The sequence below is a fragment of the Roseiarcus fermentans genome (assembly GCF_003315135.1).
Taxonomy (GTDB): domain Bacteria; phylum Pseudomonadota; class Alphaproteobacteria; order Rhizobiales; family Beijerinckiaceae; genus Roseiarcus; species Roseiarcus fermentans.
Genome location: NZ_QNRK01000021.1, coordinates 1 through 57,671 on the forward strand (window position 1 = coordinate 1; position 57,671 = coordinate 57,671).

At 69.1% G+C, this 57,671-nt stretch carries 42 protein-coding genes and 1 riboswitch (1 of these 43 running past the window's edge); of the genes, 16 read left to right on the top strand and 26 right to left on the bottom strand.

The genetic code is table 11. The features are described 5' to 3' along the window. Positions 1-231 precede the first annotated feature (231 nt). From DFR50_RS18110 to DFR50_RS18125, 4 genes are all read right to left on the bottom strand, one after another. Positions 232-477, bottom strand: a complete 246-nt coding sequence (locus DFR50_RS18110) for a hypothetical protein (protein ID WP_113890674.1) — start codon at positions 475-477, stop codon at positions 232-234. A gap of 245 nt (positions 478-722) precedes the next feature. Beyond that, a complete protein-coding gene (locus tag DFR50_RS18115) occupies positions 723-1,760 on the bottom strand; it encodes an NAD(P)/FAD-dependent oxidoreductase (protein WP_113890675.1) in 1,038 nt (345 codons plus the stop codon). A 12-nt stretch (positions 1,761-1,772) separates the two neighbouring features. Then, positions 1,773-2,093, bottom strand: a complete 321-nt coding sequence (locus DFR50_RS18120; RefSeq protein ID WP_113890676.1) for a 2Fe-2S iron-sulfur cluster-binding protein — start codon at positions 2,091-2,093, stop codon at positions 1,773-1,775. A gap of 194 nt (positions 2,094-2,287) precedes the next feature. Continuing rightward, positions 2,288-2,665: an Hpt domain-containing protein gene (locus DFR50_RS18125; RefSeq protein ID WP_113890677.1), complete on the bottom strand. Its 378-nt coding sequence runs from the start codon at positions 2,663-2,665 to the stop codon at positions 2,288-2,290. A gap of 311 nt (positions 2,666-2,976) precedes the next feature. Here DFR50_RS18125 and DFR50_RS18130 point away from each other — a divergent pair, with 311 nt between their 5' ends. After that, positions 2,977-11,835, top strand: a complete 8,859-nt coding sequence (locus DFR50_RS18130; RefSeq protein ID WP_170153271.1) for an apolipoprotein A-IV repeat region-like domain-containing protein — start codon at positions 2,977-2,979, stop codon at positions 11,833-11,835. A gap of 76 nt (positions 11,836-11,911) precedes the next feature. On the opposite strand, the gene DFR50_RS33475 is transcribed toward DFR50_RS18130, so the two are convergent. Further along, on the bottom strand, positions 11,912-12,064 hold the full coding sequence (locus DFR50_RS33475) for a hypothetical protein (protein WP_245427933.1): 153 nt from the start codon (positions 12,062-12,064) through the stop codon (positions 11,912-11,914). A gap of 377 nt (positions 12,065-12,441) precedes the next feature. On the opposite strand from DFR50_RS33475, the gene DFR50_RS18140 reads away from it, so the two are divergent. Beyond that, positions 12,442-12,657, top strand: a complete 216-nt coding sequence (locus DFR50_RS18140) for a GCG_CRPN prefix-to-repeats domain-containing protein (protein WP_113890680.1) — start codon at positions 12,442-12,444, stop codon at positions 12,655-12,657. A 93-nt stretch (positions 12,658-12,750) separates the two neighbouring features. Further along, the gene (locus DFR50_RS18145) at positions 12,751-13,863 is read left to right on the top strand and encodes a hypothetical protein (protein ID WP_113890681.1); all 1,113 of its coding nucleotides are present in this window, start codon (positions 12,751-12,753) and stop codon (positions 13,861-13,863) included. A 38-nt stretch (positions 13,864-13,901) separates the two neighbouring features. Here DFR50_RS18145 and guaB read toward each other — a convergent pair whose 3' ends face one another. Continuing rightward, the gene (gene guaB / locus DFR50_RS18150) at positions 13,902-15,392 is read right to left on the bottom strand and encodes an IMP dehydrogenase (protein WP_113890775.1); all 1,491 of its coding nucleotides are present in this window, start codon (positions 15,390-15,392) and stop codon (positions 13,902-13,904) included. Positions 15,393-15,732: 340 nt separating this feature from the next. On the opposite strand from guaB, the gene DFR50_RS18155 reads away from it, so the two are divergent. From DFR50_RS18155 to DFR50_RS18165, 3 genes are all read left to right on the top strand, one after another. Next, positions 15,733-16,776: a linear amide C-N hydrolase gene (locus DFR50_RS18155; RefSeq protein ID WP_113890682.1), complete on the top strand. Its 1,044-nt coding sequence runs from the start codon at positions 15,733-15,735 to the stop codon at positions 16,774-16,776. Between the two features lie 719 nt (positions 16,777-17,495). Beyond that, positions 17,496-18,938 carry a class II fumarate hydratase gene (gene fumC / locus DFR50_RS18160; RefSeq protein ID WP_113890683.1) on the top strand — a complete coding sequence of 481 codons (1,443 nt, stop codon included), beginning with the start codon at positions 17,496-17,498 and terminating at the stop codon, positions 18,936-18,938. After that, on the top strand, positions 18,931-20,598 hold the full coding sequence (locus tag DFR50_RS18165) for an NAD-dependent malic enzyme (RefSeq protein WP_113890684.1): 1,668 nt from the start codon (positions 18,931-18,933) through the stop codon (positions 20,596-20,598). Before fumC ends, DFR50_RS18165 begins: the two co-directional genes overlap by 8 nt. A 206-nt stretch (positions 20,599-20,804) precedes the next feature. Here the strand turns inward: DFR50_RS18165 and DFR50_RS18170 are convergent, their stop codons facing one another. Then, positions 20,805-21,890 carry an aromatic ring-hydroxylating oxygenase subunit alpha gene (locus tag DFR50_RS18170; protein ID WP_113890685.1) on the bottom strand — a complete coding sequence of 362 codons (1,086 nt, stop codon included), beginning with the start codon at positions 21,888-21,890 and terminating at the stop codon, positions 20,805-20,807. 120 nt (positions 21,891-22,010) lie between these two features. Further along, positions 22,011-22,994: a PDR/VanB family oxidoreductase gene (locus DFR50_RS18175; RefSeq protein WP_210208961.1), complete on the bottom strand. Its 984-nt coding sequence runs from the start codon at positions 22,992-22,994 to the stop codon at positions 22,011-22,013. Positions 22,995-23,243: 249 nt separating this feature from the next. Between DFR50_RS18175 and DFR50_RS33365 the strand changes: the two genes are divergently transcribed. Further along, entirely contained in the window at positions 23,244-25,037 is a 1,794-nt protein-coding gene (locus tag DFR50_RS33365) for a sigma-54-dependent Fis family transcriptional regulator (protein WP_210208962.1), read from the top strand. Between the two features lie 189 nt (positions 25,038-25,226). On the opposite strand, the gene DFR50_RS18185 is transcribed toward DFR50_RS33365, so the two are convergent. The 5 genes from DFR50_RS18185 to DFR50_RS18205 all read right to left on the bottom strand — a co-directional run bounded on the left by DFR50_RS18185 (position 25,227) and on the right by DFR50_RS18205 (position 31,181). Next, positions 25,227-26,375, bottom strand: coding sequence for an amidohydrolase (locus DFR50_RS18185; RefSeq protein ID WP_113890686.1), 1,149 nt, complete (start codon positions 26,373-26,375; stop codon positions 25,227-25,229). Positions 26,376-26,842: 467 nt separating this feature from the next. After that, complete coding sequence (locus tag DFR50_RS18190; protein WP_113890687.1) at positions 26,843-27,283, bottom strand: hypothetical protein; 441 nt, start codon at positions 27,281-27,283, stop codon at positions 26,843-26,845. Between the two features lie 206 nt (positions 27,284-27,489). After that, positions 27,490-29,325: an ATP-binding protein gene (locus DFR50_RS18195; protein ID WP_113890688.1), complete on the bottom strand. Its 1,836-nt coding sequence runs from the start codon at positions 29,323-29,325 to the stop codon at positions 27,490-27,492. A gap of 235 nt (positions 29,326-29,560) precedes the next feature. Further along, positions 29,561-30,040: a peptide-methionine (R)-S-oxide reductase MsrB gene (gene msrB / locus DFR50_RS18200; protein WP_113890689.1), complete on the bottom strand. Its 480-nt coding sequence runs from the start codon at positions 30,038-30,040 to the stop codon at positions 29,561-29,563. A gap of 85 nt (positions 30,041-30,125) precedes the next feature. Then, on the bottom strand, positions 30,126-31,181 hold the full coding sequence (locus tag DFR50_RS18205; RefSeq protein ID WP_113890690.1) for an ornithine cyclodeaminase: 1,056 nt from the start codon (positions 31,179-31,181) through the stop codon (positions 30,126-30,128). A gap of 110 nt (positions 31,182-31,291) precedes the next feature. Here DFR50_RS18205 and DFR50_RS18210 point away from each other — a divergent pair, with 110 nt between their 5' ends. Both DFR50_RS18210 and DFR50_RS18215 read left to right on the top strand, forming a co-directional pair. Then, positions 31,292-32,479 carry a M20 aminoacylase family protein gene (locus DFR50_RS18210; RefSeq protein ID WP_113890691.1) on the top strand — a complete coding sequence of 396 codons (1,188 nt, stop codon included), beginning with the start codon at positions 31,292-31,294 and terminating at the stop codon, positions 32,477-32,479. A gap of 45 nt (positions 32,480-32,524) precedes the next feature. After that, the gene (locus DFR50_RS18215; protein WP_245427937.1) at positions 32,525-33,076 is read left to right on the top strand and encodes a Uma2 family endonuclease; all 552 of its coding nucleotides are present in this window, start codon (positions 32,525-32,527) and stop codon (positions 33,074-33,076) included. A gap of 69 nt (positions 33,077-33,145) precedes the next feature. On the opposite strand, the gene DFR50_RS18220 is transcribed toward DFR50_RS18215, so the two are convergent. Continuing rightward, positions 33,146-36,826: a chemotaxis protein CheB gene (locus tag DFR50_RS18220; protein WP_113890692.1), complete on the bottom strand. Its 3,681-nt coding sequence runs from the start codon at positions 36,824-36,826 to the stop codon at positions 33,146-33,148. A 421-nt stretch (positions 36,827-37,247) separates the two neighbouring features. Between DFR50_RS18220 and otsB the strand changes: the two genes are divergently transcribed. The 4 genes from otsB to DFR50_RS18240 all read left to right on the top strand — a co-directional run bounded on the left by otsB (position 37,248) and on the right by DFR50_RS18240 (position 41,790). After that, positions 37,248-38,039 (top strand): trehalose-phosphatase, encoded by a 792-nt coding sequence (gene otsB / locus DFR50_RS18225; protein WP_170153274.1) that lies wholly within the window; start codon positions 37,248-37,250, stop codon positions 38,037-38,039. After that, a complete protein-coding gene (locus tag DFR50_RS18230) occupies positions 38,036-39,838 on the top strand; it encodes a glycoside hydrolase family 15 protein (protein WP_113890694.1) in 1,803 nt (600 codons plus the stop codon). The genes otsB and DFR50_RS18230 overlap by 4 nt, the downstream gene beginning before the upstream one ends. Beyond that, complete coding sequence (gene otsA, locus DFR50_RS18235) at positions 39,823-41,274, top strand: alpha,alpha-trehalose-phosphate synthase (UDP-forming) (RefSeq protein ID WP_113890695.1); 1,452 nt, start codon at positions 39,823-39,825, stop codon at positions 41,272-41,274. Before DFR50_RS18230 ends, otsA begins: the two co-directional genes overlap by 16 nt. A gap of 123 nt (positions 41,275-41,397) precedes the next feature. Next, positions 41,398-41,790, top strand: coding sequence for a nucleotidyltransferase family protein (locus DFR50_RS18240; protein WP_245427939.1), 393 nt, complete (start codon positions 41,398-41,400; stop codon positions 41,788-41,790). Positions 41,791-41,857: 67 nt separating this feature from the next. Here the strand turns inward: DFR50_RS18240 and DFR50_RS18245 are convergent, their stop codons facing one another. Next, the gene (locus DFR50_RS18245; RefSeq protein ID WP_113890697.1) at positions 41,858-43,780 is read right to left on the bottom strand and encodes a potassium transporter Kup; all 1,923 of its coding nucleotides are present in this window, start codon (positions 43,778-43,780) and stop codon (positions 41,858-41,860) included. Positions 43,781-44,362: 582 nt separating this feature from the next. Between DFR50_RS18245 and DFR50_RS18250 the strand changes: the two genes are divergently transcribed. Next, complete coding sequence (locus DFR50_RS18250) at positions 44,363-45,025, top strand: hypothetical protein (RefSeq protein ID WP_170153275.1); 663 nt, start codon at positions 44,363-44,365, stop codon at positions 45,023-45,025. Between the two features lie 105 nt (positions 45,026-45,130). Here DFR50_RS18250 and DFR50_RS18255 read toward each other — a convergent pair whose 3' ends face one another. The 11 genes from DFR50_RS18255 to DFR50_RS18305 form a co-directional block, all read right to left on the bottom strand. Then, a complete protein-coding gene (locus tag DFR50_RS18255) occupies positions 45,131-45,985 on the bottom strand; it encodes a F0F1 ATP synthase subunit gamma (protein WP_113890699.1) in 855 nt (284 codons plus the stop codon). Further along, positions 45,982-47,496 (bottom strand): F0F1 ATP synthase subunit alpha, encoded by a 1,515-nt coding sequence (locus DFR50_RS18260; RefSeq protein ID WP_113890700.1) that lies wholly within the window; start codon positions 47,494-47,496, stop codon positions 45,982-45,984. The genes DFR50_RS18255 and DFR50_RS18260 overlap by 4 nt, the downstream gene beginning before the upstream one ends. Continuing rightward, positions 47,477-48,223 carry a F0F1 ATP synthase subunit delta gene (locus tag DFR50_RS18265; protein ID WP_113890701.1) on the bottom strand — a complete coding sequence of 249 codons (747 nt, stop codon included), beginning with the start codon at positions 48,221-48,223 and terminating at the stop codon, positions 47,477-47,479. Before DFR50_RS18265 ends, DFR50_RS18260 begins: the two co-directional genes overlap by 20 nt. A 10-nt stretch (positions 48,224-48,233) precedes the next feature. Further along, the gene (locus DFR50_RS18270; RefSeq protein ID WP_113890702.1) at positions 48,234-48,482 is read right to left on the bottom strand and encodes a F0F1 ATP synthase subunit C; all 249 of its coding nucleotides are present in this window, start codon (positions 48,480-48,482) and stop codon (positions 48,234-48,236) included. Beyond that, complete coding sequence (locus tag DFR50_RS18275) at positions 48,479-49,171, bottom strand: F0F1 ATP synthase subunit A (RefSeq protein WP_113890703.1); 693 nt, start codon at positions 49,169-49,171, stop codon at positions 48,479-48,481. The genes DFR50_RS18270 and DFR50_RS18275 overlap by 4 nt, the downstream gene beginning before the upstream one ends. Next, a complete protein-coding gene (locus DFR50_RS18280; RefSeq protein ID WP_170153276.1) occupies positions 49,168-49,431 on the bottom strand; it encodes an N-ATPase subunit AtpR in 264 nt (87 codons plus the stop codon). The genes DFR50_RS18275 and DFR50_RS18280 overlap by 4 nt, the downstream gene beginning before the upstream one ends. Then, positions 49,428-49,715, bottom strand: coding sequence for an AtpZ/AtpI family protein (locus DFR50_RS18285; RefSeq protein ID WP_113890705.1), 288 nt, complete (start codon positions 49,713-49,715; stop codon positions 49,428-49,430). The genes DFR50_RS18280 and DFR50_RS18285 overlap by 4 nt, the downstream gene beginning before the upstream one ends. Before the next feature lie 286 nt (positions 49,716-50,001). Continuing rightward, positions 50,002-50,460 (bottom strand): F0F1 ATP synthase subunit epsilon, encoded by a 459-nt coding sequence (locus DFR50_RS18290; RefSeq protein WP_113890706.1) that lies wholly within the window; start codon positions 50,458-50,460, stop codon positions 50,002-50,004. Further along, a complete protein-coding gene (gene atpD / locus DFR50_RS18295; RefSeq protein WP_113890707.1) occupies positions 50,457-51,893 on the bottom strand; it encodes a F0F1 ATP synthase subunit beta in 1,437 nt (478 codons plus the stop codon). The genes DFR50_RS18290 and atpD overlap by 4 nt, the downstream gene beginning before the upstream one ends. A gap of 229 nt (positions 51,894-52,122) precedes the next feature. Beyond that, positions 52,123-53,463 (bottom strand): purine-cytosine permease family protein, encoded by a 1,341-nt coding sequence (locus DFR50_RS18300; RefSeq protein ID WP_170153277.1) that lies wholly within the window; start codon positions 53,461-53,463, stop codon positions 52,123-52,125. Between the two features lie 140 nt (positions 53,464-53,603). Next, positions 53,604-53,797: riboswitch (cobalamin riboswitch) on the bottom strand. 128 nt (positions 53,798-53,925) lie between these two features. After that, on the bottom strand, positions 53,926-55,668 hold the full coding sequence (locus tag DFR50_RS18305) for an autotransporter outer membrane beta-barrel domain-containing protein (protein WP_170153278.1): 1,743 nt from the start codon (positions 55,666-55,668) through the stop codon (positions 53,926-53,928). 304 nt (positions 55,669-55,972) lie between these two features. Between DFR50_RS18305 and DFR50_RS32165 the strand changes: the two genes are divergently transcribed. Both DFR50_RS32165 and DFR50_RS18315 read left to right on the top strand, forming a co-directional pair. Then, complete coding sequence (locus DFR50_RS32165) at positions 55,973-56,149, top strand: hypothetical protein (RefSeq protein ID WP_170153279.1); 177 nt, start codon at positions 55,973-55,975, stop codon at positions 56,147-56,149. 249 nt (positions 56,150-56,398) lie between these two features. Then, positions 56,399-57,671: the 5' portion of a DEAD/DEAH box helicase gene (locus DFR50_RS18315; RefSeq protein WP_113890711.1), read on the top strand. The gene runs 416 nt beyond the window's last position; 1,273 of the gene's 1,689 nt are visible here — the first part of the coding sequence; it begins with the start codon at positions 56,399-56,401; its stop codon lies beyond the right edge, outside the window.

Here is a 57,671-nt window from a genome sequence, read left to right on the forward strand (position 1 = left end):
CTTCGCCTCGCCCACATGCCCACAGGAGAACAAAACCAGAAGAAGCGGACATTTGATGTGCTACCAATACCGGACAACTTAATTCGCTATCGACACGAAGCAGGCCGCGCCCTGCCCCGCCCCGGCTTCGGTCGAGTCCGCTGTCGGCGTATCAGCGTGCGCGCCGCGTCGGCGGCGACGAGGAAAGAGCGGAAGCTTCGAACGCCGGTGCGCGGCGCCCCCGCCGCCTGGTCACGCCGGGCCCGCGAGCGCGGCGCGCCGCTCAATCATAGCGCCAGACCTTGGTTCCGTCCCGGTCGCTGCGGGTTCGGCCCCCTGCTCGAGCGGCGGCGAGGCGTGGATTTTCCAGGGCGAAGTCGGGTCGGCGCGCTCGCCGAAAACCGTCTCGCCGGTGTCCCAATTCACGCAGACGGTCCTGTCTTGCGCCCTGGCGAACAGGCACACCGCCCGCTTCGACCCCTTGAAGACGCGGGTCAAGGAGATGAACGACCCATCCGGCGCCCGCGGTCGAGCACGGTCTCGACCCCGCCATGCGCTTCAGCCCGGGCGATCAGCGCCTGCCAACGCTTGTCCTTGTCCGGCGTCCCCGCGAACGCCGACCCGACGCCGCCGCGACCGCGAGCAGGATCAGCAATCCCTCGCGCACGGCGGCCTCCTCTCCGGGTCTTGAAGAACCCACCGGGCCCCCGAGACCAGCGCTCGGCAACTCGCCCTGCGCCCCGTCAGCTCACCCCGAGCTTCCTCTGCAAATTGGTCGACGAGGTCGTGTACTGGAACACCAGCTTCTTGTCGGGATAGACGTAGTGGTGCGCCTTCTGCGCCGCCAGCGCCGCCTCGTGGAAGCCGCACAGGATCAGCTTGAGCTTTCCGGGATAGGTGTTGATGTCGCCGACGGCGAAGATCCCGGGGGTGCTGGTCTCGAACCGCGCGGTGTCGGTCGGGATCAGGTTCTCATGCAGGTTCAGCCCCCATTCGCCGATCGGGCCGAGCTTCATCGTCAGGCCGAAGAACGGCAGCATGTCGTCGCACGGCAGATCGACGGTCTCGCCGCTCTCCTTGCGCACGACGAGCGCCGCAAGCTGCCCGCCCTCGCCCTTCACCGAGGTCACCTGCCCGAGCACGAAGTCGAGCTGGCCGCTCTCGACCAGCGCGTGCATGGCGTTCACCGAGTGGGGCGCGGCGCGGAAGGCGGCGCGACGGTGGATGAGGGTGATCCGGCTCGCGATCGGATGCAGGTTGAGCGCCCAGTCGAGCGCCGAATCGCCGCCGCCGACGATCACCACGCGGCGGCCGCGGAAATGATCCATCTTGCGGACGGAATAGAACACGCTCGTGTTTTCGAAGGCGTCGAGCCCCGGAATCGGCGGTTTCTTCGGCATGAACGATCCGCCCCCGGCGGCGACGATCACCACCTTGGCCTCGATCGCCTTGCCGGCGTCGGTATGGACCCGGAACAGCGGCCGTTCGGCGGTCCCGAGCGTCTCGAGCCGCTCCACCATCTCGCCGAGATGGAAGGTCGGGCCGAACGGATGCGCCTGCTTCATCAGGTTGTCGACCAGTTCCTGGCCGTTGATGACCGGATAGCCCGGGACGTCGTAGATCGGCTTCTCGGGATAGAGTTCGGCGCACTGGCCGCCGGGCTTCGACAGAATGTCGATCAGGTGGCACTTCATGTCGAGCAGCCCCAGCTCGAACACCGAGAACAGCCCGACCGGGCCGGCGCCCACGATCGCGACGTCGGTCGCAAAAACCTCGCTCATCAGCTCAAACCCTCAACCCTGTTTCGCCGGCGTCGTCACGACGAGGCCGTCCAGCTCCGGGCTCACCTTGATCTGGCACGAGAGCCGCGAACTCGGCCGGACCTCGAAGGCGAAGTCCAGCATGTCCTCTTCCATCTGCGACGGCGAGCCGACCTTCTCGGTCCATTCGTCGGAGACGTAGACGTGGCAGGTCGCGCAGGCGCAAGCGCCGCCGCACTCCGCCTCGATGCCCGGAATCGAATTGCGCAACGCCGTCTCCATCACCGTGGAGCCGTCCTGGCCGTCGACGGTCCGCGGCTCGCCGGTGGCGTCAATGAAGGTGATTTTTGTCATCGGGCCGATGGAATCCTCGAATCGCGAAGCGCGCCGGGGGACGGCGCGGCCCCTCGACGGGGCGGGAGCCTTCATAATGCAAGCGCCCCGACGCCGAAAGCCCGCGCTTGGCCGCCGTCGGCGCGTAGGCGTTGCGACCGCGCGCCGCGCCGCGCGGCCGCCAAAGGCAGGCAATATCTCGCCTTTTCATAAGCTTACGGCGTCAGGCGATCGATCGCCGCGACCGCCTGCGCGACCGCCCGCGCGAGATTTTCGATCGCCTGCGACATTTCGACGATCGGCGCGCCGTCCCTCCCGCCCGGTCCCGCGAGGATTTCCGCCGCCCGCGCGACCGCGAACGCGCCGACCGCGAGCGCCGCGCCGCGCAGCCGGTGCGCGATTTCGGCGCCCGCCGACGGGGACTCCTCCGTCAGTCGCGCCGCGAGCGCCGGCGCCTCGATCCGGAACAACGCCAACAGCTCGCGCATCAGGGCCTCGTCGTCCAGGCACTGCCGCCGAAGGTGGTCGAGATCGAGCGGGACGGCCGACGTCGCGGGCGCGTCGCCCGGGCCGGGGGTTGTCGTCGCGGGCATTCCCCTGTCCCTCCGGTTTTCGGGCGCGCCCGTCGGGGTTGTCCACACGCCGAGGGCCGCGCGCGTCCGGCCCGACCCGGGCCGGCTTTCGTAAACCACGCTCGAATAGTTTGAAAAGATATGGCAAATGAACCGTTAACGACGTTTGAAGGATGACGCTGCAGCGCAGTTTTCATATATGGCGCCCGGCGTTAGACTGTGACGTGGTTAATGCGTGCGTTTCCGCTGGCGTTCGAAGCCTGGCCAGAGGGAAAGCGTTGGCGCGTCAGTCGTCCGGTTGCGGTCGACGCCGATTGAGCGAGGCGGTCACTATGGCAAGGCAGAACCCGGCGACGGACCCTGTTTCGGCGGCGATGTCCGCGATCGAGAGCGCTCTCAATCTGACGGACGACGAGGCGCCGGAGTCCGCCGCGCCGGCCCAGCCGGCCGCCGCCAAGCCCGACGCGGCGAAAGCCAAGCCGCCGGCGCCCATTCTCAAGCCGGGCGCGCAGCCCGCCGAATCGGCGCCGCTGCTGCGGCCGTCGGCCGCTCCCGCGCAGGCGCATGCCGCGGAGGCGGAGGCCAGACCGACGATCGACGCCACGCCCCCCGCCAACGACGACCGCGAGACGGTCGGGGCGATTCTCCAGGCGCTGAACGCGCCGCGCGAGAGCCGGACGCCGACCGTGATCGCGATCCTCGCCGCGCTCGTCTGGGCGGGCGTGTGCGGACTCTACGCTTATCAGCACGTCTGGCCGCGGGCCGCCTCCGCTCCGCTCGCCGAGACCCTCGTCCGCCCCGAGACGCCCCTGCTGCTTCTCGCGGCGCTGGGACCGATCTTCTTCATCTTCGCCTTCGCGGCGCTGGCGCGCCGCATGCGCGAACTGCGCCGGTCGGCGCGGGCGATTTCCCAGGTCGCGGTGCGCCTCGCCGAGCCGGAGACGTCGGCGGGCGAACACGTCGCGACCCTGTCGCAGGCGATCCGCCGCGAGCTCACCTCGATGGGCGACGGCGTCGAGCGCGCGCTCGCCCGGGCGTCGGAGCTCGAGACGCGGGTGAAGGCCGAGGTGTCGACGCTCGAGCGCTCCTATTCCGACAACGAGCGCAAGATCCGTTCGCTGATCGCCGAGATGGCCGATCAGCGCGAGGCGATCGTGGCGAGCGGCTCCCGCGTGCGCGACGCCATCGCCAACGCGCACGGCGGCATCTCGGGAGAGCTGAACACCGCGGCGGATCGCCTGACGGAGCGGCTCAACGAATCCGGCCAGCGGCTCGCCGCGGCGCTCGGCTCGACCTCGCAGGAGATCGCGGTCTCGATGGACCGCACCGGCTCGGCCGCCGTGGAACGGATCGTGGCGGAAGGGGCGCAGCTCGCCGTGTCGATCGCCGGGGTCGGCGACACCATCGCGGCGCGTCTGGGCGAGACCGGCCGGCGCACCGCGGAAGACATCGTCGCCCGCGTCGGAGACATCGACGGCCGGGTGAAGGCCGCGGGGGAAACCCTGGTCGCCGGGATGGACGCGCGCAGGGACGACCTGCTCGCGCGCATCAACGCCTCCCAGACTGCGCTCGTCGACGCGATCGGCGCGCACGGTGACCGGACGGTCGCGCGAATCGCCGAGACTTCGGAACGGGCGCGCGACGCGGTCGGCGGCTACGCCGACGAGTTCGTGGACCGCATCGCGGAGAGCAGCGGGCGCGCCACCGAGGCCATCCGAAGCCATGGCGAAACGACCGCGGACCGACTCGCCGACGCGGCGGCTTCGGTCGCGGCGGCGCTCGGCGAGCACTCCGACGAGCTCGTCGACCGTCTGCGCGCGAGCGGCAGCGACGTCGTCGAAGCCCTGCGCGCGAGCGGCGGCGGCGTGACGGAGCAACTGGCGCAGACGGCGGACGAGGCCCGCGCCGCGATCGGGGCCCACGCCGACGAAGTGGTCGGCCGCATCGCCGCGACCAGCGCCCAGGCGATCGATGCGCTCGCCGGCAATGGCGACCGCGTGACCGCGCGCTTCATCGAGGCGACCGACGGCCTCTCGAGCGCCGCCTCGACCCACGCCGACGCGATCGTCGGCCGCATCGCCGCGACCAGCGCCCAGGCGATCGACGCGCTCGCCGGCAATGGCGACCGCGTGACCGCGCGCTTCGTCGAGGCGACCGAGGGCCTCTCGAACGCCGCCTCGACTCACGCCGACGCGATCGTCGGCCGCATCGCCGCGACCAGCGCCCAGGCGATCGACGCGCTCGCCGGCAATGGCGACAAGGTGGCCGCGCGCTTCGTCGAGGCGACCGACAGCCTGTCCGGCGCGGCGGCGGCTCACGCCGACGAGATCGTCGGCCGCATCGCCGCGACCAGCGCCCAGGCGATCGACGCGCTCGTCGGCAGCGGCGACCAGGTGGCCGCCCGCTTCGCCGAGGCGACCGACAGCCTATCCAGCGCCGCGGCGACTCACGCCGACGAAATCGTCGGCCGCATCGCCGCGACCGGGGACGACGCCCTTCAGGCGATCCGCGACCATGTCGAAACCGTCTCGGCGCGGCTCGCCGACACCACCGCGTCGATGTCGGTGGCTCTCAGCGTCGGCGCGGACGAGGTGGTCGACCGGATCACGTCCACCACCGCGCAGGCGGTCGACGCGGTCCGGAGTCGGCAGGGGGATCTCGCCGCCCAGATGATCGAATCCTCCCTCGCCCTGTCGGGCGCGTTCGGGGCGCACGCGGAGGACGTCGTCGGGCGCCTCTCCGACAGCAGCGAGCAGGTCGTCGAGGCCATCCGCTCCCACGGCGACGCGGTGGCGGCGCAACTCGCCGACGCCGCCGACCGGACGAAGGACGCGGTCGGCGTCCACGCCGATACGGTCGTCGCCCGGATCTTCGCCAGCAACGACCACCTGCTCGATTCCATTCGCGCCCACGGCGAGACCGTGGCGGGCCGGCTCGCCGACGCCGCCGACCTGGCGACATCCGCCGTCAGCGCCCACATCGACGCCGTCGCCGGCCGGATCGATTCGAGCGGCGCCGTCGCCGTGGAAGCGCTGCGCGCCCACGGCGACGCGGTCGCCTCGCGCCTCGGCGAGGCCGCCGACGCGGTGCGCGCGCAGGGAGACTCCGTCTCGGGCAGTCTCGCCGAAGCCTCCGCGCTCATGCGCCGGGCGATTGACGGCCACGCCAGCGAGATCGTCGGGCGCATCAGCGCGACGGGGGCCGAGACGGTGGCGGCGCTACGCGCCCAGAGCGAGGCGTCGGCCGACCTTCTCGGCAGCGCGACTGCAGCCCTGTCGCGCGACTTCGGCGAACGCGCGCAAGCGCTGATCGACCGGGTCGACGACACCCATATCCGCCTCAGCGACACCGTGTCGGTGCACGGAGAGGCTCTGGTCGACAAGCTCTCCTTCGTCTCGGAGCGCCTCCACCAGACGGTGGTCGAGCGGGGCGAGGCGCTCGGCGACCGGATCGACGGCTCGAGCCGGCGGTTCGCCGCCCTGCTCGAGGAACGCGCCGAGACCACGGCGTCGGCGCTCGACCAGGCGGCCGGGCGCTGGACGGAGCGGTTCGACGCCCGCGAAGCCGAACTGCGCGGGGCGATCGATCGTCAGACCGCGGTCGTGGAGACGCTGGTCGACGAATCGACCCGGCGGATGGCGGAGGCGATTTCCGCTCAGGGCGTCACGACGCAGTCGCAGATCGAGACGGTCGCCGAGACCTCGCTCGCCCGTTTCGACTCGGAGGCGTCCCGCGTCAACGAGCGTTTCCGCGCGCTCTCCAGCGAGGCGGCGGCCACCGTCGCGCTCGGAGCGGGCGGCATCCACGACTCCCTGAAGGAGCAAGTGGCGTCGTTCGACGCCATCGTCAGCCAGAACGGCGGACGGCTGGTCGAGGCGCTGTCGGATCAGACCGGGCGCATGCGCGAATATCTCGACGCGCTCGACAATCTGGTGGGCGAGAGCGGACACAGCGTGGTGGACCGGATCGCCGCCCACTCGGGCGAACTGAACGGCCAGATCGCCGGTCACATCCAGTCGATCGACTCCACCCTCCGGGCCCGGCGGGAAGACTTCGACCAGCGCTTCAGCGCCCACCTCGAGGATCTTTCGGCGCGGTCGGCCCAGCGTCTCGGGCAGTTCGAGACCGTCTCGACGGCGCACTACAATTCGGTCGACGACGCCCTCGCCTCGCACGCCCGCCGTATCGAATCCTCGCTCGGCGACGGCCTGAATCGGTTCGAGAGCGCGATCGACGGGCGCGGCCGCGAGCTTCTCACCCGGGTCGGCGACCGTTCCGAGGCGCTGGCGAACGACCTCGCCGCGAAGCTCGCGTCCATCGAGACGACGCTGGTCGAGCGCGGCGGCGCATTCGACGAGCAGCTCGGCCGTCGCAACGAAGAGACGGCGGCCTTGTTCGACAGCCGCCTCCAGGTTCTCGACGAGCGCGCCGCCGCCAGGCTGCGCGAGGTCGCCGGTTCGATCGAAACCCTGATCGGCCGCATCGACGACGGCCTCGCCCAGCGCGGCCGCGCCGTGGCGGAGACGCTCGCCCGCAACACGCTGGAAACGGCGAAGGCGCTCGGCGAGGGCGGACGGGAGCTCGTTCAGAGCCTGCACGCCAAATCGGCCGAAATCGACGAGACCCTGCAGAGGCGCGTCGGCGAGTTGACCGAGAACCTGTCCGGCCTCGCCGCGACGGTCAACGCCACCCTGACCGGTCGCGTCGACGAAGTGTCGCGCTCGCTCGGAACCAGCGTCGCGCGCTTCCGGGACGAGGTCGTCGAGCCGTTGCAGGACGTCGGCCAGCGGTTCGACGCCAATCGCGCCGACCTCGAGGCCCGGGTCGGCGAACACGCGCAGAAGGTCGCGGAATTGTTCGATACCCACCGCGCGGACCTCGGCGCGGCGCTGGACGGCCATCGCGCCTCGGTCGACGTCGTGTTCGACCGTCACCGAGGCCTCATCGGAGAGGCGGCGCGGCGAAACGAGGAATCGCTCAACGCCCGCCTCGCGGCGCTGGCGCAGGCGGCCGACGAGGGCGCGCGCGTCATCGACGCGAAGCTCGGCGACCTCGCAGAGGCGGCCGACCGCAGCGCCGGCGCGATCGACGGCCGGCTCGCGGCGCGGATCGAAGCGATGACCAGCGCGCTGGCGCGGACCGCCGCCGACGCCGACGCGGGCTTCGCCGCGCGCAGCGGCGAGCTCGCGACCGCGATCGGAACCCGCGTCGAAGAGCTTCAGCGCGTCATCGACGGACGCGGGACCGAGCTGGTGACGGCGCTCGCCGAGAAGGCGGACGACGTTTCCGGCCAGATCGCCGGCGCCGGCGCCCGCGCCGTGCAGACGCTCGAGCGTGTCGCGATCGCGCTCGGCGACCGTGGACGCGACGTGTCGAAGGAGATCGAGGAGTCCGGCCGCCGGGCGGCGGAGACCCTCGAGCAAGCGTCGGGCGCCGCCGCCGGCCAGGGCCTCGTCGTGTCCGGCCAGATCGCCAGCGCGGCGGAGCTGGCCCTGCGCGCGCTGGACCAGCTGTCGGCCGAGTTCGGCGAGCGCGGGCAGTCGGTGTCCGGCCAGATCGCCGAGGTCGGCGATCGCGCCGCCCGTTCGCTCGAGCAGGTCGTCGCGGCGCTCGGCGAGCGCGGCGACGATGTGTCGAACCGCATTTCCACGGCGGGCGAGCGCGCGGCGCAGTCGCTCGACCTCGTCGCCGCGACGCTGGGCGACCGCACACAAGGCCTTTCCAGCGAGATCGTGTCGGCGGGCGAGCGCGCGGCCCGCTCGCTCGAGCAGGTGGTGGCGGCGCTCGGCGAACGCGGCGAGGACGTGTCCAGCCGCATCTCCGCCGTCGGAGCGCTGACGTCGCAGTCGCTCGACCAGGTCGTCGCGGCGCTGGGCGAGCGCGGCGAGGACGTGTCGAGCCGCATTTCCGCCGCCGGAGCGCTGGCGTCGCGGTCGCTCGACCAGGTCGTCGCGGCGCTCGGCGAGCGCGGCGAGGACGTGTCCAGCCGCATTTCCGCCGCTGGAGCACTGGCGTCGCAGTCGCTCGACCGCGTCGCCGCGACGCTCGGCGACCGCGCCCAGGGCCTTTCCAGCGAGATCGTGTCGGCGGGCGAGCGCGCCGCCCGCTCGCTCGACGAGGTCGTCGCGGCGCTCGGCGAGCGCGGCGAGGACGTGTCCAGCCGCATTTCCACCGCCGGAGAGCTGGCGTCGCAGTCGCTCGACCTCGTCGCCGCGACGCTCGGCGACCGCGCCCAGGGCCTCTCCAGCGAGATCGTGTCGGCGGGCGAGCGCGCCGCCCACTCGCTCGAGCGGGTCGTCGCGGCGCTCGGCGAGCGCGGCGAGGACGTGTCGAGCCGCATTTCCGCCGCCGGAGCGCTGGCGGCGCAGTCGCTCGATCAGGTCGCCTCGACGCTGGGCAGCCGCACCCAGGACCTTTCCAGCGAGATCGTCGTGGCGGGCGAGCGCGCGGCGCAATCGCTCGACCGGGTTCTCGGCGCGCTCGGCGAACGCGGACAGGACGTGTCGACCCAGATCGCGGTCGCCGGCGAGCGCGCGGCCCAGTCGCTCGACGAGGCCGCCGCGGCCTTCGCCTCGCGCAGCCAGGGCCTTTCCAGCGCGATCGCCATCACCGGGGAGCAGGCGGCGCAGGCCCTGGAACAGGTCGTCGCCACGCTCGGCGACCGCAGCCGGGGCCTTTCGGGCGAGATCGTGTCGGCGGGCGAGCGGGCGGCGCAATCGCTCGACCGGGTCGCAGCCCAGCTCGGCGAGCGCGGCCAGGACGTGTCGAACCAGATCGCCGTCGCGGGAGACCGCGCGGCCTATTCGCTCGAACAGGCCGCCACCGCGTTCGCCTTGCGCGGCCAGAGCCTGTCGGGCGAGATCGCGGTGGTGGGCGAGCACGCGGCGCAGGCGCTGCAGCAGGTCGTCGCGACGCTCGGGGATCGCGGCCAGGGCGTCTCGGGCGAAATCGTGGCGGCGGGCGAGCGCGCGGCGCAGGCGCTCGACCAGGTCATGGCCGCCCTCGCCGGCCGCGGCGAGGACGTGTCCAGCCTGATCTCGGTCGCCGGCGAGCGGGCGGCGCAATCGCTCGACCAGGCGGCCGCGGCGTTCTTCTCGCGCAGCCAGGGCGTGTCGGGCGAGATCGTGGTCGCCGGCGAACAGGCGGCGCAAGCGCTCGATCAGGTCGTCGGAGCGCTCGGCGGCCGCGGCCAGCAGGTGTCCAGCCAGATCGCGCTGGCGGGCGAGCGGGCGGCGGAGGCGCTCGACCGCGTGGTGGCCGCGCTCGGCGACCGCGGCGAGGGCGTCTCCAGCCAGATCGCCGAAGTCGGCGAGCGGACGGTCCACGCCCTCGACCAGCAGATGGCCGGGCTCGCGACGTTGCTCACCCGTCGCGCCGACGATCTCATCGCCGCGGTCAACGGCGCGGCGGCCGATCCGGTGCGCGCGCTCGGCGCGCTCGCGGGCCAGGTGCGGGCGGAAGTGCTCGCCTCGAGCGAGGCTCTGCGCAGCGTGGCGGAGGAGACCGCGCAGCGTTCGAGCGAAACGATCGAGGGCCTCCTGAAGCGGATGACCGAGCAGGTCGAAGCCTCGGGCGCCGCGCTGCGCAACGCCGTCTCGGTCAGCGCCGATCTGTCGGTCGATTCCCTCTCGGGCACCGGCGACCGGCTGCGCGACGAGCTGACCGACGTCCTCGCCAATCTCGGCCGGACCAGCGCGGCGATCGACGAGAGCGTCGCCGAAGCCGGGCAGCGGCTGACGGCCGTCCAGGGCGGCCTCGCCGCCCGGGTCGAAGAGTTCCAGCGCGCGCTCGGCGGGATCGCCTCCCAGGTGGCGACGCTCGGGCGTCTCAGCTCGACCACCCAGGCCGACGCCGGGACGCTCGCAAGGCAGCTCGCCGACCAGGTCGAGCAGCTCACCGCCACGGCGGAGGAACTCACGGCGCAGCAGCAGACAGTCGACGCCGCCTTCCAGGCGCGGCAGAGCGGCATCCAGAAGCTGCTCGGTGAACTTTCGGAGCGGAGTTCGGCGTTCGACGCGGTGCTGGAACGGTTCGCGACCACCGTCGAGGACAGCTTCGGCCGCGCCCAGGCGCGGGCCCAGGAGATCAGCCAGACGCTCGCCTCCGCGTCGCGCGGGGCGTCGGTCGCGGTCGCGGGACAGTTCGAGTCGATCCGCGACGCCGCCGCCAAGGAGCGCGAGAAGACCACGCAGAGCCTGCAGGCGGCGATCGAGCAGACCAACGCTCACCTGTCGGAGGCGCTCGACCAGTCGGCCGAGCGGTTCCGCAAGTCGGTGGCGGAGGTCAAGGAGATGGCGAGCCAGGTTCAGCGCGAGCTCGACGCGACCCGGCAGGAGCTGCGCCGCGGCGTGCTCGAACTGCCGCAGGAGACGACCGAGACGGCCGAGGCGATGCGTCGCGTGGTGTCCGACCAGATCCGCGCGCTCAAGGAGCTGGCCTCGCTGGTCAGCGAGTCCGGCGTCGACTTCGACGTCGCCGAGCCCGCGGCGCAGGTCGCGACGCAGGCGGTGGCGGTGTCGGGCGGCTCGTCGCGCTACGCGACGCAGAGCGTGTCGCGCGCGGTCGAGGCCCACCAGCCGCGGCGCGTCGAACCCGCCCCGCCCCGCGAGGCCGTCGTCGCCCGCGCCGGCGAACCGATCGCGGCCCCGCAGGTCGAGCCGATCATCATCCCGCCCGCGCCCGCCGCGGCGCCGGAGCCGTCGGCCAGTCGCGGCCTCGGCCTCGGCGGCGGCTGGCCGGCGCCGCACGCGCCGCAGCCCGCGCCGTCGAGCGACCGGTCGCAATCGGGCTGGCTGTCGAGCCTGCTGGCGGCGGCTTCGCGCGACGAGCCGCCCGCCCCGCCGGCGCACGCGCCGGAGACGCTGGAGGACCTGACGCAGAGCATCGCCGGTCTCGTCGACGGCCCCGCCGCCGCCGACGCCTGGGACCGCTGGCGCCGCGGCGACGCCTCCGCGGTGTCGCGCCGCCTCTACACCGAGGCGGGCCAGCAGGCCTTCGACGAGATCCGCCGCCGCTATCACAGCGACCAGCAGTTCCGCGAGACCGTCAACCGCTACGTCCTGGAGTTCGAACGGCTGCTGACCAAGGTCGGGCAGAACGACCGCGACGGGTCGCAGTGGCGGACCTACCTCCTGTCGAACACGGGCAAGGTCTACACCATCCTGGCCCACGCTTCGGGCCGGCTGGGCTGACGCGGAGGCGGCCGGCCGTCTCGGCCGTTCCGGCGGAGACGGGTCGGACGGCGCCCGGAGCCCGGCGGCGGTCGGCTCACGCGAGCAGCGCTGCGACGTCGATCGCGAGGTCGGGCGCGCGCGCCGGGGCAAGCCGCCCGGCTGCGGGTCTGTCGCGGTCCCGGTAGGCGTCGCCGTCCGGAGTCCGGTAGACCTCGACGGCGAGGCCCGGAAGGTCGACGATCCACACTTCTGGGGCGCTGAAGCGGGCATAGAGGGCGAGTTGGTCGTTGAAGCGGTCGAGACGCAGAGGCGTCTTCCGCGAGCGCCCAATCCGCGAAGCGGCCGGCGAGTCCCAGCCGATCGCGGCGACGGGGCTCCTGTCGGACCCGGCCCTTCCAAGACGCGAACGCCCTTTCGCACCGCCTTCGGCCGCGGATTCCCGGCGCCGGCCGCGAGCGAGCCCGCGGGGCCGGCAGGCCAGCGCCAAACCAGGGAAATTATCAACGGCGACAGCGACTGGCGCGGCGCGGAATTGTGAGGTAGCAAGTTTGACTGGCTGGCGCCTTTGTTTCGCCCTCCGGTGGCAGGCCGCGTCGCGGCCGGCGTGGTCCAAGGGAGGTGTTCATGAAGAGGGTGCAGTCCGGAATCCTGGGCGCGGTGATCGCCGCGGCCATCGTGTCCGCGTTGACGCCGGCGTTCGCGCTGGGCGGATGCGGCAGGAACTTCCACCGCAATGCGGCGGGCGTGTGCGTGCGCGGCGGCCAGAACGAGGACTATTGCTTGCGGACCCGCGGCCATACGGCGACCCGGATGCCCGACGGAAGGATGCGCTGCCTGTAAGACTCGTCCACCGCGCGATCCGGTCGCGCGGCGTTTCCCGATCCTGCGCCGGACCGTCCGCGCCCGGCGCTCCCTCGCGACAACGGCGGCCCCATGATCCGCCCCTTCCCGGCTCTTCTGGCCCTCTGTGCGGCAAGCCTTCCGGCGGCCGCCGCCGAGGCCCCTCCGGCGGGGCTCACGCTCGGAACCGACAGCGTCGCCATCCCCTTCGCCAACGCCGCCCCGGACGGCGGCCCGCTGACGGGGTCGCCGAGGATTCTCGTGCGGTTCGACGGCGGCAGGGCGACCGCCTTCATCATGGACACCGGCTCGCAGGGCGTCGTGGTGTCGAGGGACGTCTGGAGCCCGCCGCCGGGCGCCCCGGCGCTCCGGCCCGGACACATCGTCTACACGAGCAGCGGCGTCGTCCTCAGCGGCTCCTTCTACGATGCGGCGCTCGCCATCGGGTCCGGCGCCGCGACCGCCGTCCTGCGGGTCCCGGCGCTCGTGGTCGACCGCCAGGGCTGCAGGCCGCGCGCCCGCGCCTGCGTCCCGCACGGGAACGCGGCCCACGTCGCCATGTTCGGAGTGGGCTTCGGACAGGAGGGCGCCGGGCAGCCGGAGGGCGCGCCGCCGACCAATCCGTTCCTCAACGTCGTCAGCATCAACGGCCGACCCGTGACGCTCGCGGCCAGGGGCTACGTGATCACGCCGCACGGCGTGACGCTCGGTCTCACCCGCGACAACACGGCGGGCTTCCGCTTCGCGGCGCTCGAGCGGGACGAAGCCGGCGGCGACTGGAGACCGATCCGCGCGACGATCACGGTGAACGGCGTCTCCGGCCCGGCGACGGTCCTGAACGACACCGGCATCCGGTACATGTATCTGAGGCCGCCGCCCGGCGCGGACGTCCGCACCGTGCCGGAGGCGGAGGCGCCCCTCGCCTGCGTGCGATTCAAGCCTTGCGCCGCGGCGGGGACGAGGATCCGCGTCGCCTTCGGCGACCCTTCCGCGCCTGCGCTCGTTTACGACGTGGCCATCGGCCGGGACGGGCTCCCGGACCCCGACGCCGCGGCCCCGGAATGGGTCACCGTCCTCAACGAAAGACCCGAGGGCTTCGTCAACACAGGCTATCACTTCTTCAACGCGTACAGCTACCTGTACGACGACGCCGACGGCTACGTCGGCTTCAGGGCCAACCCGGAGCGCGAGCCGGGGCGCCGGTGACCGGCGCCGCCGCCCCGGCGGCTTGTTTGGAGGCCGTCCTAAACCCCCGTCGGATGATAGTTCGGGCTCTCGCGGGTGATCGCGACGTCGTGGACGTGGCTTTCGCGCAAGCCCGCGTTGGTGATGCGCATGAACCGCGCCTTCTTCTGGAACACCGGGATGGTCTCGGCGCCGACGTAGCCCATGGCGGCGCGCAAGCCGCCCGCGAGCTGGTGCAGGATCGCCCCGACCGGGCCGCGGTAGGGAACCTGGCCCTCGACGCCCTCGGGCACCAGCTTCATCTGGTCCTTCACGTCCTGCTGGAAATAGCGGTCGGCCGAGCCCCGCCCCATCGCGGCGATCGAGCCCATGCCGCGGTAGCTCTTGTACGAGCGGCCCTGGTAGAGGAACACCTCGCCCGGGCTCTCGTCGGTGCCGGCGAGCAGCGAGCCGATCATCACGCAATCCGCCCCGCCGGCGATCGCCTTGGCGAGGTCGCCGGAATACTTGATGCCGCCGTCGGCGATCACCGGCACGCCCGCGGCCCTACCCGCCTCGGCCGCCTCGAGGATGGCGGTCAGTTGCGGCACGCCGACGCCGGCCACGATCCGGGTGGTGCAGATCGACCCCGGCCCGATGCCGACCTTGATCGCGTCCGCGCCCGCGTCGATCAGCGCCTGGGCGCCCTCGCGGGTGGCGACGTTGCCGGCGATCACCGCGACCTTGTTGGTGGCGCGCTGGATGCGGCGGACCTGTTCGAGCACGTGCTCGGAATGCCCGTGCGCAGTGTCGACGACGAGGCAGTCGACGCCGGCCGCCATCAGGAGCTCCGCCCGGGCGAAGCCCTTGTCGCCCACCGTGGTCGCGGCCGCCACCCTGAGCCGGCCATCCAGGTCCTTGGCGGCGTTGGGATGGGCGGTCGCCTTTTCGATGTCCTTGACGGTGACGAGGCCGACGCAGCGGCCCGCCCCGTCGACCACCACCAGCTTCTCGATCCGGTGGTGGTGCAGCAGGCGGCGCGCCTCGTCGCGGGTGACCCCCTCGCCGACCGTGATCACCTTACGGGTCATCAGTTCGGTCACCGGCTGGCGCGGATCCTCGGCGAAGCGCACGTCGCGGTTGGTGAGGATGCCGATCAGCTTGCCGGGCTTGCCGTCCGGGCCGGGCTCGACCACCGGAATGCCCGAGATGGAGGCGCGCCGCATGACGGCGAGCGCGTCGGCGAGAGTCGCGTCGGGGAAAATGGTGATCGGGTCGATCACCATGCCGCTCTCGAACCGCTTGACTTTGCGAACCTCCTCGGCCTGGTCGGCGGGGTCGAGGTTGCGGTGAATGACGCCGATGCCGCCCTCCTGCGCCATGGCGATGGCGAGACGGGCCTCGGTCACCGTGTCCATGGCCGATGAGACGATCGGCAGGTTGAGCGGGATCGTACGGGTGAGGCGGGCGGCGATGCTGACGCCGCTCGGCATCACGGTCGAATGGCCGGGCCTCAGGAGGACGTCGTCGAACGCCAGACCCTCGGGGAAGCCGCTCATCCCATCCGCCATCGCCATGATCCTCTTCGGGTGCGCGGGGACTCGGCCGCCGCGTGCATGGCGCGGCTGCCTACCACGGCGCGGCGGAAGTTCCTATAGCGCGGCGCGGTTCTGCCCGGGAGGAGGGAAGCGCCCGCCGCAATCCCCGCGCAACCTCAGGCCGGCGCAAAAAAGAGGCGGCTTCGATCCAGCAGGCGGGGTGCGCTGCGCAACGCCGATCGTCTTCGGGACGAAATGGGTAGATTCCGAGGCTACCGTCGAGAGGCGCTGTCTCACACCCTGTTCCTCTACACAGCCAGCCGCGGAGACTCGCCAATGCGCGCGGCGTTCCGACGAGGCCCAGGAGATAGCAATGTCGATCCAATCACGCCTGGCGGCCACGGCCGCTGCCAGTCTCATCGCCTCGTCTCCCGTCCTCGCCTGCTCGCGGGTGACCTATATCGGCCCGGACAATACGGTCCTGACCGGTCGGTCGATGGACTGGATGGTCCCGCTTCACTCCAATCTCTGGGTCTTCCCGGAAGGTCTGGAGCGCAATGGCGCGGACGGTCGAAACTCGCTGACCTGGACGTCCAAATACGGCAGCGTGGTCACAGCCGCCTATGACGCTGCAACGACGGACGGAATGAACGAAAAAGGCCTCGTCGCCAGTCTGCTCTATCTCTCGTCAGCCGAGTATTCGATCCCCGATCCGGCGAAACGCGCCCTGTCGATCGCGGGTTGGCCACAATATGTCCTCGACACCTACGCCACGGTCGACGAGGCCGTCGCGGGACTCGAAGCGGCGCCTTTCCAGGTTCTTCCGCCAGCCATGCCGGGCGGTTATGCGCCGACCATGCATCTGGCGATATCGGACGCCTCGGGCGACTCGGCCATTTTCGAATATATCCACGGCAAACTCGTCGTGCATCACAGCAAGCTCTACGCAGTGATGACCAACGAGCCTGCCTTCGATCAGCAGCTCGCGCTCGACGCCTACTGGAAAGACATCGGCGGCGCAGCGATGCTTCCGGGAACGGACCGGCCGGCCGACCGCTTTGTCCGCGCGAGCTACTATCTCAGCCAGGCGCCGCAGACCTCCGACCCGCTGAAATCCGTCGCCGCCATGTTCAGCATCATCCGGGACGTGTCCGTGCCGATGGGCGTGACCAAGCCCGGCTCGCCCAATATCGCTCCGACATTGTGGCGGACGGTCTCCGACCAGAAGAGCCGCCAGTACTACTTCGAATCGACGTCGAGTCCGAACATCTTCTGGGTCGACATGTCGAAGCTGAACCTGGCGGCGGGACAGCCGACCGAGACGTTGAACGTCGACTCCGGAGAATTCTACGCCGGCGAGACATCGGCGCGATTCAAACCGGCGACGGCTTTTGACTTCCTTCCGGTAGCCCGTTGATCGGCTCGGAGCGGCGGCGCGACCGGGCGCACAAGAGTCCGTCTTAAGCGTTCATACGGGATCGCCTGACCCTCTCAACTTAAGCCTGACGCAGGCAAGGCGCACAAACACAAGCGCCTTGCTATTGAGGGTTTGCCCGCCTTCGGCGTCGTTCATGCTGCGCCGACGGTCTCTCGCCGACCCGCCGCTTCGGCAGGATGACGAAAGCCTGCGCTCGGCCCTGCGTGTCGACGGCAATGTGACGCGTCTTGCCGCTTCCTGCCAGCGTCGCATCCCGGCGGATCTTGGACTCCCTTGTCCGGCGCTCACGTGAATCAGAAACGAGTCGCAAAGGCCAACGTCTGATCGGACAGACGCTAACATCGGCCGAGGATGAGGCAGGCTTAAGACCCCGCCAGGAGTCGGCCTCGCAAGGAGTGGCCGGACGTGTAGTGTTGGCGTCAATTGTAGCGCAGGTAGATTCTGAGGCTTCCGTTTCCAACCCAAGCGTGTCTAGTGGCTTGCCCTTGGTCCTCCGCTCCGAGCGCGACAATTTTGATGTCGTCGTGGACGAAATGAACTTTTGTTCGCCGCAATAAAATCTGAGGGTCGAGTTACGGAAGCCGAAATCGACCTGTGCAGTCGGCGGAATAACCGCGGCACGATTAACCAATCCGGTTCGGCGCCTATCGAAGCACTCGAACGGCCGGCGCCCATGTTCGCCAGCGAGGAGACGTCAAGTGATTCCCATCAGGAAAGAGACCGATAGTCTTGGTGTTGTCGACGTCGCTGCAGACAGGCTCTGGGGCGCGCAAACCCAGCGCTCGCTCGAACATTTCAGCATTGGTCATGATCTCATTCCGAGGGAGATGATCACCGCCTATGCGACCTTGAAGAAGGCGGCGGCGATCGCCAACCATGACGGCAAACGGCTCGACGAGCGTCCGTTCACTCTGATTGTTCAGGTGTGCGACGAAATCCTCTCCGGTCAACACCACGATATGTTTCCGCTGCACGTCTGGATGACCGGCAGCGGTACACAGTTCAACATGAATATGAACGAAGTGATCTCGAATCGCTGCTGTCAGGTCGCCGGAACGCCGCTCGGCGGCAAGGCGCCGGTTCACCCCAACGATCACGTCAACATGGCGCAGTCGTCGAACGACTCGTTCCCCTCCGCCATGTGCATCGCGGCCGCCGTCAACGCGAAAACCCGTCTCGTCCCGGCGGTCGCCGCGCTTCGCGACGCCATCCAGAAAAACGCGACAGCGTGGGACGGCGTCATCAAGATCGGGCGCACGCACATGCAGGACGCCACGCCGCTGACGCTCGGCCAGGAGTGGTCGGGCTATGCGGGAATGTTGACGGACAACCTGGAGCGCATCGAGGATTCGCTCAAGGGGGTGTATCGCCTTGCGCTGGGCGGCACCGCTGTCGGCACCGGCATCAATTCGGCGCCGGGCTTCGCCGAAGCGGCCGCGGCCGAGATCGCGCGGCTGACCGGGCTGCCGTTCGTCACCGCGCCGAACAAATTCGCCGTTCAGGGCGCGCACGACGCATTGGTGCAGCTTTCGGGAACGCTGCGCACCCTCGCCGTCTCGCTCTACAAGATCGCCAACGACATTCGCCTCATGTCGTGCGGGCCTCGCGCCGGCTTCGCGGAATTGACGATTCCGGAGAACGAGCCGGGCTCCTCGATCATGCCGGGAAAGGTCAATCCCACGCAGTGCGAAGCGCTGACGATGGTTTCCGTCCAGGTGATGGCGAACGATGTTGCGGTCGGCTTCGGCGGCGCCGGCGGCTATCTCGAGATGAATGTCTACAAGCCGCTGATGATCTTCAACATCGCCCAGTCGATCACGATCCTCAGCGACAGCTGCACCAACTTCCGCAAGTTCCTGATCGAGGGAACCAAACCCAATCTCAAGAAGATCAACGAATACGTCGAGCGCTCGCTGATGCTGGTGACAGCGCTTTCGCCCGTCATCGGCTACGACAAGGCCTCTGAAATCGCGCACTTCGCGATGGACCATGATCTGACGCTGAAGGCCGCCGCGTTGCAGCTCGGATTTGTCACCGAGGCGGAATTCGACCGCGTCGTCGATCCCGCCAAAATGGTCCGCCCCAGCGTCACCCAACCGGAAGCGGCGCCGAACAAGCAGCCCGAACGTCAGCATGGATGAACCCGGCAAGCAACAAAATGGAGAGACGATCATGACGACGGCAAGGCATGGAATTGAGGCCCTCTGGGACCCGACCTTCAACAAATCGACCGCCTTCAGCGAAGCTGAAAAGCAGGCGCTCGGACTCGTCGGCCTGGTTCCCGACGTGACCGAGACGTTGGATCAGCAAATGAGCCGGGTGACGATGCAGCTCGGCCACAAGACCACCGATCTCGACCGCTACATCTATCTCGTCAACCTGCTGGACCATAGCGAGACGCTGTTCTATCGGGTCGTCATGTCCGATCCGGCGCACTTTCTGCCGATCGTCTACGATCCGACCATCGGCGAGGCCTGCCTCAAGTTCGGTCATATCTATCGGCAGGCGCGCGGCATGTATCTGTCGATGAATCGACGCGGCAAGGTCAAGGAGGTCCTCGAGAACTGGCCGCAGAAGGATGTCCGGTTCATCTGCGTCACCGACGGCGGCCGCATTCTCGGTCTTGGCGACCTCGGCGCCAACGGCGCCGGCATCCCGATCGGAAAGCTGCAGCTGTACACCGCATGCGCCGGCGTCCCGCCGCAGTATCTCATGCCGATGTATCTCGACGCCGGCACGAACAACGAGCAGTATCTGCACGATCCACTCTACCTGGGGATGCGCAAGACGCGCCCGTCCAAGGAAGAGCTCTTTTCGTTCGTGGACGAGTTCGTCGAGGCGGTGCAGGAGGTGTTCCCGAAGTGCTGCATCCACTTCGAGGATTGGACCGGCGTCGACGCTGTTCATCTGCTCCAGCGCTATCGCGACAAGTACTGCGTCTACAATGACGATGTGCAAGGCACGGCGGGCATCGTGCTCGCGGGCATGCTGAGCGCCGCCAAGCTGAAGGGAACGAAGCTCAGGGACGAGACCTACCTGTTTTTTGGCGCCGGTTCGGCCGGCATCGGTCTCGCGGGCCTGTTGTGTTCCGCGCTGGTCGCGCAGGGCATGACGCTGACGGAGGCGCAGTCCCGCGTCCATATGTTCGACCTCAACGGTCTCCTGGAATCAACGCGCACCGATCTGGTCGACTTCCAGATCCCCTATGCGCACAAGCACGCGCCGACCCGCGATTTCGTCGCCGCGATCGAAAGCATCAAGCCGACGACCATCATCGGCGTCAGCACGATTGGCGGCGCTTTCACCCAGAAAGTGATCGAGGCCATCGCCAAGATCAATGAGCGCCCGGTGGTCCTCGCCCTTTCCAACCCGACCGAACACGCCGAATGCACGGCCGAGCAGGCCTACGGCTGGTCAAAGGGCAAGGCGATCTATGCCGCCGGCGTCCCGTTCCCGCCGGTCCATCTCGCCGGCCAGACGTTCCTGCCGGGCCAGGCCAATAACTTCTACATCTTCCCGGCCATCGGCATGGCGGTGTTCGCCACGCAGGCGAAACGCGTCACCGACGAGATGTTCATCGAGGCGGCGAGCGCGGTCGCGGACCAGGTGCCGCCCGAGTTGCTGAAACAGGGCCTGCTTTACCCGCTCCAGGCGAACATTCTCGAGACCGAGATCCAGACTGCGGCGCGCGTTGCGAAGCTGGTGTTCGATCTGGGTCTGGCGCGCGTCGATCGGCCCGCCGACATGGTCGCGTTCATCCGCAGCCAGGTCTACAAGCCGGACTATCGGTCGGAGGCGTAGTCAAAGGCGGCTTGGACCCCTTCCGGCTGTTCGTGAAGGGCATCCGGGACGCCGGACGGTCTGGCGGGCGCCAAACCTGTCGGCGACCGCGCCGAACGCGCGTTGTCGTCCGGCCGGCGCAAGGGGAGCGCGAGCCCTCGACCCGTGGCCCGGAAAGGGCGCCGCCCGATCGTCGGACGGCGCCGCCTCCCCGGTCCCGGGACGAACTAGGCGCCGCCGTTCTCGTTCTCGATCAGCTTCTGGAGGAGACGGCGCACCTTCACCGGCGCGATGTCGTTGCTCATCAGAACCGGATCGAGCGAGAAGAAGTCGTTCGTCTGCATCTCGAGCTGGGTCGCCTCGATGATCGGGAAATCCTCGTCGACGAAGGCGTTGTGCATCGCCTGAATCTTGAAGGCGTTGAAGTCGCCGTCTTCCTCGATGTGATTGCGGCGGGTCGAGAACCAGTAGTGGGTCGTCGTTTCGGTTTCCGGGGTGGTCGTATGCAGGTCGTACTGGGCGACACAGTCGACCAGGTCCAGATTGCCCGGCCCCTGGATGGCGCCGACCGACAACTGGATGTTGGCGGGCTGGTGCCAGGTGATGTCGAAGAACATCCGCGCTTCCGCTTCCGGATCCGGCATGAACTTCGAGAAGATGTGCATCGCCGGGGTCTGTTTCCATTCCCAGCGCGCGTTGACGGTGCGTTCGCCTTCGACGACCGCCGGCACGATCGGGGAAAGCTGCCCGCGCGTGGTGATGATCTCGCCGTGGACATGGTCGATGTGGCTCAGGTCCATCACGTTGTCGATGATCAGCTCGTAATTCGCCTTCAGATACATGTAGGTATGGCCAACCCCGTTGGGGTGGCCGCGGTCGAGCGGGCTGTAGTCGGGCAAGAGCGCATAGTCGGGCGCCTCCTCCGCCATCCAGATCCAGATGTAGCCGTATTTCTCGACCAGCGGATAGGTGCGGACCTTGGCCGCCTTGGGAATGACGCCCGAACCGTGCGGATTATGGGTGCAGGCGCCGCCGGCGTCGAACCGCAGGGCGTGATAGATGCACGACACCTCGTCGCCGATCCGCTTGCCCAGATGCAGGGGCGCGAAACGGTGAGGGCAGCGGTCCTGCAACGCCGTCGGGGTTCCGTCCTGCTTGCGATAGATCAGTACGTTCGTACCGAGCAGCTTGCGGTGAAACAGCGCTTCCGGTCCGATTTCGGTCGAGAGCGCGGCGGCGTACCACGCCTTCAGCAGAAATGGCCGCCGCGCTTGCGCCGTCTGGTCCTCGTCGACTTTCACATGGGTATTCATGGCGTTTCCCTCCGTTTTGAACCGCTTCGCGAAAGCCTCGTGTCTGCGGGCTCGCGCGAAAGCCCCCGTCAAACCCGCGGCGGATGGGCCGCGAACGGACGCCGGGGTCGTCCGATCTCGTCAATAATCCAGGGTCAGTCGGGGCGTTCTCGCCCGCGAACAGCAGGGCGCGAACAGGCGATTGGCGGCGCGTTCCGCCTTGCCGAGGTAGTGGTCGCGATGGTCGGGAACGCCCTCGATCACCGGCAGCAGGCAGGTTCCGCAGACGCCCTGTTCGCAGGACAGCCGGATGTCGACCCCGGCGTCCAGCAAGGCGCGCGCCGCGGTCGCGCCGGCCGGAACCCGGATGGTCCGGCCGGTCTTCGCCAGGAAGAGATCGAACGCCCCGTCAGCGGAGTGGTCGCCGCTGGCAGCGGCGAAATACTCGCAGTGGAGGCGCGTGTCGGGCCAGCCGGCGGCGCGCGCGCCGCCGAGCACGGCGTCCATGAATCCGGTCGGCCCGCAGACGTAGAGCCGGCTGGCTGGCGGCGCCTCGGCCAAAATGCGCTCGAGATCGAATGCCTGCTCCGGCGCGCCGTCATCGAAATGCCAATGGACGCGCGCGGCGAACGGCGCGGCCGCGAGCCGTCGACGGAAGGCCGCCCGAGCCGGGGAGCGGACGGCGATATGGAGATCGAAACTGCGTCCGGCCCGCGCCAGGTGCTCGGCCATCGCCAGCAGCGGCGTGATGCCGATGCCTCCGGCGACGAGCAGGCTGTGACCGTCCTCGGCCAGGGGAAAGAGATTGCGCGGAGGTTTCGCGCGCAGCCGATCGCCGCGTTCGACCCGTTCGTGCATGTGACGCGAGCCGCCCCGCCCGTTCGGCTCCAGCAGGACGGCGATTTCGTACCCGCCGGCGTCGTGCGGGCCGTTGCACAGCGAATAGGAGCGCCGCTCGCCGTTCGCAACTTCGACCTCGATATGCGCCCCCGCGGCGAACGGCGGCAACGCCGCGCCGCCCTCGTTGCGTAGAACCAGCCGGACGATTCCGTCCGCCTCGTCAGATTTTTCGGCGACGATCAAAGTGAGCCAATCGGCCTCGACGGCTGCGCTGACCATTCCCATTGCCGCTCCTCCCGGACCGCGTCGCGACGATGTGTTCCCGTTCGCGAGAACTCTGCGTCCGCTGATCCGTGGAATTGCGAGAACCGTGCCAAGCGAGTTTTTCTCATGAAAACAATTAGTTAGCTTCCGGCCCAGCCGGCCGCCCGGTCCGTTCGCGCGCATTTATCGATATTTGGAGAAATATCGTCTTTTCTAATTCCTCATTTCATGAAACTCTTTCCGTCAGGCATGCGGGAGGAAAGACAGGCAATGTCGGGGCATCGTCCAGGCGGACGGCGCGGTCATGCGGCCGCCGCCGCCGCGAGCGAGCGCGACATCGCGCCGGGGGCCGCGCGCCGTTCCGGCGGGATCGATCCGGCGATGCGCGAGGAGCTGCATTTCTCGCCCGACGACGGCCATATCTTTCTCTACGGGCAGCGGATGCTGCTGTTTCACGCCGCCTCGATGGCCACGCTCCGGCGCGAATTGATCGAGCGGCTCGGCGGCGCCGCCGCCCGCGAGATCCTGACCCGTCTCGGCTACCAGCAGGGGTTCGAGGACGGCGTCCGGATCCGTGAGACCAACCGCGACCGTCCGGTGGAAGATTTGCTGGGGATGGGTCCGCGCCTGCGCGAAATGGAGGGCTTCGTTCTCAATCACCCGATCGACGCCATGGTGTGCGACGGCGATCGCGGCGCCTTCTGGGGCGACTACTTCTGGTCCTCGTCGTTCGAAGCGCAGGCGCAACTCGATCACGCCGGCCTCAGCGGCGAGCCGGCCTGCTGGATCATGGTGGGCTACGCCAACGGCTATTGCACCGCCGTCACCGGCATGCCGATCCTGTGGCGGGAGCTCGAATGCACCGCGATGGGCCACAGCCGGTGCCGCGTGGTCGGACGCGCCCTGTCCGACTGGCGCAATTTCGACGAGGAGGACACAGGCTTCGTGCAACTCGAGGCCGCCCCGCCCGGCCGTGTCGCCGGCGCCGACCGCACCGGCGTCCTCGACAATTTCATCGGCGCGTCGGCGGGATTCAAGGCGACCGTCGACCTCGTCAGGCGCGTGGCGCCGACCGACGCGACGGTCCTGTTCCTGGGCGAGAGCGGCGTCGGCAAGGAGCGCTTCGCCCGCGCGCTGCACGGCATGAGCGCGCGCGCGGACAAGCCGTTCATCGCGGTCAATTGCGCGGCCATTCCCGAGGCGCTGGTCGAGGCCGAATTGTTCGGCGTCGAAAAGGGCGCTTACACCGGCGCCGACCGGTCCCGTCCCGGCCGTTTCGAGCGCGCCGACGGCGGCGTGCTGTTCCTCGACGAGATCGCCAGCCTCCCCGCGCCGGCGCAGGGCAAGCTGCTGCGCGTCCTGCAGGAGCGCGAGATCGAGCGCGTCGGCGATGTCCGGGTGCGCAAGGTCGATGTCCGCATCATCGCGGCGGCCAACCAGGACCTGCGGGCCGAAGTCGCGGAAAAGCGCTTCCGCGCCGATCTGTTCTATCGGCTGAACGTCTATCCGGTTTCCATCCCGCCGCTCCGCGATCGGCGCGAGGACATTCCCCTGCTGGTGTCGCTGTTCACCCAGCGCTTCGCCAGCCGCCTGGGCAAGCGGATCGCCGGCTTCACCCGCCGCGCGCATCGCGCGCTGTGGTTCTACGACTGGCCGGGCAATGTCCGGGAGCTGGAAAACCTGATCGAGCGCGCCGTGATCCTGTGCGACGAAGGCGCGCCGATCGATGTGCGTCATCTCTTCAGGGGCGGCGAAACGCTCAACTTCACCGTCTTCAACCTCGACAAGGACGGCGCGCTGGCCGCCGCCGGCGGCGCCGGCGCGATGTCCCCCCAACCGGCCAAGGGCCGGCTGGCCGAAGCCGTTCTCGAGGATTTCCAGTCTTTCGAAGCGCTCGAAGCCGATCTGCTGAGCCTGGCGATGGAGCGCAACGGCGGCAATGTGTCCGCCGCCGCGCGTCTGCTCAAGATGGGACGCGGCCAGTTCGAATACCGGCTGAAAAAACACCGCGGCGCGGCGCCGGGCGGAACCCGCGGTCGGGCGCAACCCGGGCGCCCCGGCTGAACGCGGAAGGCCGCCCGCCCGCCGAAGGCTTCATGGACGGCAATTCCCGACCTGGTTGTCCGCGAGGAGGGGACAGGGCGCGCCCTGGGAGCGACGGCGTCCCGCCGCCGGGGCGCCCGAGACGGGCGCCCTCCCGTTGAGCGCCGCGACCGCCGCTCGTGCACCCGGCCCGGGAGACGCCATGGGCGCTCAGCCGAGAAGGTCGCACAGCACGCGCAAAAAGACCCGCGCGCCGATCCCGATCAGCGCGTCGGGAAAGTCGTAGTCGGGATTGTGCAGGCCGGGACGGTCCTCGCCGGCGCCGAGCAGAAAGAGCGCCGACGGCGCCACGCGGCCGAACACGCCGAAGTCCTCGGACGCCAGCATGGGCTGGCCGGCCTCGCCGCGCGGAACGCCTTCCGCATCCAGCGCGGCGGCGAGGCGCGCGACCGCCGCGGGGGCGTTGACGCAGGCCGCGAAGGCGTCGGAATAACCGATTGTCGTCGCGAGGCTTTCCGCATCGGCGAGCCGCCGCGCGAGCGCCTCCGCCGCGGCGCGCAGCCGCTCCATGCGCGCGTCGGTCAGCGCCCGCAGCGTCGCCCACACTTCCGCCTCGCCCGGCGCGACGCCGAAGCTGCGCGCGCCCATCTCGGCGTGGGTGACGGTGACCATGGCGAAGCGCTCGTCGAGGGAGCCGCCCTTCCCGAGCGCGGTCAGGGCCGGCATCAGCGCGGCGAGCGCCGCCATCGGCGACACGCCCTGCCCCGGCATGCTGGCGTGCGCCGTCCGCCCCGTGAGCGTAAGTCGCATGCCGCGCGAAGCGCAGGCGACCGGGCCGGCTTTCAGCGCGGCGGTTCCGAGCGGCAGACCCGGCATGTTGTGCAGGGCGAAGCAGAAATCAGGGGCGATGTCGGAAAATTTTGGGTCGGCGAGCACGGCCTCGGCGCCCGAGCCGTCCTCCTCGGCCGGCTGGAACAGCAGCACGGCGCGACCGCGCTTCGGGCGCTCGGCGGCGAGCGCGCGCGCCACCCCGGCGAGGATCGCCATATGGCCGTCGTGGCCGCAGAGATGCGCGACCCCCGGCCGATCCGAACGGTGGGCGACGGTCGAGACCTCCTCGATCGGCAGCGCGTCGAGTTCGGCGCGAAGCAGGACGGTCGGGCCCGGCCCGGCGCCCTGGTAGACGAACGCGAGCCCATGGCCGCCGAGCCCCGTAACGATCCGGTCCGGCCGGGTCGGCGCGAGAAAGCGGCGAACCTCGCGCGCCGTCGCCTCTTCCCGGCCGGAGAGGTCTGGCGCGCGATGCAGGGCCTTGCGCCACGCCGCGAGCGCGCTGAGGTCGTCGCCGCTCAGAAGCATCGCGTGTCCCGGGTTTCCGCTGACTGGCGGGACGGAATACGCCGCAAGGAGGAGACAGACCAGTCGCGTTCAGCCGGCCAGCGGCTGAATCTTCACGGGGCTGGCAAACTTGGTGTCAGCGTCGTGATCAACATTAGCGAACGTTTGGACGAATTCGAAATAAGACATTGGCCCGCTCAATATACCGGTAAATCAGTGGGAGAGCGTACGTTATAAACGGCACTCAATTGTAGGTGAATCAATTCAGAAATTCCGACCCTTGATTAAGATAGCAATGAATTACCGCGTAATCACGCCAACAATGATTCGTGGCGAGAGATATTGGAGAAAATTCGTGAACTTGTTTGCGCTTTAACATTCGAAATGAAGGCCGCTGAGGAAACCTCTCCGGCCTATTTCTATGTTTATCAATTATTTCTTCTCAAGAATCACTTGCTCGTTTCCCGGAGCAGCGACTTTTCCACGCCTCAACATGCTATTGCGCGGGCAGTCTGCCGGGCGCGCGCGGCGCGCGTCCGCAAAGCCCCGGTCGTGGCGCCGTGCTTGGCGGCCAGGTCCAAGAACTCGAAGCCGGCGGCCAAATCAACAAGGAGATCAAGACTGGCGGACGGTATGGAACGTCGGAGCGCAGCCAGGCTCGACCGCGCCTCAAGGTAGCTGGAGTCGTCGCGAACTTCATCCCCGACAATGATGTATTTCGCCAGCAGCGATTTGGAATACCGGCTTCGGCGGGCAGCGCTGGCAACGACGCGGTCGACGTCGTCGGGAGGCGTATCGAGATTCCCGCCTTCAAGCAAGTGGTTCAGCCCTGCTTCCACGCCCCACGAAGTGGCATCCACGGACATGCGGCTATTGAGGTTTGATTGATGCGCGGCATAGGCGCGCCAAGAGAGCGGAATCTCCGCCATGGTCAGTCTTCCCATCTCTGTGCAGTCGCTCTTGACTGCGGGTGGCGGGCGACGGTGCTTTCCTCTTTCGGGATCCTTGGCCGGAGCGCTGTGTCCGGACCGAGGCGGTCGAAATCGTTGGGCACCGTCATTATGCCCGAATTCACAATACGTCCGCGGGGACGCAAAAGCAAGGGGGCAACGCGTCCCCTTGCAGGACCTGAAGATCAGGCGGTGAGCTGGATGCGATAGGTCTCGGACCATTCGCGCCGCAGGGTTTCCATCGTCTTTTTTGCTTCCTCGTTGCTGGCGACGATCTGGGCCTGGGCGCGGGCGAGCGACATCAGGAGCAGCTCGAGAGCAACGAGCGGGCCGTCCTGCTCCTCGATGCGGGGAGCATCGACGGCATCCTCCTCAGCGGTTTCGGCGACGGCTCCGAGCTTACGCAGCGGTTCGTACAGATGTTCGAAGAACGGGTGAGCCGTGTTGATGGTAAGGATCACCCGACCAAACCGGTGCTCGACGTGATAAAAAGGCCAATACTCGTCGTGCTTGAACTCGATGAGGTATCTGGACGCCTTCACGCGCTCATAGGCCTGCTCATCGCTCTCGCCATCGCGTCGGAGCGCGATCGACAGAGTTCGCAAGTTGGCGTCGAGCTGAGCCTCTTCGTCCGCCGTGAGCTCGAGCGGCTTGGCCTGGTGCTGGTCGGCCTCGGTCGCCCGGGCTTCGGAGGCGCTGGGCTGGCCGCCGTTGCGCGCGCTCTTCTGCGCACCCTGGAAGCGCTTGATCTCGTCGTTGAGGGTCGTGATGTCGTCTCCGATCGCCTTCTTGATCGCTTCCTTCACATATCCCTTGGGCCGCACGCCCTGCTTGTTCGCCGCGACGCCAAACGCCTCGTCGAGAGTACCCGGGAAGTCGATCTGGATGCGATACCAATGGGTGACCGCGTGGCGCGTCGTCAGCTCGGTCATGGCGCCGGCAAAGACCTCGCGATCGTTGCGGAGCATGGTCACGGTCAGGCTGTTGAAGATCTGCAGATCGTTCTTTTGAACCTTCCGCGGCAAGGTCGACCATTCTTCAATGGGCAGCCGGTAAAGGCGAATGATGATCTGCTCGGTTCCCGAGCCATGCTCCCGGACCGGGATCTCGACAGGCTTGGCGAAGAGCAGCCGGCTCGTCTTGGTCGGGAGATCGATCAGCCGCGCGTGCCGGGCAGTCGGCATGGAGTAGGTCGGGTCGAACGCCTCGACGAGCCTATTGTTGACAAAAAGGCGGAGCCCAGCGGAGATCGAACGCCGATACACCCGCGACATCTCCTTCACCGCGTGTTCCACCAGAGTGCGGGCTTTGGCGTAGGTCAGGCGGTCGCACTCCGGCATGTAGACGATCGTCCCCGACCGCCCCAGACGGTCAGCGAGGTCCTCGCCGCGGTTGACGAACAGCTCCTGATCGGCGGCGCTGTTGGGGAAACCCATCGGCTTTGTGAACAAATCGGCGATCTCATCGGGGAGCTCGTTCATCAGCGTCGGGTCGGGTAGCTCAACCGTGTTGGTGCGCTCCTTGCCGATCGCCTCGACGTCCAGGGTCATGTTGAAATAGGCATTGGGCTCCTGCCACGAGTAAAGCTCCATCACCGGGCTCATGCTCAACGCGGCGGTCTTCATGCCCATGCCAAAACGTCCGATACCCGCTCTGTTGTTGTAGTTCATGGAGCCGCCGAACGAGGTTGCGACCTTGAGCACGTTGGGCGCCATCCCACTTCCGTTATCGTACACAGCAGCGTCGATCACGGTGTTGCTCTGCTTGCCCGTTTGCCTGAAGTAGACGCGAACTTCGGTGGCGCCCGCCTGAATCGCGTTGTCGACGTGTTCGCAGATCGCCGAGGTAGTCGTGTTGTAGCCCACGTCCCGCAACGAGGCGATCAGGGTCTGTGCGAAGAAGAGCGGAACGCTGGCGCCGTCCTTCAGCACGCGGTTCAGCACAGCCTTGCCGCCCTTGGGAGCGTCGGCCGCCCAATTCAGGACAGGCTCCGGGACTTCGCGGGTGTTCTCGTGGTTCATTTTCATCTCCAGCTTCTGTGACGCTCGTGCTCTGACGGCGTCGGAGCGAAGGCGAGGCTGCCTTCACTTTGGAGGAGATGAAGTCGGGCAAACGTTACACTTGTTCGCCGATTGTAGGTTGGAGAAGTCTGGCCGCTCCGGTTTCGATCCCCGCCCCGGGCAGTGGCTTCCAGAAGCTCGGCCAACCTCGCGTTGAAGCGGAATACGCCGCAAGGAGGAGACAGACCAGTCGCGTTCAGCCGGCCAGCGGCCTGAACGCGAGCGCGAGGCCGTTCATGCAATAGCGCAGGCCGGTGGGCTGCGGCCCGTCGTCGAAGACGTGGCCGAGATGGCCGCCGCAGCGGCTGCACGACACCGCGGTGCGCGCCATGCCGAAGCTGCGGTCGGTCGTCTCGATCACCGCGCCGGGCAGCGGCTTCCAGAAGCTCGGCCAACCCGTGCCGCTGTCGAACTTGGTTGCGGAGTCGAACAGATCGCGGCCGCAGCCGGCGCAGGCGAACACGCCCTTGCGATGCTCCTCGAGCAGCGGACTTGTGAACGGCCGCTCCGTGTCCGCCTCGCGCAGCACGGCATATTGCCCGGCGCTCAACAGCTTGCGCCATTCGGCATCGCTGTGGACGACCTCGAAGGTCGGCGCGGCGCTCGCCGGCCGCGCGATCGTTGCCGCCAACGCGGCCAGGGACAGGGACCCGAGGAATTGACGACGATCGACCATGGCTGAACCTCCGGTTCGCTTATGCGCCCTTCGTCCTCGGCGGGCCATTTGTTACCTGGACCGAAACCCGCGTCCGGCTTCCCGATCACCCCGGCCGGTGCCGCAGCAGCATGCCAAAGAGGTCGCGCGGGTCGTCGGGGTCGGCGAGCAGGTCCAGGTTGACGTACTCGCCGGTGCGGCCGATCTGGTCGCGGATGTAGCGCAGGGCGGAAAAGTCCTCGATGGCGAAACCGACGCCGTCGAACAGGGTGATCTGCGCCCGGTCCCGCCGCCCGGGCGCGAGGCCCGTCAGCACCCGCCACAGCTCCGTCACCGGATGGGACGGGTCGAGCTGCTGGATCTCGCCCTCGATCCGGGTCTGCGGCGCGTATTCGACGAAAATCTCGGAGCGCAGCAGGATGTCGCGATGCAGTTCGGTCTTGCCCGGACTGTCGCCGCCGATCGCGTTGAGGTGCACCCCCGCGCCGATCATGTTGTCGGTGAGGATGGTGGCGAAGCGCTTGTCGGCGGTGCAGGTGGTGACGATGTCCGCGCCCAGGATCGCCTCCTCGCTCGAGCGGCAGGACACGACCGCGAGGCCCGAGCCGGCGAGATTGGCCGCGGCCTTGGCGGTCGCCTTCGGATCGATGTCGTGGAGCCTGACCGCCTCGATTCCGGCGAGCGCCTTGAAGGCGATCGCCTGGAACTCGCACTGCGCGCCGTTGCCGATGATCGCCATCGTTTTCGCGCCCGGCGGCGCGAGGACCCTCGCCGCCAGCGCCGAGGTGGCGGCCGTGCGCAGCGCGGTCAGCACCGTCATCTCCGAGATCAGCATCGGATAGCCGCTGTCGACGTGGGAGAGCACGCCGAAGGCGGTCACCGTCTGCCGGCCGGCGGCGGCGTTGCGCGGGTGGCCGTTGACGTATTTGAAGCCGTAGGTCGCCCCGTCGCTGGTCGGCATCAGCTCGATCACGCCCTCGGCCGAGTGGGCGGCGATGCGCGGCGTCTTGTCGAACAGCTCCCAGCGGCGGAAATCCTCCTCGATATAGGCGGCGAGCTCGACGATCATCCGCTCCGGGCCGATGTCCCACACGATCCGCATCATGTGGTCGACGCTGACGAACGGAACGAGGCTCAACAGCCCCGGCCCCGGCGAGCCCATGGCTAACGCTCCTGCTTTCGTGTCTTGCGCCGGGCGCGGCGAGCAGCGAGACTGCTCCTTGCCGCGCGCGGCGATTTTCACAGTCTATCACACCGGAGCCGGTCCCCGACATGAACGCCCCGCTGAGGAACTCGATCGCCGCCATGATCCCGGAACTCACCGCGTGGCGGCAGGATTTTCACCGTAACCCGGAGCTCGGCTTCGAGGTTCAGCGCACGGCGCGGCTGGTGGCGGAGCGGCTGCGCGCCTTCGGCTTCGACGAGGTCGTCGAAGGGGTCGGCCAGACTGGGGTCGTCGGCCTCCTGCACGGCGCGAGCGGCCCCGCCGCGGGCCCGGAGAAGCGCGTGCTGTTCCGCGCCGACATGGACGCGCTGCCGATTCCCGAGGCGACCGGCGCGCCCTACGCGTCGGCAGCGGCGGGCCTGATGCACGCCTGCGGGCACGACGGCCACACCACCATGCTGCTCGGCGCGGCGCGCCATTTGTCCGAGACCCGCGCCTTCGACGGAACGCTGGTGTTCTGCTTTCAGCCCGCCGAGGAAGGCTACGGCGGCGCGCAGGCGATGATCGACGATTCTCTGCTCGAGCGCTTTCCGGTCAAGGGCGCCTACGCCGTGCACAACTGGCCGGGGGTGCCGATCGGCGCGTTCGGGGTGGCGCGCGGGCCGGCGATGGCGTCGACCGACAAGTTCGTGATCACGGTCGAGGGGGTCGGCGGCCATGCGGCGTTCCCGCACCTCTGCCGCGATCCGATCGTGGCCGCCGCGGCGATCGTGACGGCGGCGCAGACGATCGTCTCGCGCGTCGTCGACCCGCTGGAGCCGGCCGTGGTGTCGATCACCGCGATCCACGCCGGCGAGGCCTTCAACGTCATCCCCGACCGGGTCGAGATGAAGTGCAACATCCGCTGCTTCTCGGAAGCCGTCGGCACGACGATCGAAACCGAGCTTCGGCGCATCTGCGCTCAGACGGCGGCGGCGTTCGGGGCGCGCGCGACCGTCGAGAAGGGCGACGGCGTCCCCTATCCGCCGACCGTCAACCATCCGGCGGAGACCGAGATCGCGCTCGCGGCCATGCGCGCCGTGGCGGGTCCGGACAACGTGCGCGACGACGTGAAGCCGGTGATGGGCGCGGAGGACTTCGCCTTCATCCTGCGGCAGGTCCCGGGGGCCTACGTGTTCCTCGGCAACGGCGACACCGCCATGCTGCACAACCCGAAATACGACTTCAACGACGCCGCCATCGCGCCCGGCGTCGCCTACTGGGTGGAGCTGGCGCGGCGCGTGCTGCCGGCGTGAACGGCCGGCTTCGCCGCAGACCCTGTCTGTGGTAAAAGCGTCCGCATGTCGCGCGCCGCCGAGACCCTGATGGACGTCGACGCCTACCTCGCCTGGGCGGCGGGGCGGGGCGGCCGCTGGGAGTTGCGCGAGGGCCGGCCGGTGATGATGGCGCCGGAGCGGGCGATCCATGCCCTGACCAAAGCCGCCGCCTATGAAGCGCTGAAGGCCGGCGTCCAGCGCGGGGGCCTTCCCTGTCGAGTCTTTCCGGACGGCATGACGGTCCGGATCAACGCGCGAACCGCGTTCGAGCCGGACGCGCTGGTCGTCTGCCCCTGCCCGCCCGACCTGAACACGATGGAGATCCCCAATCCCGTGATCGTGGTCGAAGTCCTGTCGCCGAGCACGGCGGCGGACGACCACGGGGCGAAGCTCGACGGCTATTTCTCGCTGCCGAGCGTCGAGCATTATCTGATTCTCGACCCGGACCGGCGGGTGATGATCTGGCGGAAGCGCGGGCTTGCGGGGGCGATCGAGACGCTGATCGTGCGCGACGGCCTCGTCCGCCTCGATCCGCCCGGCCTCGAGGCGGAGGTCGAGGGGTTCTTCGCCGCCTGACTCACGGCGGCGCAACCGGGGCGCGGACGCCTCGGGCCGGCTTCGCCCGGCGAGGCGCAAGCCCGCTCCTCACCCCGGCCCGAACCCGGCGGGCTGCGCTTGCCCCGACTGCGCGAGTTGATCCTGCTCCAGGCGCGCGAGCGGCAGGGTGAAGCAGAACTTCGCGCCGCCGCCGGGGTTCGCCTCCGCCCAGATCGACCCGTAATGGGCCTCGACGATGGATCGGGAGATCGACAGGCCGACGCCGAGCCCGGTCGCCTTCGTCGACGTGAAAGGCGTGAACAGCTCGGCGTTGGCCTTCTCCGGCAGGCCGTGCCCGGTGTCGGCGACCTCGGTCCGGATCATGCCGTCCTGAAGCGCCGTGGTGATCGTCAGCTTGCGCTCCTTCGCGTAGTCCATCGCCTCCATGGCGTTGCGCATCAGGTTGAGCAGCGCCTGCTCGATATGCACGGTGTCGGCGAGGACGTCGTCCTCGGCGGCCTCGAGCGCGAGCGCGATCTCGACCTGGCGCTCGCGCGCTGAGGGCGTGGCGAGGTCGCAGGCGCGCCGGATCAGCCCGTGCAGACTCTGCTCCACCCGGTTCGGCTCGCCGCGCGCCATGAACTCGCGCAGGTGGGCGATGATCTGGCCGGCGCGAAGGAGCTGCGCCGCCGCCTTGTCGATCGCCTCCTTCAGCGCCGGCTTTTGCGGCTGCGCCGGGTCGGCGGCGAGCTGGCGGACGAGGGAAAAGTAGTTCGACGCCGCCGCGAGCGGCTGGTTCAGCTCGTGGGCGAGCGCCGTCGCCATGTCGGCCATCGAATCGAGGCGATTGGCGTGCAGCTTGTTCAGGCGCGCCTCGAACCGCCTCCGCTCGCTCAGATCGCGAATGAAGCCGATGAACAGCCGCTCCTCGTCGTGGCGGATTTCCGACACCGAAAGCTCGATCGGAAACTGCGAGCCGTCTTTGCGCCGGCCCTCGAGCTCGCGGCTCGAGCCGACGCTCCCGGCCTTGCCCGTGTCGAAGAAGCGCCCGGAATGGCTCTCGGGCCGCGATTCGGCCGCGAGCATGTTCACGTCGCGCCCGACGAGTTCCTCCGCGTCGTAGCCGAACATCGCAGTCGTGGCTGCGTTCGCCGACTGGACGGTCCCGCTCTCGTCCGTCGTGACGATCGCGTCGCCGACGCCGTCGATGACGGCCCGCATCCGCGCCTCGCTGTTGCGCAGGGCGTCCTCTGCGCGGCGGCGCTCGCCGATGTCGACGAACGTGACCACCACGCCGTCCGCCTTGTCCTCGACCGTCCGGTACGGACGCAGCCGCATCAGGTACCAGGCGCCGCTGCGGCTGCGGACCTCGCGCTCGCTCGGCGCCCCGTCGCGCATGATCCTGCGCGCCTCGTCGGCCAGGCCGTCGTATTCGAGCCCGTGGGTGAAATCGGTGATCGACCGGCCCTCGTCACCCTCCACGATGTTGAAAAGCCGGGCGATGCTCGGGGTGAACCGGTTGATCCTGAGCTGCGGGTCGAGGAACAGGATGCCGACGTCCGTCGCCGCCATCAGGTTCTGGATGTCGCTGTGGGCGCGGGACACGCTGTCGAGCTTGGATTTCAACTCGCTGTTGGCCGTCTGCAACTCCTCGTTGATCGACTGCAGCTCCTCCTTGCTGGTCTCGAGCTCCTCGGCGGTCGATCGGTGCTCCTCGTTGATCGACTGCAATTCCTCGTTGGCGGCGCGCAGATCCTCGTTGGCTTCCTCGTATTCCTCGCGCGAGGTCCGTAGCTGCGCCTGGGTGAATTGAAGCTCCTGATGGGCCCGAAGGAGCCGCTCGCCGAGCGAAAGTTCTTCCATGCCGGCGACCCCGGTCGCGAAGTCGCCGAGCGCCTCGCCTTCGAAGAAGAACACGATCGCGGCGCGTGCGGCGGGCGGAACGCCGGCGAGCGGCTTGGCGTGCAGATAGACGCGGCGCGCCGAGCCGTTGAAGCGTACGGCGATCGGGCCGCTGAGGCTCGGCTCGCCGCGCCCGAAGGCGCGAACGAGCGCGGCGCGCAGGTCGAACCGAAGCTCCTCGCGCGCCAGCTCGGTGATGTCGTTGACCAGCGTCCCGGCCGATGGCTGCAGATAGCGCCCGGCCTGCTGCGAGAGATGCATCACGCGATAGGACTCGTCGACGATTGCGCTCGGCGGAGCGAGGCTCTCCAGCGCCTCGCGGTGCGTCGCCGCTTCGCTATCGCCGCGCGGCGACGGGTAGGTTCGCCGCGGCGCCGGCTCGACGCCGAACGACGGCGGGCCGATGCGCGGCGTCGCCCGCCTGTCGGCCGCGACCGCATGGCGCTGGTAGATCCGGCTGTCGCGATCGATCGGCCGAAACAGGCCTTGCGGCGTGTCGGCGCTCTCCGACGTTCCCAGGAACAGATAGCCGGCCGCCGTGAGCGCGAAATGGAAAATCGCGCAGACTTGCTGCTGCAGGTCGCGGTCGAGGTAGATCAGCACGTTGCGGCAGGAGATGAGGTCGGCGCGCGAGAACGGCGGATCCCGCAGCAGGCTGTGGCGCGCAAACACCACCTTGTCGCGCAGTTCGCGGGCCACGCGGTGGTGATCGTTCTCGCGGGTGAAGAAGCGCTTCAGGCGCTCGTCCGAAACGTCGGCTTCGATCGCGCGCGGATAGCGCCCCTCCCGGCCGACCATGAGCGCGGCGTCGTCGATGTCGGAGGCGAACACCTGAACATCGCAGTGGACGTCCCGCCGCGCCATTTCTTCCAGGAGCAGCATGGCGATCGAATAGGCCTCCTCGCCGGTGGCGCAGCCGGGAACCCAGGCCCGCACCACGTCGGTTGCGCCCTTGCCCTCGAACAGCGTCGGGATCACGGCCGCCGCCAGCTTGTCGAAAGCGGCCGGGTCGCGGAAAAACGTGGTGACCGAAATCAGGAGGTCGGCGAACAGCGCCTGCGCCTCCGCCGCGTTCTCGCGCAAGACCTTGAGATACTCGGCCATCGTCCCCGCCCGCTGCACCTGCATCCGCCGGTCGATGCGGCGGCGCACTGTGGATTTCTTGTAATTCGAGAAATCGTGGCCCGTCTGCACCCGCAGTTGCGCCAGAATGGCCGCCATGGCTTCGCCGTCGTCGGGGTTCCGGCCGTCGACCTGCAGGCGGGGGCGATCGCGGATCAGGTCGGGCAATTTTTCGGCGATTGCCCGGATCGGCAGCACGAAGTCGGCGAGACCGGTTTCGATCGCGCTGCGCGGCATGGATGCATATTCGGCGTCTTCCGGGTCCTGGACGATGATGATGCCGCCGGCTTCCTTCATCGCCTTGACGCCGAGCGCGCCGTCCGAACCGGCGCCCGAAAGGACGATCGCGAAATCGTCGCCCTGCTGCGCGGCGAGCGAGCGGAAGAAGAAGTCGATCGGCGCGCGCCGCCAGCGCGGTTCGTTGAATGGTGCGAGCGCGAGGCTACGGTCGGTGACGAGGAGTTCCCGGTTCGGCGGGATGATGTACACCCGACGCGGTTCGAGCGGCGTCGCGCCGGCGACCTGGGTCACCGGCATTTTGGTGCGCAAACTCAGGATGGACGGCAGTTCGCTCTCGTGCGCCGGGTCGAGATGGACCACGACGACGAAAGCCGCCTCCAAGTCGTTCGGCAGGCATTCGAACAACTCTTGCAGCGCCGCGACGCCGCCGGCGGACGCGCCGATGGCGACGGTCGGAAACGGATTCGCGGAGGCCTCCCCTGCCCCCGCTGCGGCGTCCGCGGCCTTCCGGTCGTTGGAGGACATCAAACCTTCCTCGCGCTATCCGTCAGAGACATAAGCGCAAATATTGCCGACTTCGCGTCCCCGCCCGTTGTTGACAAGCGCCACAAGCAATCGGACTTTGCGTCGGCGCACCCGTCGCGACCCATTGTCGCCCCACTTTCGTTTCGAGCGCGGACGCCTCGATACACAGCCCCCGTCCGGCTTTCGGCGCCAAAGTGCGACACGAGCGCCCCCGCCGTCAAACCGCGGCAGGCGTCACGATCATCCCCATTCGGCGGCCCCTCAATCCTGCGAAAGGCGAAAGGCCTTTCCGCTCGCCTGTCCGGCAAAGGCGCAATTGAGCCCGGCGACGCCCCGGTCCCCCTTCCCGCTCGCCATGTTTTCACCACGGTATCGCCGCGAAGCGCAGTTAGCCACGGAGTCGGCGGGACTGGAGCACGGTTTGCGGACGACGTTCGCGGCTTCGAGCGCGGGCGCCGCCATGAGCGGCGGCGACGCGGGCGAGGCTGATGGCATTGGTCTGTTTCTCGACGTGGACGGCACGCTGCTCGACCTCGCCGAGCGCCCGGACGAGGTCGTCGTCCCGGCCAGCCTGATCGCCGACATTGCGGCCGCCGAGGCCAGGGCCGGCGGCGCGCTCGCGCTGGTCAGCGGCCGCGCCATCGCCGAACTCGACCGGCTGTTCGCGCCGCTGCGGCTCAAGGCCGCCGGCGTCCACGGCGCGGAACTGCGGCTCGATCCGGACGACGAGACCCTGACTTCCGCCAACGTCGAGCCGCTGCCACACGCCCTCTGGGCGGAACTGAACGTCCTTCTACGCGACTTTCCGGGAACGTTCGTGGAAAACAAGCGTTACAGCTACGCGGTTCATTACCGCCAGTCGCCGGGTGCGGGCGACGCCTTGCGGCGCCGACTGGCCGACCTGCTCGAGACCCTGCCTTACCCGGGAATCACGATGCTCGATGCCCATTGCGCGTTCGAAGTGAAGACCAGACTTTTCGACAAGGGGCGCGCCGTCGCCGCGTTCCTCGCCTACGAGCCGTTCCGGCGCCGGACGCCGATCTTCATTGGCGACGACCACACCGACGAAGCCGGTTTCGCCGCGGTCGCCGCCAACGGCGGACGCGGCTACTCGGTCGGCTCGCGCCGCCCGGGCGCGGTCGGCGCCTTCGCAAGCCCCGCTGCGGTGCGCGCCTGGCTCGCCGCCTACGCCGACGGCGCAGCCTCCGCATGATCGCTCAGCAGCCGTCGCGGCCGCAGCCGCTCGATCTCGCTCTTATCGGCAACTCCTGCGTCGCCGCTTTCGTCGACCGGCAGGCGCGCCTCGTCTGGTGGTGCTTTCCCCGCTTCGACGGCGATCCCGTCTTCTCGCGCCTGCTCGCCGGCGACGAAGAGAAAGGGTTTTGCGACGTCGTCCTGCACGGGCAAACCTCGGTCGAGGCGCGCTACGTCCGCAACACCGCGATCGTCGAGACGATCCTCACCGCCGAGGACGGGGCGTCGCTGCGCGTGACCGATTTCTGTCCGCGCTTCGACCGCTTCGAGCGACCTTTTCGCCCGCCGCAGGTGATCCGCCGGCTCGAGCCGCTGTCCGGCATGCCGCGGATCGCGATCCGCGTGCGCCCGACCCACAACTACGGCCGCCCGACCCAAAACGCCGTCGTCGGCTCGAATCACGTCCGCTACGTCGGCGGCCCCAACGTGATGCGCCTGACCAGCGACGCGCCGCTGAGCTACATCCTCAACGAGATCACCTTCCCGCTGACCCGTCCGCTGAGCCTGGTGTTCGGCCAGGACGAGCCCTTTCTCAGCGCGATCGACGCCACGACCCGGGAGTTCCTCGAACACACACGGGAGCACTGGCTCGACTGGTCGCGCAACCTCGCGGCGCCGTTCGAGTGGCAGGCGGACGTGGTGCGCGCGGCGATCACGCTCAAGAACTGCGCCTTCATGGAGACCGGAGCGATCGTCGCCGCGCACACGACCTCGATCCCCGAGGCGCCGCGCTCGGGACGCAACTGGGACTACCGCTTCTGCTGGCTGCGCGACGCCTATTTCGTGGTGGACGCGCTGAACCGTCTCGGCGCGACGCAGACGATGGAATCGTACATCCACTACATCACCACCATCGCGATCGAGAGCGGGCCGATGCAGCCCCTGCACGGCATCATTCCCTTTTCCCCGCTCAACGAGGTGATCGCGCCCGATCTCGCCGGCTTCCTCGGACAGGGTCCGGTCCGGGTCGGCAACCAGGCCGCCGCCCAGACCCAGAACGACGTCTACGGCAGCGTGGTGCTGGCCGCGGCGCAGATGTTCGTCGACGAGCGCCTGCCGTCGATGGGCGACGAACCGCTGTTCCACATGCTCGAGCGGCTGGGCGAGCGAGCGCTCGCGGCCGCCTTCGAACCGGACGCGGGCCTGTGGGAGTACCGCACCCGGGAGCGCCCGCATACCTATTCGGCGACGCTGTGCTGGGCCGCCTGCGACCGCCTCGCCCGGATCGCGCGCATGCTCGGCCACGAGCGCGCCGCCTACTGGAAGACCAACGCCGCGGCCTTGCGGGAAAAGATCCTGACGGAGGCGTGGGACGAGCGCCAGGGCGCCCTCACCGGCGCCTTCGGCGAGCCGGCGCTCGATGCGAGCGTCCTGCTCGTCGCCAAGCTCGGCCTCCTGCCGCCGACCGACCGCCGCTTCGTCATGACCTGCGAGGCGATCGGGCGGACGCTGATCAGGAAGGGGCGCATCATGCGCTACACCGCCCCGGACGACTTCGGCCCGCCCGAGACGGCCTTCCTCGCCTGCAACTTCTGGTACGTCGACGCCCTCGCCTCGATCGGTCGGGCGGAAGAGGGCCGCGAGCTGTTCGAAGCCATTCTCGGACATCGCAACGCCTTCGGCCTGCTCTCCGAAGACATCCACCCGGACACCGGCCAGCTCTGGGGGAACCTGCCGCAGACCTACTCGATGGCCGGGATCATCAATTCAGCGACGCGGTTGTCGTCGAGTTGGGAGGAAGCATGGGCGCGCGCTTGATCATTGTTTCGAACCGCGTCGCGGCGCCGGACCCCAAGGGGACGCCGAGCGCCGGCGGCATGGCGGTGGCGGTCAAGGCCGCCCTCAAGAACCGCAGGGGGCTCTGGTTCGGCTGGAGCGGCCAGGTGTCGGAGGAGCCCGATCCGCTGCCGCGCGTCATCGACGCCAAGCGGGTGACCTATGTCCTCGTCGACCTGTCGAAGAACGACGTCCAGGAATATTACAACGGCCTCGCCAACAGCGTGCTGTGGCCGATCCTGCATTATCGCGGCGACATGCAGGAATATTCGCGCGCCGACGCGAGCGGCTATCTGCGGGTGAACCGGATGTTCGCCGACAAGCTGAGTCCGCTGGTCGCCGAGGAAGACGTCATCTGGGTCCACGACTATCATCTCATGCTGCTCGGGCATGAATTGCGTGCGCGCGGCCATCGCAACCGGATCGGCTTCTTCCTGCACACGCCCTGCGCGCCGCCCGACATTTTGCAGACCCTGCCGCTGCACGAGCAGATCTTCGGCAGCCTCGTCCACTACGATCTGGTCGGCTTCCAGACCGCCAACGACCGCGACAATTTCGCGCGCTATCTGGTCGCCCGGGGCGCGAGCCCGACCCGCGGCGGCGCCTACGAGTTCGAGGGCCGTCAGGTCAAGCTCGGGGTGTTCGGGGTCAGCATCGAGACCAAGACCTACATGCGCTTGGCCCGCAACGCCGGCCGTTCGGCGATGGTGGCGCTGGTGAAGGAGAGCCTGTCGGACAACAGGCTCGTGCTCGGAGTCGACCGTCTCGACTACACCAAGGGCATTCCCGACCGGATCAAGGCGTTCGAGCGGTTTCTCGAAGACTGCCCGGAGTGGCGCGGCAAGGTGACGTTCCTGCAGATCACGCCCAAGAGCCGGTCGGACGTCAAGGAATACGGCGAGATCGAGAGCGAGGTGACGGGGCTGATCGGTCGGGTCAACGGCCGCTTCGGCGACGCCGCCTGGACGCCGATCCGCTACGTCAACCGCTCCTATTCACGTACGGTGCTGGCCGGCTTCTACCGCGCAGCCGACGTCGCCCTGGTGACGCCCTTGCGCGACGGCATGAACCTCGTCGCCAAGGAATATCTCGCCGCGCAGGACCCAGAGAACCCCGGCGTGCTGGTGCTGTCCGAGTTCGCCGGCGCCGCGCGCGAACTCGAGCAGGCGCTGATCGTCAACCCGCACGAGACCGACGCAGTCGCGTCGGCGATCAAGCACGCGCTGGAGATGCCGCTCGATGAACGGCGCGACCGGCATGCGCCCATGCTCTCCCACCTGCAGGTCAACGACATCACCAAATGGGCGGAGGATTATCTCTCCGCCCTCGCCGACGGCCGCCAGACCCGCCGCCTGCTGGACAGCCTGCGGGTGTTCTTCGGCACCCAGCAGGGCCGCGAGCCGATGGCGACGCTTTAGGCCGCGATCGGCGAGCGCGAGCGGAACACCAGCGCGAAGGTGCGCTGGTCGACCGTGACGACAGAGCTTGGCGACCTGATCGGCGCCCGATCTGGCCCCTCGCGACGACGCCGGACTGTGGCCATGGCCGAAACCAGCCTGTTGGCGTACTGTCGCCCCATGACGCAGCAGGTCTTTTCTGATCCCGGCGCGCTGGCTTCGGTGTGCCGCCGCCACCGGATCCACAAACTCTCCCTGTTCGGATCGACGCTCAAAGGAACTGCGCGGCCGGACAGCGACGTCGATCTCCTCGTCGAGTTCGAGCCGGACGCGAGGCCGACCCTGCTGACGTTGGCGCGGATCGAGAGCGAGCTGGCGCCGTTGCTGAACGGGCGAAAAGCCGATGTGCGCACGGCGCGCGAGTTGAGCCGTTATTTCCGCGACGAGGTCGTGCGCACGGCGGAAGTCCAGTATGAAGCCCGACGACTGGGTTCGCCTGCAACCCTCGCCGCCGCCCTCGATCACGACGGCGCCTGAGGCGTCCTGCCCGGGACGGGCTTTCGTCTTCGCCGTTCCCGGGATTCAACCGCCAGGAGGTCCCGCCTCAGATCTCGAACTCGATGCCGATCTCCATCACCTGCGCGCTCGGCAGTTTGAAATAGGCGTCGGGGCGCTGGGCGTTACGGTGCATGAAGGCGAAGACCGCTTCGCGCCAGCGCGGCATCCCGGGCCGCTTGCCGAGCGGCAGGATGGTCTCGTGGCCGGTGAAGTAGATCGCTTGACCGAGATCGAATGTTTCGATTTTCCCCTCCGCCATTGCATCGGCGAGACCTTGCGGCACGTCGGGCTGCTCCATGAAGCCGAAGCGCAACTCGGCGCGCGTCAGGCCGGCGCCGATCGGCGCCGCCACGACCCGTTCGTGGTCGCTCGCGTGCGGCGTCTCGGTCATCTCGACCGCCACCAGCACCACGTTCTGGTGCATCGTCCGGTTGAAATTGACATTGCGAGACAATGCGATCGGCACGCCCTTGGCCATTCGCCCGAGCACCACCGCGGTGCCGGGAATGCGGAACGGCGGGTCGATGCGCAGTCGCTCGACGAAGGCTTGCGTGCGCTCGCGAACGTCGACCCTCAGGGCGTCGAGGACCTGCGATCCTTTTCTCCAGGTCAGCATGGCGAACGAGATCGCAATGGCGATCATCAGCGGAAACCAGCCGCCGTCGAGGAGCTTGGTCGAGGTCGCAGCGAAGAACAGAAGGTCGAGCGCGAGCAGGCTTCCGTTGACGGCGTAGACGATCGCCGGGTTGATCTTCCAGTGCAACGCCACATAGGTCGCCAGCACCGTGGTGATCACCATGAGCAGCGACACCGCGACGCCGTAGGCGCCCGCGAGCGCGTCCGACGAGCCGAAGCCGAGCACCGCCGCGAGCGTCCCGGCCGCGAGCGTCCAGTTGACGAACGGAACGTAGATCTGGCCGATCTCACGCCCCTCGGTGTGGATCACGGTCATACGCGGCAGGAAGCCGAGATTGATCGCCTGTTCGGTGAGCGAATAGGCGCCCGAGATGATCGCCTGCGAGGCGATCACGGTCGCGACCGCAGCCAGCGCGACCAGCGGATAGTGCGCCCATTGCGGCGCGAGGGCGAAGAACGGATTGTCGAGCACTTCCGAAGAGCCGGGCTCGGCGAGCAAGAGCGCGCCCTGTCCGAAATAGCTCAGCGTCAGCGCCGGCAGCGCCAGACCGAACCAGGCGAGGCGAATCGGCAGCGGGCCGAAATGGCCCATGTCGGCATAGAAGGCTTCGCCGCCGGTCACGGCGAGAAAGGCGCCGCCGATCACCACGAGCGCCAGCGGCCCGACGCTGACGAGATAGGTCACGGCGGGAACGGGGCTCAAAGCGGCGAGAATGGCCGGCTCCCTGACGATCCCTGCCGCGCCGAGCGCGCCCGCGACGAGGAACCAGACGAGCATGACCGGGCCGAACAGGCCGCCGACGAAGGACGTGCCGTGGCGCTGGATCACGAACAGCGCCGCGAGGATCGCGACCGTCAGGGGAACGACCACGTGGCTCATCTGCGGCGCGTAGAGTTTCAGCCCCTCGATCGCCGACAGGACCGAGATCGCCGGCGTGATCGTGCCGTCGCCGTAAAGGAGCGTCGCCCCGACGAGGCCGATCGCCAGCAAGGCCGCGCGCTGGGCCGTGGGTTTGGCGCGGCGCGGATGGACGAGCGCCAGCAGCGCCAGAATGCCGCCCTCGCCGTGGTTGTCGGCGCGCATGATCAAGGTCGCGTATTTGAGCGAGATGACGATGATCAGCGACCAGAAGATCAGCGAGACGATGCCGACTGCCGCCTCGGGCGTCGCCTGGCCGCCAGAGCTCGCGGCCTTGACGGCGGTGTTGAGCGTGTAGAGCGGGCTCGTTCCGATGTCGCCGAAGACCACGCCCATGCAGGCGAGCGACGCCCAGCCGACCGAACGCCCCTTGCCCTCGTGTCCGATTGTGCCAATTCCGGCGGCCGCACTCATGTCGAGCGCCTCGTTCCTTTCCGGGCGGCTCGCATCGCGGTCGCGTTCCGGCGTGTTGGCGCCAGTTTCTGACTGATCCGGGGCGGCGTCAATTCGGACTAAGTCGCGTGTCCGGCCCGCTTGCCGCGCACGCACTGGCAACGGGCGACATGCGCGCCGCCGGCGGGCATTGGCCGCGGCCCGAAGCCTTTGGCGAAGCGGATCGGACGCCAGCGACCGCCATCACGGTCCGGTGCAGGGTGGATTGCAGTTGACGGCGTGCGACCGACGAGCGCAGACAGCGTCGTAAATCTTCTGTAGACGCCGCGCCGGCGAGCTTGAAAGGGCTCGCCGCAAATGGGAGAACAGGGCGGGACATGGTGAAAGCCTGCGTCGACAGAGAGCGCCTGCCTCCAATCGTGACGCCAGGAACTCCGTGACTGGGAGGCGAAACTGCTGGATCCTTTGAACTCGCTGTGGATCGACGACAAGCTCGGTTGTGTCGAACAATTGACGATGGTCTCGGCAGTGTCGATGGGACATCGCTTTCGGTTGTATTCCTATAACCCAGAAAGACTTCGCGGGGTCCCGAACGGTGTAGAGGTGCGCGACGCGAACGAGGTTGTCGAATATCCTGCCCTCGCCAGGTACTTCGACGGGGGACATCGCGCGCTCGGGACTGACTTTTTCCGCTACGTGATGCAGGCCAAGGGGATCGGCTACTGGGTCGATCTCGACCTCTATTTCCTGCGCCCGCTCGATTTTCGTGACGATTACGTCTTCGGCTGGGAGCACGAGACCTCGATCAACGGCGCGATCTTGCGGCTTCCCCCGGATTCCGCCATGGTCCGCGAACTCTGCGAGATCCCGCAGCTCAACTGGCGGCCGCCGTTCTATGGGCCGCGCAAGACGCTCCAGTTCTACTGGAGACGGCTGCGCCAAGGCGACCTTCGGCCGGAAGACTACCGATGGGGCACGTTCGGCCCGGCGATTCTGACCTATCTGGCGAAGAAGTACCGGGTCGCAAACCAGGCGCAGAAGCAGGCCGTCTTTTATCCCGTCCGCCATAGCGACGCCAAAGCCTTCTTTGGCCCGCCCGAGTGGGTCGAACGGCAGATTACCAGCGAGACCAGGGCGGTTCACCTCTGGAGCTCGGTGTTGAGCCGCGAGAAGACGACTGCGCCGGCAGGCTCCTGGCTCGACATCGTCTGCCGCCGTCACGGATTGACGCCCGCCGGCGTCGAGCGCGAACGCGCTGCGGCGTGAAGCGCGTGCGCCAAGGGAGGCGTTCCGGAGCCGCCTACCGATATCGCTTCACCCGACGGCCGGCTCCCCCGCCCCCTCTGATGCGACACGCCGTCGCACGCCGGACTATCTCCGCGCCCGCCTCCCCCCGAGTTCGATGATCTCGTCGGTGATCTCCTCCTGCCGCAGCTGGCGGGAGCGGGCGACGAGGTCGTCGAGCATCGTCGCCACGTTGGCCTTGGCGGCCGACATCGCCCGCATGCGCGCCTCGTTCTCGGCGGCGAGCGACAAGGTCAGCGCCTCGGTCAGCTCCGCGAACACGTATTCTTCCGCGAGTTCGGCGAGCAGGACGCGCGGCGGCAGGGAGACGATCGGCGGCGACGCGGTCCTGGCGAGGGGAAAGCGGGCGAAATCGAACGGCGCGAGCGCCCGGTCGACCACCTGGATCTCGCCTTGCGACGGAATCGCGTGAACAAGGTCGACCCGGGTCGCCTGGCCGGCGCCGAGGCGCAGGTAAAGCTGCTCGGTCACGCGGTCGGCGAGCGCGCCGGCCTCGTCGACGTGGGCGATCATCGGCCGGCTCCAGCCGACGGCGAGCCCGCGCTCCTCCGCCGCCGCCAGTCCGCGGGCGCCGAGCAGCAGCAGTTCAGTCGTGCGCGCGCCGTCGGCCTTGAGCGCGCGTTCCGCCGCCTCCAGCACGCGCCGGTTGAACGGGCCGGCGAAACCCTGCTCCGCGCAGACCGCGATGACCAGATGGCCGCCCCGGCCGTCCCGCTCCCGCGGCGGAGCGCCGCCGTCGTCGAGCGCCAGCGCCTGCCCGATCGCGGCGCCGATGGCAGCGGCGTAGGCGCGCACGCCCTCGACACGCTCGCGCGCCTCGCGCGCCCGCGCCGCGGCGATGCCGCGCATCGCGCCGATCACCGACGACAGCTGCCGCACCGAACCGATGCGCGCCATGACGTCGCTGAGCCGCTCGGTCACGCCCCTGCCCCGATGATCGCGCGCACCGCCTGAACGAGTTTTGTCCGCGCCGCGTCGTCGCAGGCTCCCTTGGCCATGACCTCGGCCGCCGCCTCGGGGGCGCGCGCGTCGAGTTCCGCCGCGATCCGCGCCCGCGCCTCGGCGACCTTTTCCGCGGGCGCGGCGTCGAAAGCGCCGTCGGCGAGCGCGGCGAGCAGCGCGACCTCGTCGACGAGGCGGAGGGTGGCGAAGCGCGGCTGGGCGAGCAGCGCCCGGATGCGTTCGCCGCGCGCAATCGTCGCCTTGACGCGCGCGTCGGTGAGGCCGCCGAAGCGCGTGAACATCTCGAGTTCGAGGAACTGCGCATAGTCGAGCCGCAGTCGTCCGGAGGCCGCCCTCAGGGCCGGCGCCTGCGCCTTGCCCCCCACCCGGCTGACCGACAGGCCGACGTCGACCGCCGGGCGCTGGTTGGCGGCGAACAGGCGCGAATCGAGCACGATCTGCCCGTCGGTGATCGAAATCAGGTTGGTCGGGATGAAGGCCGAGAGGTTCCCGGCGTCTGTCTCGGCGATCGGCAGCGCGGTGAGCGAGCCGCCGCCGAGTTCCGGCGCAAGCTTCGCCGCCCGCTCGAGAAGCCGGGCGTGCACGTAAAAAATGTCGCCGGGGAAGGCTTCGCGGCCCGGCGGCTCGCGGGTCAGCAGCGCGAGTTCCCGGTGCGTCGCCGCGTGCTTGGTGAGGTCGTCGACGACCACGAGCGCGTGCTGGCCGCGATCGCGAAAATATTCGCCGATGGCGAAGCCGGCGAACGGCGCGATCCATTGCAGCGCCGCGGACGAAGCGGCCGACGCCACGACGAACACGCAACGCTCGGGCGCGCCGCGCTCCCGCACCTGTTCGATCACCCGCTCGACCGCCGTCGCCCGCTGCCCGACCGCGACATAGACGCAGATCATGTCGCTGCGCTTCTGGTTGATGATCGCATCGACCGCGATCGCCGTCTTGCCGGTCGCGCGGTCGCCGATGATCAGCTCGCGCTGGCCGCGGCCGAGCGCGAACAGGGCGTCCACCACCAGCACCCCGGTCGCGACCGGCTGCTCGACCAGCGCGCGGTCGACGATCGCCGGCGCCGGCCGCTCGACCGGCGAAAACGCCTCCGCCGCGATCGGTTCGTCGCGGTCGAGCGGCCGTCCGAGCGGATCGACGACGCGGCCGAGCAGGCCTGCGCCCACCGGCGTGCGGGCGACCTCGCCGGTCGCCGAAACCAGCGAGCCGACGCCGATGGCGGCGGCTTCGTCGAAGATCGCGGCGTTGATCGCGTCCGGCTCCAGCGACAGCGCATAGCCCATGCGACAGCCCTCGAACCGCAGCAATTCGCCGAGCCGGGTCTCGGGAAGGCCGGAGACGCGGGCGACGCCGTCGGCGATCGCCTCCACCCGCCCGACCGACTGCGCCTCGGCCGCGAGATCGACCCGGCCGAGCGCCGCCCGCTCGCCCGCGAGCCAGCGGTCGCCGTCATCGATGGTCGCCGGCATGGCCTGTCAACTCCTCGACGATGCGCTTCAGGTCGGCGCGAAAGCTGTTGCGCGCCACCGCGTGCGGCGTTTCCAGTTCGAGCCCGGCGATGAGGCTCGGGTCGACCGCGACGGCGAGGTCGACGGGACGGCCGAGCGCGCGGGCGAAAGCGTCGCGGGCCGACTGGATTTCCGCCGCCGTCAGCGGCCGGGGCGCGGTCAGCGTCGGCCGGTCGGGCGCGCCGAAGCCGTCCCGGCTCGCTTCGGGGAGCGACGCCAGCGCCCCGGCGAGGCCGTCGATGAAGCCGTCCACCTGCGCCGACGCCGGAAGCCGTTGCATCAGCTTGCCGGCGACGTCGACCGCGAGCCGCGCCGAGCGCTCGGAGGCGGCGGCCTCCTCGGCGGCGCGCGCCCAGCGCGTCTCCGTCTCGGCCGCGGCCCGCACCTGGTCCGCGTCCTCTTTCGCGCTCGCCAGCGCCGCCTCGCGCAGGGCGGCGGCCTCTTCGGCGGCGCGCGCCAGGACGGCGCCGCGGGAGGCCTCGATCCTTTCGCGTTCGGACTGCGCCGCCGCGCCCGCCGCGACCGCCGCGGCTCTCTCCGCCTCGGCGTCGGCGAGGATTTTTTCCGCCGCCGCGCGCCGCTCCTCCATGATCGCGATCACCGGACGGAACAGGAAGCGGGCGAGGATGGCGACGAGGATCAGGACGTTGACCGTCTGCAGGCCGAGCGTCCACCAGTCGATCCGCATCGGCTTGGGCCTATTTGACGAACGGGTTGGCGAACAGCACGAGCAGCGCGACGACGAGGCAGTAGATCGCCATCGTCTCGATCATGGCCAGGCCGACGAACAGGGTGCGCGAGATCGTGCCGGCGGCCTCGGGCTGGCGGGCGATCGCCTCCATCGCCGAGGCGACCGCCATGCCTTCGCCGATCCCCGGCCCGATCGCCCCGAGGCCGACGGCGAGGGCGGCGGAAACAATGCTGACGGCCTGGACGAGATCGTTCACGGGGCTGGCTCCGAAGACGCGCCGGCTTTGCGGCGCTCGCCGACCGCGGCGCCGATGAAGACGGTCGCGAGGACGGCAAAAATATAGGCCTGCACGGCGCCGGTCAGGAGATCGAGCGCCATCAGCGGGATCGGCACGAGGAGGCCTGCGAGCGTCAAGATGATGCCGATGATGAAGACGCCGCTCATCACGTTGCCGAACAGGCGGATGATCAGGGAAAAGGTGCGGGTGAACTGCTCGACGATGTTGAGCGGGATCATCACCCAGGTCGGCTCGGCGAACGTGGCGAGATAGCCGCCGAGGCCCCGGACGCGGATTCCCCAGGCGACGGTCGCGACGAACACGATCAGCGCCATCGCGGCGTCGGTCTCGATGTGGGCGGTCGCGGGCTCGACCCCGGGGATCAGCGACGACCAGTTCGAGGCGAGGGTAAAGAGGAAGATCGAGCCGATCAGCGCCCGAAACGGGGCCGGGTCGGTCTGCATCGTGCCGCGGATCTGGTCGTCGATGGTCGCGACCACGAGTTCGAGCAGCGCCTGCCCCTTCGACGGAACGAGGCGCAGGCGCCGGGTCGCGAGCGCCGAGCCGAGGCCGAGAAGGAGGATGATCGCCCACGACACGACCACCGGCTCGGTGATCCCGACCGGGCCGAGGAGGAACAGCGGCTCGAGCGACAGCGGAGACTTCACGCGAGTCTCCGATAGTGACGGGTGAGCGCCAGCCGCGCGACCAGCACGCCGGCGGCGGCGGCGAGCAACAGGCTCGCGCCCAGCTTCGCCACGACGACCAGCGCCGCAGCCAGCGTGAAGAAGCGCAGGCCCTGCAGCGCGACGCCGAGCCCCGTCCGGCCGTCGCGCATGAGCCCGACGCTCCACCAGAGGGACAGGAAATGCGCGGCGCCGAGAGCGGCGCCGATCAGGAAGGCGGCGGCGAGGAGGGCTGCGGTCATTGCCTGTGCATCCATCGCCAGGCCGTCCACATGCCCGCCACGGCGCCGAGCATGATCAGCGGCGCGGTGAAGAAGACGCCAGTCCTGAAAGCGCCGTCGAGCCAGCGGCCGGCGACGACGCCGATCAAGATCGGGGCGACGATCGCCCAGCCGAGCACGCCGATCTGGCCGAGCCGGGTGGCGATGGTCGGCTCGTGGTCGGCGCGCGCTCCGCGATCGCGGCCGGCGGCGATCCGGGCGGCGTCCTGCATCCGGCCGTTGCGCTGGTCGCGGGGCGGGATCATGGCGCCCAGCCCGGGCTCTCGCGCCCCCTGGGGTCACAGGGCGTCGCACAACTTCCCCTTCCCCAACGAAAGTTGGGGAAGGTGGCGCGAAGCGCCGGATGGGGTGTGGGCCGCGGCATCGATGCTGGAGGGATTGCACAACCGTCGCCACCCCCTTGTCGCCAGCGGAGTCCTGCTTTCCACAGCCCATCCGGCCCTGCGGGCCACCTTCCCCAGCAAGCTGGGGAAGGAGACGCGCAACCCGACAGTCCGCCCCTGCCCGTCCAGGCGCGATGCATGCCTCCCCTCATGGCGCGGCCTCGCCGGTGAACGGCCCGCGCCCTTCGCCCGGCCCGCGCCCGTCGCCGCGCAGCGCGCCCACGAGCCGGCGCAGCGCCTGCGCATGCAGCCGCGTCTGCTCGACCTTGGCGCGCCGGTCGACGTCGATTTCGGCGGCGCGGCGGGCCGCGACCGCGGCCTGAAGCCGCTCGAGGTCGTCGCCGAGCGCGCCGCGCCGGCAGGCGATCGCGACGCGGTTTCCCCGCGTCACGGTCAAGACGCCGCCGCTCAGCGCGCAGTAGCGCGTCGGCTCGCCGTCGCAGGTCCAGCGCACCACCGAGGGCGGCAGGACGGTCAGGAGGTCGGCGTGGCCCGGCAGCACGCCGAAGGCGCCGCTCCCGTCCTCGGCGCGCACCGAACGCACGTCCCCGGCGTCGACCAGAATCGAGGCCGGCGTGACGATGGTCAGACGCAGCGCGCCGGTCATGCCGGCGCCTCCGCGGGTTCTCGCCCGGCGGCGCGGGCGGCGTCTTCCTTCCTGCGCGCCTCGTCGAGATCGCCGACCATGTAGAGCGAGCTTTCGCGCCAATCGTCGCATTCGCCGGCGAGGATCGCCCTGCAGCCGGCGACCGTGGCCGCGACCCCGACCGAGCGGCCGGCGACGCCGGTAAAGGCCTCGGTCACGGCGAAGGGCTGGGTCAGGAACCGTTGCAGGCGGCGGGCGCGCTCGACGATTTTTCGGTCCTCGGCGCCGAGCTCCTCCATGCCGAGCAGCGCGATCACGTCCTGCAACTCGCGATAATGCTCGATCGCGCGCCGCGTTTCGGTCGCGACCCGCGCATGCTCGTCGCCGACCACCAGCGGGTCGAGCAGGATCGACGACGAGGCGATCGGGTCGACCGCCGGGTACATGCCCTCGGCCGCCATGCCGCGCGACAGCACCACCATGCTGTCGACATGCGCGGCGATGGTGGTGACGGCGGGGTCGGTGAAATCGTCGGCCGGGACGTAGACCGCCTCGATCGCGGTGACGGAAGCCTCCCCGACCGAGGCGATGCGCTCCTGCAGCGCGGCCACCTCGTCGGCGAGCGTCGGCTGGTAGCCGACGCGCGAAGGCGCCCGGCCGAGCAGCCCCGACACCTCGGCGCCCGCCTGGACGAAGCGGAACACGTTGTCCATCAGCAGCAGCACGTTCTGCCTGCGCACGTCGCGGAAATATTCCGCGATCGTCATCGCGGTCATGGGGACCCGCCAGCGCGCTCCCGGCGGCTCGTTCATCTGCCCGTAGACCAGCGCGGTGCGCGCCAGCACGCCGGAATTGGTCATGTCGAGCAGCATCTCGTGCCCCTCGCGCGAACGCTCGCCGACGCCAGCGAACACCGAGATGCCTTGGTAACTTTCGACCATGGCGTGGATCAGCTCCATCACCAGCACGGTCTTGCCGACCCCCGCCCCGCCGAACATCGCGGCCTTGCCCCCTTGCGCGAGCGGAGCGAGCAGGTCGATCACCTTGACGCCGGTGGCGAACAATCTCGTCGCCCCGGTCTGGGAGGAGAACGGCGGCGGCTTGCGATGGATCGGCCAGCGCGGCGCGTCGGCCGGCAATGGCGGCCCGCGGTCGCCGACGCGGCCGAGCACGTCCGTCAGGCGCCCGAGCGTCGCCTCGCCGACGGCGACCGCCACCGGACCGCCGACGCCGCGCGCGCCGTCGCCGCGCCGAAGACCCGTGGTCGGCTCGAGCGCGATGGCGCGCGCCGTGTGGCCGTCGAGATGAGCCTGGATTTCCGCGACGACGACCCGTCCGTCGCTGGCGAGGATCTCGACCGCGTCCTCGATCGGCGGCGGCCGGCCGGCGAAGCCGAGGTCGACCACGGCGCCGCGAATGGCGACGACCCTTCCCTCGACCTGCTCAACAGCCATCGAAGCCCTCCTCGCGTCGGGCGTGAACCCGAGTCTGGCGCCGCGCGCGCCGCGGCGCAAAGCGACATCGGGTCGCGGCCGGGAAAGGCCGGCGGATCGGCGCGGGTGAGCGCGACGCTCACCCGCGCCGAACGCCCAACCGGTCATGGCTTCGAAGGCCCGAGCAACCGGCGGAGCGCCGCCCGGACACGCGGTCGCGGCGCGTGGCGCCCGCGCCGCCGCTCCCGCGTCAGGCTGCTCTTGCCCGTGTGGCCTCGAGGCCGATGGCGTAGGCGATTGCGGCTGCGACGAAGCCGAAATAGGGGCCGACATCGGCGCCGCCGACCAGTTTCGAGGCGATCCCGGTGTAGATCGAATTGGCGGAGAACAACGCGACCGACGCGGCGGTGACGACCACGAACACGACTGCGCCGAGGCCGATCCCCTCCGGCGTTTCCTCCCGCCGCGCCCCGGCCATCCACCAGTGGACGACCAAAATCGCCGCCCAGGGCGCGATGCCGTGGGCGAACAGGAACAGGAAGTTCTCGAAGAAAGCGACGAACGAGTCCGTCGCCAGGAGACAGGCGACGAAGCCGAGCGCCGCGCCGACGATGGTCGCCGCCGGACGCGAGATTCGAACGCCGGCGGAAATCAGACAATAGGCGGCGGAATTGTCGTTGACGGCGTTGCATGGCGCCGAACTCAACGCCACGGCGATCAGCACCAACGGCGCCAACGGCCCGGCCAGACCGGCCAGGGCCGACATGACCCCGATCGGCGTCGGATCGGCGATCAGCGCCGCCGTGGCGTAGCCGAAACCGAAGAACAGCGCCGACGCGATGAACAAGCCGCCGAAAACCGACGCAAACACCTGTCGCGACGGCGTCGCGCGCGGCAGATAGCGAGTATAGTCCGAGGCGTAGGGCGCCAGGGTGAGCGAAAACGAAACCACCAGCAGCAGCGCAGCGTAAACGGCGGGCGAGCCGGCCGCGGGGCCGTTCACCGCCGGAAGGCCGTTCTTCGACACCGCCAGGACGCCGATCGCCAGGAACACGACCCCCAGCACGACGCCGGTCGCCCGCGCCGCGCTCTGGACCAGGTGATGCCCCCAGATTCCGACGAAAAGCTGGAGCGCGACGAGACCGGCGAACACCAGCCATAGCGGCGCCGCCGCGCCATAGCGCCCCAGCAGGGACACGACGGCGGCGGCGGACAGCGAGTTGAAGATCACGTCCCAGCCAATCGCGCCGATCCAGTTCAGAGCAGCCGGCAGACGATTGCCGACCCGGCCGAAGGCGAACCGCCCGACCTCGATCTGCGGCAGACCGCTTTGCGGCCCCAGCAACGCGGTGGTCGCCGGCAGCGCCGCGCCAATGAGACTGCCGATGACGATGACGACCGCGGCCTGAAACAGGTTCAGCCCCATACCCGCGACGATCACGCCCGAGAGCCAGGGCGCGATGCCGATGTTGAGAACGAAGAACACCCAAAACGGTCGATTGACTGCGAGCTGCTGGTCCTCGGCGGCGACGCCGTCGGTGATCAGCGAAGGATGGGTATTTTCGATCGGCACGCCCGCGATGCGCCTCACGGGAATCGCGTGTACTTTCGCGGCGGGATTTGGCTGTGACGAGGGCGCAATCCGACTTCCCGCCCGCTGGGCGGCGTTTGGTGACAGTGACATCCGTGATCCCCACGTGTTTGTCGCAATCGCCCCGCCGTCCGTGCGGGTCGACATGGCGCAATTCGGTCGGTCTTCCGACTGAGGATCACCCCGCTCGCGAGCCCTTCCCAGCCAGGAAGCCAGTGGGTCAGGCTTACGCCTGGTCTCGCAGCAGTCCCCCTTCACGGCGTTGGGCACGTCGCGGATTCGCACCGCGTTCCCGATTATTCCTGTAATAGGCGCCGAATGCGGGTTTGCTCGTATCACTCGACGCGGCCGGCGGAACTGCTGCAAAAGGCCGCACCCGTCCGGACCCTTGCGCAGAGCCGCCCGGATCGGAACGACGTTTGAATCGGCTGAAACGCGGACCGCGCGGAGACCGCCGATGCGTCAGAACGTGAAGCGGACCCCGGCGGTGGCCGACTGTGCGTAGGACCCGCTTCCGGCCGCCCCCTCGTAGCGGGCGAACAGGTCGAGCCCGGCCACGCGCTGGACCGCGCTCAGGCTGAACAGGGCGGCGTTGCGCGGGACGGAGGCGCCCTGCACGGTGAAGGAGGCCAGGCTCGGCGTTCCGTCGAGAAAGGCGGACGCGCTGCGCTCGGTGTCCGACAGGTCGTAGGCCCACGCGACCCGCGCCGTCAGCTGCAGCGGCGCGGCGCCGCCGAGCGGCAGCGCATAGCCGACCTCCCCGCCCAGCAGGCCGAGCCATTGACTGGTGGTCGCGCTCGCCACATGCAGGTCGACCGGGCCGCCGCCGCTTTCGACGAAGCCATTGCCGCAATAGACGATTCCCTGCAGGCCGACGAACGGCGTCACCGCCGCGCCGCCGCCGACGTCGAAGCGATAGCCCGTCTCGGCCTCGGACAGGAAGGCGTTGCCGGTCGGCGAGCCACGGGTCGCGAACGTGACGCCGGACGAGAAGGATTCGGCGTTGACGAACGACAGGCTGCGGTTCACGCGCCCCCAGCTGTAGGCGTAGCCGAGCGTCCCCTCGACGTACCAGGGTCCGGGCGCGTAGCGCGCATAGGGCGTGACGGAGACCGTGGACGACGACCCGCTGCCGGAAATTCCCTCGGCGCCGAGCCACCCCGACTCGTAGCCGACGGCGACGCCGCCGACGAGCGCCGGACTGACGCGGCCCTCGAGGCCGCCGGCGAACCCGCCCATCCACGCCGACAGCGTATGGCTGTCGCCGTTTCCGGACAGCGAGAGCCCCCCGCCGAGGACGCTGAGCCAGGCGTGGATCGGCGTCGGCGCGGGATCGGTCGCGCGCATCTCGGTGTGCACGGCGGCGAGACTCTGCTGCGCGGCCGCGATCGCGACCGACGGATAATCAGCGTAGATCTCGCCGTCGAGTTGAACCAGCGCCGCCCGCAGCGGCCCGGGATCGGCCGCGCCGTTCACCGGCACGTAGTTCAGCAGATCGAGGCTCTTGTAGACCTCGTCCATCGCGGTGAACGGCTGGGGATAAGGCCCGACGTCGAGCGCGGTCGCGACCGCGCCGGCATTGCCGCCGCCGGCGAGCGGCTGGTACCAGAGCGCGTGGCCGCCGATCATCTCCTGGCGGGTGAAGATCGTCGGCGACGCGAAGGCGAGGCCGTTGCAATTGGCCCCGGTGGGCGGCGCGCCGGCCAGCCAGAACTGTTGCGCGCCGCCCGCTTGCCCGAAGGCGGGGGCGCCCCAGGCCGTGAGGACGCAGGAGCCGGCCGCCGCCGTCACGGTGGTGATCATCGAGGGCAGGCCGGGCAAGGCCAGCACGCTCTGGATCTGCGCCGGGGTCAGGCCGCGGATCGCGCTCGGCTCCGCCATGAACGACCGGTTGGGCGCCGTCACGGGACTGCATCCGGCCTGCGGGCAATAGACCCGGACGAACTGGGTCGGGCCCGAGGTGACGACCATCGCCGCCGGCGCGTCCGCGACGAACGAGGGATAGAAGTTCGGCGGGTTATAGACGTCGTTGCAGATGTACGAGTTGGCGTTCGCGCCGTTCGTGACCGAGGGAACGTAAGGATTGTTCGGAACGGTGCATTTCGCGTAACCCGGGGCCCGGTAGACCGGCCCGGTCAGCACAGCGCCCGCGGGCAGCGGCAGCGCCTGCGACAACGCGCAGTCGATCGGGCTGCCGGCGATCATCAGCGCGGCTCCGAGCGCAAGGACACGCGTCGGGCGCAGTTCGCGACATGTTCGTGACTTATTTAAAACCGATTTCAGCAATAATTCGTTCGCAAGACAATTCGTCTTCATGGGTTTGCCCCGGATTCGCCTTCAATTGATCGCAACTTGGCCACGATAAACGGCAGAACTAAGGCGTTCTTCCGACAGATGGGCCGGCTGAATGGAGGCTAACCCGGTCGGCCGGGGCATCTCCGGCGCGTTCATTGTCAACAAGTCTATCGGACGCTTGCGTCGGACAGCGGCGACCGCGGCGAAGCCGCAGATGACCGCAATAAAAGGGGCCGCGATGCTCCGCCGGAGCGGCGCCCGCGCTCAGCAGGACCGCCGCGGCGCGGCGCTCCGGATCATGCTCGACCGCGACGCCTATGGCGTCGGCGCCGCGGGCGGGATCGGCAATTGCGGCCCCGTCCGCTGCCGATACAGCCAAAAACGACTGTGATGACAGCCGGCTCGCCCGATCCGGCGTCGGACCAAACTCGGCCGAACCGGCTTTTGTTGACATTTCGGCCAATTCCACTATGTCAGAGCCGCCGAGAGCGAATGAAGGCTCCGGCGAGCGTTGGCGCCGCGCTTCGCGCCCACGCATGGCGCAATTCCGTTACGCCACGGCCCTGCGAATTGGTTCGCACGGCCCACGAAGCCTCCACCCTCTACGCGGACGACCATTTTCCGCGAGATGCGAGACCCAATGAAGTTCAACGAACTCGGCCTGAGCGAAAAAGTGCTCAACGCCGTCGAAACGGCGGGATACGACACGCCGACGCCGATTCAGGCGCAAGCCATACCCTACGCCCTCGAAGGCCGGGACGTCCTGGGCATCGCCCAGACGGGCACGGGCAAGACCGCCGCCTTCACCCTGCCGATGCTGACGGCCTTGGAGCGGGGACGCGCCAAGGCGCGGATGCCGCGGACGCTCATTCTCGAGCCGACCCGCGAACTCGCCGCCCAGGTCGAGGAAGCCTTCATCAAGTATGGCGTCAATCACAAGCTCAACATCGCGCTGCTGATCGGCGGCGTCTCCGACGGCGAGCAGAAGACCAAGATCGACCGCGGGGCGGACGTGGTGATCGCCACCCCGGGCCGTCTCCTCGACCTGACCGAGCGCGGCGGACTGCTGCTGACCGGCATCGAGATCCTGGTGATCGACGAGGCCGACCGGATGCTCGACATGGGGTTCATCCCCGACATCGAGCGCATCTGCAAGCTCGTCCCGTTCACCCGCCAGACCCTGTTCTTCTCGGCGACCATGCCGCCGGAAATCACGCGCCTCACCGAGGCGTTCCTGCACAATCCGGCGCGCGTCGAGGTCGCCCGCGCGGCCAGCACCGCCGAGAACATCACCCAGACCCTGGTCCCCTCGGGCGGCGCGCCGCACGACAAGCGCGCCACCCTGCGGCGGATCATCCAGAGCGCGGACGACTTCAAGAACGCGATCATCTTCTGCAACCGCAAGCGCGACGTGCAGGTGGTGTACCGCTCGCTCGAGAAGCACGCGTTCTCGGTCGGGGCGCTGCACGGCGACCTCGACCAGCGGGCGCGCACGATGGCGCTCGACGCCTTCCGCGGCGGACAGGTGCAACTGCTGGTGTGCTCCGACGTCGCCGCGCGCGGCCTCGACATCCCCGACGTCAGCCACGTGATCAACTACGACGCGCCGCATCATTCCGAGGACTACGTTCACCGGATCGGCCGCACCGGCCGGGCCGGCAAGTCCGGCCGGGCGCTGACCATCGTGACCCGCGCCGACGGCAAGGCGATCGCCGAGATCGAGAAGCTGATCGCCCGCAAGATCGATTGGCTCGAAGGCGCCGTGATGCCCACGGCGGAAGAGGAAGCCGAGTCGAACGCGCGCGGCGAACGCAGCGAGCGCGGCGGACGCCGGGGAGAACGCAGCGGCGAACGCGGCGGCCGGCGGCGCGAGGAGCGCGCCGGAGACGCGCCGCCGCGGGCGGATCGCCAGG

Excerpts from the sequence above, each read along its gene's own strand:
- DFR50_RS18130 (WP_170153271.1), top strand. The coding sequence starts at position 2,977 with ATGGCAAGGCAGAACCCGGCGACGGACCCTGTTTCGGCGGCGATGTCC.
- DFR50_RS18175 (WP_210208961.1), bottom strand. The coding sequence starts at position 22,994 with ATGGGAATGGTCAGCGCAGCCGTCGAGGCCGATTGGCTCACTTTGATC.
- atpD (WP_113890707.1), bottom strand. The coding sequence starts at position 51,893 with ATGGCTGTTGAGCAGGTCGAGGGAAGGGTCGTCGCCATTCGCGGCGCC.
- DFR50_RS18140 (WP_113890680.1), top strand. The coding sequence starts at position 12,442 with ATGAAGAGGGTGCAGTCCGGAATCCTGGGCGCGGTGATCGCCGCGGCC.
- DFR50_RS18165 (WP_113890684.1), top strand. The coding sequence starts at position 18,931 with ATGGATGAACCCGGCAAGCAACAAAATGGAGAGACGATCATGACGACG.
- DFR50_RS18245 (WP_113890697.1), bottom strand. The coding sequence starts at position 43,780 with ATGAGTGCGGCCGCCGGAATTGGCACAATCGGACACGAGGGCAAGGGG.
- DFR50_RS18280 (WP_170153276.1), bottom strand. The coding sequence starts at position 49,431 with ATGACCGCAGCCCTCCTCGCCGCCGCCTTCCTGATCGGCGCCGCTCTC.
- DFR50_RS32165 (WP_170153279.1), top strand. The coding sequence starts at position 55,973 with ATGACCGCAATAAAAGGGGCCGCGATGCTCCGCCGGAGCGGCGCCCGC.
- DFR50_RS18210 (WP_113890691.1), top strand. The coding sequence starts at position 31,292 with ATGAACGCCCCGCTGAGGAACTCGATCGCCGCCATGATCCCGGAACTC.
- msrB (WP_113890689.1), bottom strand. The coding sequence starts at position 30,040 with ATGGTCGATCGTCGTCAATTCCTCGGGTCCCTGTCCCTGGCCGCGTTG.
- DFR50_RS18185 (WP_113890686.1), bottom strand. The coding sequence starts at position 26,375 with ATGCTTCTGAGCGGCGACGACCTCAGCGCGCTCGCGGCGTGGCGCAAG.
- guaB (WP_113890775.1), bottom strand. The coding sequence starts at position 15,392 with ATGGCGGATGGGATGAGCGGCTTCCCCGAGGGTCTGGCGTTCGACGAC.
- DFR50_RS18215 (WP_245427937.1), top strand. The coding sequence starts at position 32,525 with ATGTCGCGCGCCGCCGAGACCCTGATGGACGTCGACGCCTACCTCGCC.
- DFR50_RS18155 (WP_113890682.1), top strand. The coding sequence starts at position 15,733 with ATGTCGATCCAATCACGCCTGGCGGCCACGGCCGCTGCCAGTCTCATC.
- DFR50_RS18285 (WP_113890705.1), bottom strand. The coding sequence starts at position 49,715 with ATGATCCCGCCCCGCGACCAGCGCAACGGCCGGATGCAGGACGCCGCC.
- DFR50_RS33365 (WP_210208962.1), top strand. The coding sequence starts at position 23,244 with ATGTCGGGGCATCGTCCAGGCGGACGGCGCGGTCATGCGGCCGCCGCC.
- DFR50_RS18260 (WP_113890700.1), bottom strand. The coding sequence starts at position 47,496 with ATGCCGGCGACCATCGATGACGGCGACCGCTGGCTCGCGGGCGAGCGG.
- DFR50_RS18240 (WP_245427939.1), top strand. The coding sequence starts at position 41,398 with ATGGCCGAAACCAGCCTGTTGGCGTACTGTCGCCCCATGACGCAGCAG.
- DFR50_RS18265 (WP_113890701.1), bottom strand. The coding sequence starts at position 48,223 with ATGCGGATCGACTGGTGGACGCTCGGCCTGCAGACGGTCAACGTCCTG.
- otsA (WP_113890695.1), top strand. The coding sequence starts at position 39,823 with ATGGGCGCGCGCTTGATCATTGTTTCGAACCGCGTCGCGGCGCCGGAC.
- DFR50_RS18290 (WP_113890706.1), bottom strand. The coding sequence starts at position 50,460 with ATGACCGGCGCGCTGCGTCTGACCATCGTCACGCCGGCCTCGATTCTG.
- DFR50_RS18230 (WP_113890694.1), top strand. The coding sequence starts at position 38,036 with ATGATCGCTCAGCAGCCGTCGCGGCCGCAGCCGCTCGATCTCGCTCTT.
- DFR50_RS18305 (WP_170153278.1), bottom strand. The coding sequence starts at position 55,668 with ATGATCGCCGGCAGCCCGATCGACTGCGCGTTGTCGCAGGCGCTGCCG.
- DFR50_RS18145 (WP_113890681.1), top strand. The coding sequence starts at position 12,751 with ATGATCCGCCCCTTCCCGGCTCTTCTGGCCCTCTGTGCGGCAAGCCTT.
- DFR50_RS18195 (WP_113890688.1), bottom strand. The coding sequence starts at position 29,325 with ATGAACCACGAGAACACCCGCGAAGTCCCGGAGCCTGTCCTGAATTGG.
- DFR50_RS18170 (WP_113890685.1), bottom strand. The coding sequence starts at position 21,890 with ATGAATACCCATGTGAAAGTCGACGAGGACCAGACGGCGCAAGCGCGG.
- DFR50_RS18120 (WP_113890676.1), bottom strand. The coding sequence starts at position 2,093 with ATGACAAAAATCACCTTCATTGACGCCACCGGCGAGCCGCGGACCGTC.
- DFR50_RS18205 (WP_113890690.1), bottom strand. The coding sequence starts at position 31,181 with ATGGGCTCGCCGGGGCCGGGGCTGTTGAGCCTCGTTCCGTTCGTCAGC.
- DFR50_RS18220 (WP_113890692.1), bottom strand. The coding sequence starts at position 36,826 with ATGTCCTCCAACGACCGGAAGGCCGCGGACGCCGCAGCGGGGGCAGGG.
- DFR50_RS18190 (WP_113890687.1), bottom strand. The coding sequence starts at position 27,283 with ATGGCGGAGATTCCGCTCTCTTGGCGCGCCTATGCCGCGCATCAATCA.
- DFR50_RS18115 (WP_113890675.1), bottom strand. The coding sequence starts at position 1,760 with ATGAGCGAGGTTTTTGCGACCGACGTCGCGATCGTGGGCGCCGGCCCG.
- DFR50_RS18125 (WP_113890677.1), bottom strand. The coding sequence starts at position 2,665 with ATGCCCGCGACGACAACCCCCGGCCCGGGCGACGCGCCCGCGACGTCG.